This window comes from Bacteroidota bacterium (genome assembly GCA_016721765.1).
Lineage (GTDB): Bacteria > Bacteroidota > Bacteroidia > UBA4408 > UBA4408 > UBA4408.
This window is the reverse complement of sequence record JADKHO010000004.1, coordinates 115,344-173,014: the sequence shown is the minus strand read 5'-3', so window position 1 is coordinate 173,014 and position 57,671 is coordinate 115,344. Positions and strand designations below refer to the sequence as shown.

Here is a 57,671-nt window from a genome sequence, read left to right as displayed (position 1 = left end):
TGCATAGCCTTTTGCGTACTTGCTTATATTTATTTTTTTTGTTCTAAAATTGTATAAATAAGTTCGATTCACCTACCGTATTAGAAAGTACCAGTTTGGGATAACTAACCTCAATTGAATTAATGCCGATTTAGCGCACTGATTTTAGTCATACTGTTTAAGTTTCAATACTATATCAAGCGTAACTACCTTGTTTTAAATAAAGCGCTTACTACTTTAGCTGTAGCATTCCATAGGTTTGTTAGTAAAATCGAACCCTAGTATGGAAATCTTCAAGAATCTGCATCTTCTATTTTAATTTGAGGATAAAATTACTGCTGAAGTAAAAGTTAAAAACCTCGTGTATAAAAACTCAAAAACTAGCGCAAATACGTATTAAAATTTAGTATTTTGTGCAATTATTTAGAATTGTCACAGGTACAAATAACACCTCAATAAATACTTGATTTTCTCTCTATGAGATTAAAAACCATACGTAGTATTGCTTGGCTTTCATTTGTTTTAGTCATTTTAGGGCAAGTTGTATTTGCTCAAAACACTTCCGAAGAAGATGTTAAAAAGCAAGCACAGAAATATTTTGAAGCAGGCGATTTTACATCGGCCTTGCCACTTTATTCGCAATTACTGAGTTTTTATGCCAAGGATCCGGTTTACAATTACCGCTATGGGGTTTGTGCCTTGGAAGCAGGAAACGACCGTGAGAAGCCAATAGCTTATCTGGAATTTGCATCAAAAAATAGTACCATCGATAACAATGTTTATTTTTATTTGGGTAAAGCCTATCATTTGAATTACCGGTTTTCTAGCGCCTTAAATGCTTACAACACTTATAAAATTAAGGCAACTAAAATCGATCAGGATAAATTTCAAGTGGTTCGTCAATTGGAAATGTGTAGGAATGGAATGGAGTTGTTGAAAAATATTAGCGACCTCACCGTAATGGATAAAAAGGAATTAGCACTTACCGATTATTTTAGAGCCTATGATTTAAGCAACATTGGATTAAAATTATTGGTGAAACCTGACGACTTTAAAACCAGTTTGGATAAAAAGAAAAATGAGGAATCGGTTGTGGTATTGAATCCGAATAAATCTGAAATTTATTTTTCGAGCTATGGCGAGAATGATAGGAACGGAAAAGATATTTATAAAGTGCGAAGAATGGATAACGGGGATTGGAGCAATCCAATTCGACTTGAAAATAGCATCAACACTGCATTTGATGAAGATTTTCCTTTTATGAGTAACGATGGAACTACCCTGTATTTTTGTTCAAAAGGACACAATTCAATGGGAGGCTACGATGTTTTTAAATCGACATATAACCCGGCCAATGCAACTTGGGGAGCACCTGTTAATATGGATTTTGCCATTAATACTCCGGATGATGACATCTTGTATATTTCGGATGATGTAAATAAAGTCGCCTATTTTTCGTCGCGAAGATCGAGTGGACAAGGAAATATTAATGTGTATAAAATTGTGGTGGGGCCCAAACCGCCTTCTATTGCTTTAATCTCCGGTGTCTTTTCAACTATTGACGAGAATACACATCCTGAGGCAACTATTACGGTTCGTAATAGTGATACTAAAGCAATTATTGGGGTTTATAAATCTGATCCTAAAACCGGTAATTACAGTATTCCATTGCCGTCGAGCGGGAAGTATATTTTTAATGTTGAGAGTGAAGTTTCAGCTATGAAAACTGAAATTGTAGAAGTTCCCGAGAAGAAAGATTTAGGAACCTTGCAACAAAAAATTAGTATTAAAAACGATAAATTAATTGTTGAAAATGTATTTGAAGATGCGGCAATTAATGAAGCTAATTTGATGGCACTCTTAAAAGCTAAGGCAAAACTGGATGTTAATTTTGTTGCAGAAGCTACCCCAGCTGTTGTGGAGCAACCCAAAACAAGCAACCTCAGCAATCAGGATTTAGTGAATATTGCTTATCAAGATGCAAAGGATACAAGAGCTGAGGCGAATCAAATGCAGCTAAAGGCTGATCAGGCTTATGCTGTTTCTAAATCTAAAATGGATGTTTCAAAATCTAAACTGAATTCGGCTGAAGTTATTGAAAAAAGCGCACAAAGTTTGAGCAGCACTCAAGAGAAAGCCATGGAAATGGACAAGGTAAATCAAATGAGGAGAGAGGCTAAGATGAATACGCTTCAGGCGTATGCGATTTACTCGATTGCCAAAAACTTGGAAGAAGATGCTAAAGCAAAGAATGCAGAAGCGGATGTAGCACTTAATTATGCTAAAGAACTGGATAATGCAATTCAAATTAATTCAAAAGAATCGATTGAGCGTTTGACTGCGCAGAAAGCAGCAATACCTGAAACTAACAGTTCCAAAAGTGCATCGGATGCTGCCGCAGGAGATTTGATTGAACAAGCAGATAACAAACAGCAAGAAGCTGACGCTGCGCAATCACGCTCCAAGATTGTGTTAACTGAAATGCTTGACATTGACTTACGCGCTGAGACATTAACCAAAGACAGAGCAGCAGCAGCAGATGAAAAATCGGCTCAAGAAATTAATAATCAATTAGAGGATTTAAAATTGCAAAAGGCTGAAAAGCAAAAGCAGTTGGAGCAGAATTATGCTTTAGCAAATCAATTGCAGCAAGAGGCGAACGATTTAAAGAGCCAATCGGAGTTTGTTGCTTCTGCAATGAATGATTTAAAATCAGGCACAAATACTTTACCCGTGCCAAGTGCGCAGGAAAAAATCATGCTTGGAAATGAATTGGCTGTCGACTTAGGAAGAGCTAATACGATTGCAAAGGCTGAACCGGTATTAAAACCAAACAACAGCGATATTAATGATAATGCAGCAGATGCATTTATTACAACTGAAATTGGAAAATCTCCGGTAACGGCTGAGAATTTTAATTCTAAAATGGCTCAAGCCAATAAAATTTCAGATCCAATAAAGCGTGAGGAACAAAAAAATGTGGTGCGAAAGCAAATGAATTCAAATTGGGAAAAAGACATCGCAAGTTTGAAAACCCAACAAGCCAATTCGAAGGATAAAAATGAGAGAGCCAATATGCAATCGCGCATAACGGAATTGGAAAACTTAAAGGCCATGAATTCACCAACTCCTGAAATTGCACTTACTACAGCGGCAGAGAAAAAGGAAGAAATGTCAATGAATGCTGCAGCAAAAAAGGACACTTCTGCCTTAGCTGTTACAACACAATCTAATGATGTAAACGAAGTTGGAAATACTGCAACTAATGCATCCAATCAAAACACAAGTGCTAAAAACCCTAATAGTACTATAAGCTCCAATCAAACAGCCGAGCCTTCTGCGGAAGCAAAAACTACAAGTGCTGATTCTACAAATGCAAAGACTAATTTGACTACTAAAGAAGCAACAACTTTAGCTGAAAATTCAAGCGTTACCGGAGCTGCTAACGCAAATCCAACTGCTAATGCAGAAACTAAATCAGATACAATCACATCAAAACCTGTGAACCCAAATGCAACACTTGCTAATCAAACAGCAACTGTTAATCAAGCAACAAAAACTGAAAATGTAGCCGGCAGTGAAAATAGAATTGATTCTTCGGGACTTGCTTCAAATACAGTTAAATCAAATGAGCAAAACCAAAATAGTAGTTCACAAAAATTGGACAGTGCAAGCACATCTGCCTTAGCTTTAAATACCAATACTGCTGCAAATGACGCGGCACCGGTAGAAACTTCAAAGTCTGGTTCAGGAACAGCTGCCACAAATGATGCACAAGTTGTAAATGTTGATAAATTGGAGGAAGACTATGATCAGCAGTATGCAAAGGTGAATCAAATTACGGATGGCGCCCAAAAATCGAGTGAAATGCAAAAACTATCTGCATCATGGGTGAAATCAACGGATGAGAAAATTGCAAGTGTTACAGCACAACAAGCAACTGCAAAAAACAGCGAGGATATAGCTTCATTGAATGCCACCCTTAAGGATTTGCAAGATTTAAAATTAAAGATTTCGGCAGTGGCTCCATCAGAAACACTTGCAGCTGTAAACAAACCAACAACTATTGCAAGTGAATCAACTCCCATTGTAAAGCCTGTAAATACAACAAGTTCTGATAATACATTGGCAGGAGCTGCTTTGAAAAGCAATAATGAAACTAAGGGAGTGTATGAAAATGATTTTGTAACAGAGCAAGCTAAAGTGCAAGCGCGCAAAGCAGAGCGACTTACTGCAGAAGCAGCACAATTGAAGGTGGAGGAAGATTCGCTTACAAAAGTGTTGGTGACAACTTCTGACTCTGCATCAAAACAAAAAGTGCAAGAACAATTGGCCAGCACGCAAAGGGGCATGTATGTAAAGCGAATAGATGCATTAAAAGCATATTCAGTTGCCAACAATGTTGAATTCAATGACAATACCACACAGCTTAAAAGAGTGAGCGAAAGCACAAAAAGTGTTGATAACGATAATGTTTCTAGAGCTGAAATGTTAGTTGCTGAAGCGGCTTATTATTACAACGAAGCTTCCATAAAAAGTGAACTCAATAAGTCAGTTACCGATGCTGCAGTAAAGGAATTGGAAATGAAAAAAATTGTGGAGCTTGAAAAAACTGCAATTGAAAAACAACGCAGAGCACTTACTACTTATGGAGTTCAGCCGGAGGCATATGCATCCACACAAGCCAATCCGATTGCTGCAGCAACTCCATTAAACACCTCAACAAGCAATGGCAATGTGAACAATGATGAAACTGCAATAGAAAAAATAAACCCTGTTTCGAGTACTACACCTGTTAATACTTTACCACAGTTAACAGCTTCTAAATCTTCAAATTCAGATAGTAGCGTTTCAGCGAAAACGAATACTGTAGATCAAGCCGAAACAGCTCGTGTTGCGAAGGATACAACTAAAACTCAAACGAGCTCATCGACGCTGCTAGCTCAGAATTCATCCGAACCGAGTGAGGAAATGAAAGAGGAACGCACGCGGGCATTTGTTTATCCTACCGATACAATGGTAAGTACAATTAAATTGGATAAAGTAGAATTTGATAGTATTGTAAGTTCACCCTATTATAATTACTACAATGGCTTGTTGGTAGCAGCGACCGAGAATTTGCAACAGGCATCTTTTTACACCAGCAGGGCCGAAAAACTGAAAGTTCAGGCTACTAATGATTCATTGCGTGCTGAAGAGTTTATTATTAAAGCATCTCAAGCGACGGACACTATTCAAATGCAAAATTATATTGGAAAGGCAGCTGAGGCTACTTTTGTATCTAATCAAAATAAGCAATTATCTGACTCCAGCATGCGCGCTGCAAAGGGCTTGAATATGGCCTCCATACAAAATAAGGGTGCTGCCGCAAAATACATTGCACGCTTGAGTGAAGCTGACAAAGACAAACTCGTTGCTGTGATGAACAATAAAAAGCCTACCAAGGAGCCAAGAACTTCTGTAACGCTTGCATCAACTCAAACTGCAAAAGAAATCAAGCAGGATGTTCCTAAAGATGCACTAGTGGGCATTCCGGTAAATAGTAACACAGAGAAATCGAATGGCGTTGCAGAAACTCCTGCTTCAGACTTAGCTGTTACAACTGAAAAACAAACTGCGCAAAAAGAGGTTCCTGCGGAAAAACTTATTGTAAACAATCAGGATTTGGTAACACCCGAGCAAAGTTCATCAACTTCGCAATTAGCCAATGTTGTGAATGAGCGCAATGAATTAATTCGGGAAGCAGTTTTTACGAAAGTGAATAAAGCTATTTATAGTAAGAATAATCCTATTCCAATTAATACAACATTGCCATCCGGAATTATATTTAAGGTGCAAATTGGTGCTTTTAGGAATCCAATTCCACAAGATTTATTTAAAGGTTTTGATCCTATTAGCGGTGAAACTTCGGCTACCGGAATCACTCGATATACTGCAGGATATTTCAAAAATTTTGAAGCTGCGAATGGAGCAAAAAGAGAAATTAACACCATTGGATATAAGGATGCATTTGTGGTTGCTTTTTGCAATGGTAAGCGTATTTCGATTCCTGAAGCAACTGCTATGATTCGTGATGGTAAAACCTGTGCGAATGAATTTATAGCTGATGCAGGTCCTCTAGTAAAAGCACCTATTAATACTGTTCAGGATAACAATGCAGCAAAAAAGGAGGAACCTGTAGCTGAATCCACCACCCTTGCAGGAAATGCATTGCGCAATGAGCAGTTGAATAACGAAGAAAATAGCGCGGCAACTCAACAACAAACAACTACTCCGATTCAGGAGGTGAAATCAACTGAAACTGCATCCAGTCAGTCAAATCCGGTGCAAGTTGAAGAAATTCCAAGTGGTCCTGTTGCACCATCGGTAAGTTTTGAAGAAGTAAAAGGATTGGTTTATACTGTTCAGGTTGGGGTTTATTCTAAGCCCATTTTAGCCAATCAATTATTTAATATACAACCGCTTTATTTTGAAAGAACACCAAATGGCTTGTATCGTTATACTTCAGGAATATTTGATAATCTCGAAATCGCCACTCAAGCCAAAGCTAATATTGTAGGAATTGGTGTAAAGGATGCGTTTGTGACTACTTATTTTAACGGTGCAAGAATTCCGGTAGAGCAAGCTAAAAAAATGGAAGCAGAGCAAGGCAAAGCGGTATTTGCAACTTCGAGTAACTTGAACAAAATGCCGGAGACCAATTCAAATGCAAAGATTACCGGCTTAAATACTGCTGTGCCAACAATTAAAATTGAAAAGCAAAATGCGACAGCAAATCCTACGCAAGGAAAAATTGCTTTGCCTGTTGAAGGCCTGAAAAATCAAGCAAACAATGACATTGTATTTAAGGTTCAAATCGGGGTATTCCGCTCGGAGGTTCCATTGGAAATTGCCGCAATTTTCCTAAAATTATCAAGCAGAGGAATTGATCATTATCAAACTTCCGACAGTTTAACTATTTATACCATTGGAAACTTAAGAGACATTAATTCTGCAAATAGTTTGAAAGACGAAGTTATTCAGGAAGGCCTACCGGATGCATTTGTGGTTGCATTTAAAGCGGGTAACAAAATGAAAATTGAGGATGCAATTAAAGAAGTAAACAGAAAATAATAAGCCTATTGGGCACCTATGAAAGTATTATTAACCGGTGCCGATGGATTTTTAGGCAGTAACATCACACGCGAATTGCTTTTGCAGGGATATGAAGTGAGAGCTTTTCATACTCCCAATCGTCAAACAATTACCTTGGAAAACTTACCGATAGAGCGCTATGAAGGTGATTTGCTTAATACGGCAGACATCGAAAAGGCGGTTGAAGGATGTGATGTTATTATTCATGCCGCTGCCAGTACCAGTGTATGGCCTACTCGTAATCCAAATTCTTGGAAAATAAATGTTGAAGGCACTCAACGAATTATTGATGCCGCCATAAAGTTTAAAATTAGCAGATTAATATATGTGGGAACTGCTAATTCGTTTGGTTATGGAACAAAAGAAAGTCCGGGTAACGAAACAAAACCTTACTTGTGTTCGAAGTATAATTTGGATTATATGGATTCGAAATATAGTGCGCAACAACTTATTTTGAATGCGGTTCGGGAGAAGAAGCTACCTGCCATAGTTGTAAACCCATGTTTTATGTTTGGCCCGTATGACTCTCATCCGGGGCCCGGTGCCATGATTGTTTCGGTGTGCAAAAACGAAATTCCCGGTTTTACGACCGGTGGTAGGAATTACGCTTATGTAAAAGATGTGGCGCAAGCTGTTGTAAACGCTTTAAAAATGGGGAGAATAGGTGAGTGTTACATTCTTGGAAATTCGAATCTGTCCTATCACGAAATCTTTGATATTATTTCTACTCGAACACATTCCAAAAGAATTGGCTTAAAAATTCCATCTGTTTTTGCAAAGTTTTACGGACTTTTAAATTCTGCTTATGGATCAATTTCAGGACATCAACCCAAAGTGAGTTATCCGCTTGCACAAATTGCTTGTGATTGCCATTACTATGATTCTTCAAAAGCCATGCGAGAGCTGCATCTTAAGCAAAGCGAAATAGGTGATGCGGTGCAGGAATCTTATGATTGGATGAAGGATAATGGAAGGTTGTAAATGAGCAATGCAACTGAAAATTTTTTTGAATTAATAAAAATCAGTAGAATAAGCTGATATAATTAATAACCGCGGGGAACGCAGATTAGGCGCAGAGTGCGCAATTTTATTTTTTTTATGCTATATTAAATTTTATTGAGCACATTTTTCCTTTAGGGCAAAAAATACTCAGAATTAAACTTTAGGTAAATCTCACTAAATCACCAAAGAGCTTTTTCCACGTTTAATAAATTTTCCGTAGCCTTTTTTAACTTTGGTTTCGCCTTTCTCTATCACTACTTCACCGCGCAATAAAACGGTTTCGCATTTACCGGTGAGCTCCATTCCTTCATAAGCGCTATAATCCACATTCATGTGGTGTGTTTTCACGGATAAGGTATGTTTTTTAGCAGCGTCAACTAAAATTAAATCAGCATCACTTCCAATTCCAATGGTTCCCTTACGGGGATACATCCCAAAAATTTTAGCAGCATTGGTGCTAGTAACCTCCACAAATTTATTGAGTGAAATTTTTCCTTTGTTTACACCCTCGCTAAAAAGTAATTCCATACGGTGCTCAATGGCAGGATGGCCGTTCGGAATTTTACTAAAATCGTTTAATCCCATCTTTTTTTGCTCCCACATGAATGGACAATGGTCGGTTGCCACTACTTGAACAGTTCCTTGATTAATTCCGGCCCACAAACTGGCTTGGTCTTTCTTCTCCCGCAAAGGAGGACTCATGACATATTTGGCGCCATCAAAATTTTGTTCGTATAGCGAAGCATCTAGTAATAAATATTGAATACAGGTTTCTACAAATACTTTCTGATTTCGTCGCGCTGCATCGCGGATGTGATTTAGAGCGCCTTCGCAGGTCATGTGCACTACATAAGCAGGTACACCTGTATGAAAGGCCATATCGGCAAAACGTCCGGTGGCTTCAGCTTCGGTAATTTCGGGTTGGGATAAATAATGATAGAGCGGTTCCATTTTACCTTCGCTGCGGTGCTTCGCAATTAAGAAATCAATCATGTCGCCATTGGTTGCATGCACAGTTACCAGGCCACCGCATTTTTTTACTTCACCCATCAATCCAACCATTTGGCGGTCATCGATCATCAAGGCTCCTTTATACGCCATAAATGTTTTGAAAGAAGTGATTCCTTCCTCTTCCACCATTTGTTTGATTTCCTTTTTTGTTTCTTCGTTAAAATCGGTCACGGCCATGTGAAAGGAATAATCGCCAAAGGCATTTCCATTCGAACGACCTTGCCATTCGCCAAGTGCATGGTGCAAAGACTTTCCTTGCGTTTGCAAAATAAAATCAATCACCATGGTAGTGCCTCCATGCAAGGCAGCATTGGTGCCGGTGCTGTAGTCATCGCTCGAAAAGGTTCCCATAAAGGGCATGTCGAGATGCACGTGCGGGTCAATTCCACCCGGCATAACAAGTAATCCACTTGCATCAATAACGGTATCGGCTTTCATGTTGAGGTTTTTTCCAATACAGGAAATCGTTTCACCTTCAATAAAAATATCTGCAATGTAATCTTCAGATGCAGTAATAATGCGGCCGTTTTTTATAAGAGTGCTCATTGTTTTAGTATTGAGTATTGGGATATGAGTATTGAGATTTTGGTACTACAAATATAATTTTAGTTTAATTTAATTAGCTTTTTTCGGATTTCTTTTTGGTTTTGTTTAATAGCGATAAAATAAATTCCTTCGGCCCAGTTTGCTGTGCTAATTTCGCCAGAGCTTTCCAATATTTCTTTCTTTTGATAAATGATTCTTCCGCTTATGTCAAAAACAGTAATTGATTTTTTGAAGTTATTGCTGAACTCAATTTTAATTTTTGAACTAAACGGATTTGGAGAGATGGTTATGACTTCCTCAGGGATCTGCTCTTTTATCCCGACAAGGCTGATATTTATGGCTACATAACCTTTATTATTCAACTCATTCGACTCAGCTAGTAATCCGGAATAATCAGCTATAAACAAAATAAAGTAATTTCCGGTATCGGCTTGTGTTGGAATAGTAATTGCTTGATTTCGTATTTCTGAAACACCTGCAGCTAACGCACTTCCTGCTTTCACAGAAAGCAAAATATCAAGTGAATCAACCAATGTATCTTTCGAAAAAAAATAAGTTAGGTTACTGGAAGAACAATAAATGTTTCCTAGGTTTTCAATTGAAAGTGAGCTGTTAATAATACTTCCGGCAAGGAGCCAAATGTTTGAAAGCGATGGTGCCTTAATAGTTAAATCGACAATTGGAGCACCAATTATAATAGGAATAGCACGAATATTATTGCTCTCATTATCTTCGTTAACCTGACTGCTGTCGTCTACAAAAAACAAAATAAAGTAATTGCCGTTAGTGGTACTTGATGGAATAGTTAATTGTGTGTTTTTATAGGAATATGAGCCGGCCTCAATAGGTGTATCAAAAGAATGAGTCAGAAATAAATCACCGGTATCAAATAAAGTGTCGTTCGATAAATAAAAGCCCACTTTGCTGCTCTTTACTTTATTATTGCTGTGGTTATATACTTCAGCATTTGCTACTAGTGTGTATCCTGCAGCTACTGCAGAATTACTAAGCGTTGTGGTATTAAAAGTTAAATCTACCTGAGAAGGATAAACATAGAGTGGAAGATAGGTACTATTATTTGATTCATCAGTTTCAGGAATGCTATCGTTGTCATCTACTTTAAAAATCAAATAATAATTTCCTTGAACGGTTCCTCTGGGTATAATCGGCATTCCCGCAAAAAAATAATTACCGCGCGTACTTAGTAACTTTATGTCAGCGCTATCAATCAATGTATCAGATGATAAATAAACTCCAACTTGGAGATTTGAAAGTTGGTTTGCCGATTTGTTTTTATATATACCGGTAACACCGATTTCGTTTCCGGCAACACAGGTTTTCCTTTTATCAACTACCCAGTAAAAAGCCAAATCATTGCTGGTGTCGGGAACAATAAATGGCATTGCCAACAAATTGTTAGTTTCATCTGACTCGGGATCTTGATTTCTAAAATCGAGTTCGGTAATTAGATAATAGTTACCCGGGGAGACTAAGGAATCTAAATAAAAAGTTGAATTACTAATTGAAAAAACGGTGTCAAGAAATACATCTCCAGCGTCGAATAATGAATCAGAAGAAAGGTATACTGCAGTTTTGCCCGAATAAATAGGATAGTTTCCAACATCGGCAGATGCAAAATTATCAATCCTGCAAAATTTTGAATTATTATAATTGTAATAAAGTACATTTCCTGAAAGCGTAACCAAATCACTGTATCGCGGAGCTAGGTGAATTGGAAAGCTCACCGCATTATTTAACTCGTTTGATTCGTTTAGTCTTTGCGTGTAATCCGCTACAGAAAATACAAAATAATTTCCGGAAGCAATAGTTAATGGCACGTTAAATCCAATCGAAATTTGCTGGATTGAATTTGCAGGAATGTTCAATTCCACGTGACGTTTTCCAATAAAGGTGTCTGTGCTGTCAAGTTGATTATCGGGTGAAAGAAATAATCCGACCCAACTTGAATCTTCGGTAAGGTTACCATTGTTGTTAAGGTAAGTATCGAAATTAATATAGTAGGGACAGTTGGTGAGGTTGATGGATGAAAAAGTTAAGTTGGTTAGTTCTAAATCACTTAGTGCTGTATTTATAAGAATTGTAAATCGTGCTATATTGTTCTGCTCATCTGGCTCAGGTATTGCATTTGAAAAATCGGTTTTTGCGAAAATATAGTAGAGGCCACTGCTTAAGGTTAACGGCAATTGAACATACTTTTCAAACTGAAAGCTTTTGCCTCCTATCATTTTTCCAACGCTGGTAGAGTCTAAAAAAATATCGGAACTGTCGAGCGTATCATCCATCGAAAAATAATAACCAACATTTGCGGAGGCAGCGGGAAAGCCACCTTTATTGTGGAGTGCACTAAAAATTAGTCGCACTTGCCCACCCGGTCTTGCTTTATTATTATAATTGTAATAATTGGTTTTCAATTCGAGGTCGCATGCCGGAACAGAATCAACACATGAAATGAGTGCACTATAAGAAGCACTGTACTCCCAACTGGAATGCCCATTGCACAAAATGGTGAGTGTGCCGCTTGAATTAGTTGAATAATAAGTTCCACTGTAATCCAGATTTTCTTCTGATAATTTTTCAATAAGAGGAGCCGAAGTATCTGACCCGTCATACAAGTCAAACTTGTTTATAAGATACGATAGGTCAATGGACTGAATCGCAATATGATTTCCCGGTACGCCAGGATTAATTGTCAATATTCCATTCGAGATATTGATATCATAATCCGAAAGATAAGAATTACAAGTTGTTAATGTATCATGCCCCATATCTGGAATAGAATCGTGGGTGAGTGTTCCTGAATAAACGTATATCGGAAATGCCGCTTCATTATTGTTTTCATTCGTTTCAGCAATTACATTTCCGTAATCGCAATAAGCTAAAAAGTAATACACTCCAGGAAGTGTATTTGTTGGTATTTTTAACCAATGAAAAGCTTGTGTTGCAGATGAAAAAAGTAAGGTAGCACTGGTATCGATGTGGCTCTTTTTTGAAAGATAATAATTTGTTGTAAAACCGGTATTGGGTCCATGATTTTCCAAATTTCTTAGAACAATTGTTACATTAATCGAATCTCCCGCTTTGATAGTGTTATGAATATTGGTTTGATATGAATCTATCGTCCAATCATTTTCAGGAGCTACTACTAAAATAGAATCCACTAGAATATTGTTGAATTCATTTGTTTCTTGCACACTGTCCAATGCATCAATCACAGTTAAAATGTAATATTTGCCATAAGGTAACCAGCCGGGGATACTCCAATTCAGAAGCGAAACATCTGTTTTTTCAAAAGATTGAAGGGGAGCGGCTTTTCTGTAAGTGATTAAATTATCAGTGCTATCTAACTGTTTGTCGAGCGAAATAAAATAGCCTGCTCTTGTACTGTCAAACGGCACATTTCCGGCATTGTAAAAAGTGGTAGTTATAGCGTAACCCTGAAGATTTGTGCAGCGGTAGTTGCCGCTTTGATGAGCATAAAATTTTAAGTCAGTAAAAGGTGTATCAACGCTAAAGTGTATGCTGTAGGTGTTATTGTTTTCATCCGTTTCAGCAATGGCATTTGCGCCGTCTAGTTTAATGATGATATAATAATTACCTGTTAAAGCAGAACTTGGAATTTGCAGAATTGCATTCTTTGCCCAATATGGATTAGAAGCAGACTGGCTCGTTAAAGGAATATCTGAAGCATCTAAAATACTATCCACCGAAAGGTAATAGCTATCAGTAGAACCCGGATTTGCATTCGTTCCAAACTGAACCGGATAGTAGGATACTTTTACATTTCCTCCGGGTGCAGTGTTTAATTTGCTGATACTTGCCTTGTTTAAGTACAAATCTATATTGTTTTTAACAAGTGTTATTGGTCTGAGTATACTGTTGTTTTTCTCATTGCTCTCAGTGATTAATAAACTATCATCTATCACAGCAATCAATTGATAGATACCGGGAGACAATGAGTTCGGTATTAATAAATTATTGTTTGTTACATTATAGTTGCTGTAGTAAAAACTACTGCGCCGCGGCATTGGAAGGGAGCCCAGTTTTATATCATTAGCATCAAGGTCATAATTCAAGGATAAATAAATTCCAACATTTATACTTTGATGCAAATCATTATTCCCCATATTATAGGCACTTACTTCTACGCTAATCATATCACCGGCTAAAAACGGATCTTGTGTATAAACATTAATTCCTACCAAATCAATGAATGATGAATCTATCAAGATAGGAAGCGCCATAGTATTATTGGATTCATTATTCTCAGTTACTACATTCTGATTTTCAATATTTATAATTGAATAATAATTTCCGGGAACTATATTGGGAGGATAAGAGTTATAAATCGGAGAAATTGCGCTTTTATTTTCTCCAATGCTAAGATTGCTATCTATTTCTAACAATAGGTCTGCACCATCTAAAACGCCATCTGTTGATAAAAACGTGTGGCAACTTATTGCTGTGGTATCTTTGCCATTGTTGCAAATTTGGTAAGAACTTACTTGGTTGTAGAGGTTTGATTCTAAATTTTTATAAAGAAATAAATCAGGTAATGCAGAAGGTGCTATGCATTCAATTGCAGCCTCAAATCCTAAACCACCTAACTCCCAATCAGTAAAAAAATGCAGCGTAATTGCGCCACTCGAATCACCCGAGTAAACTGTTCCTGGTGAATTCGCGAAAAAATATTTTCCAATTAACTGTCCGCCATTTCCAATTCCACTCCATATTTCAAGATAATCGGAATTGTCATCTGTACTGAATTGAGAAAAAGTGAGCTTTATTTTATATCCGGGAGTTGTAGGATATATAATCAAAGTCCCATTTACATCATCCAGATATCCGAATTGTGTATTTATTCTGTCTTTCAGTGTTCCAGAGCAAGTGTAAACTGTGTCGGTACCTTGATAAGGAACAATAAATTGAGCTGAAGTAAATTTGCAAAAGAGAAAAGCAGGGAGAAAAATTAACAATTGTAATTTTTTTATCATCCGCTGAAATATTTTGGTGTCTTACAAAATTAGTATTTAATTGAGAGTAATTCCCTATGTACCAAATTATTATTCTTCTATTATTGCAAATCATTTAACAATGAAATTAGCAGCAGTGGAAGAACTTCAATCCACCCCAATATCCTCATTCCAAAGCTCCGGCTTTTCAGCGATAAAGTTTTTCATTAAAGTTTTGCAATCTTCCAAATTCATATCTATTACTTCCACGCCATGTTGCTCCATAAATTCCTTTGCTCCACTAAAGGTTTCGGATTCGCCTGCGTATACTTTTTTAATTCCAAATTGAACTATGGCACCTGCACATAAATAGCAAGGCATAAGTGTGGAGTATAAAGTTGTGCCTCGGTAAGAGCCGATTCTACCGGCATTGCGCAAACAATCTATTTCGGCATGCGTTACAGGATCACCGTCTTGTACTCTTTTGTTGTGTCCTTGTCCAACTAGTTTTCCATCCTTTACCAAAACAGAACCAATAGGAATACCGTTTTCTTTTAAACCTTGTCTTGCCTCATCAATGGCAAGTTGCATGAATTTGTCCATAATGTTACCTGAATAGAACGCTGATTATTTAAGATGATTAAGATTAATTATGATTTTACTGTGCTTGTCTTTTCATTAAAATTAAATACACCAATCCCGAAACAAAAAATCCAACAAACCAAGCATAATTATACAGTTGAGAAACCCATTCTCCGAACACATTTACATCAATAACTTTAATGGTTACCAAAAAACCGGGTATGTTTGGAACAATAGCCAGGAGCAAGGCGATTAGGGCATTCCTGTTAACTCCATTCGAATATTTGTATTGTCCTTTTTGCGAATACAAGTCATTTACATTCAATTCTTTTTTTCGAATAAAAAAATAATCCACAATCATAATCCCACCAATGGGACCAAGCAAACTTGAGTAGCCAATAAGCCATGTAAATATGTAGCCATTTGGATCTGCAACTAATTTCCATGGAAAAATTAAAATCCCAATAATTCCTGTGATGTAACCGCCGGTTTTAAAATTAATTTTAGCAGGAGAGAGATTGGCAAAATCGTTAGCCGGACTCACAATATTAGCAGCAATGTTTGTAGCGAGGGTGGAGATGGTTACAGCAATCATTGCAAAACTCACCAATAATTTGCTGTCGAATTTTCCGGCCACTTCCAAGGGATCCCAAATGGTTTTGCCATAAATGATAACGGTTGCAGAAGTAACTACTACTCCAATAAATGCGAACAAAGTCATACTAGGAGCTAGGCCAATACTTTGTCCAACTATTTGTGCCCGTTGACTTTTAGCATAACGTGTAAAGTCAGGAATATTCAACGAAAGTGTTGCCCAAAATCCTACCATTCCGGTTAAAGCAGGAAAAAAGAAATGCCAAAATTCGGTACTGCTTGCAAATTTACTGGGTTGGGCAAGGATAGGACCGAGGCCATGCCCAGCATTTATGGCCCAAAATAAAAGTGCTAATGCAGCTGCCGGAAGAAAAAATGCTTTAAATACCAATAGTTTTTTAATGCTATCCACACCCAGATAAACCACATACATATTCAATAACCAAAAAACAACAAAAGTGATAGCCGGTCCGGTTTGTAGACTAAAGGAATCCGGAAAAATTTGCGGCAATGTATCAACAGCAGGAAACCATACCCGAAGCATCAAAAATAAGGCATATCCACCAATCCAAGTCTGGATTCCAAACCATCCACAGGCAACAATGGCGCGGAGTATGGCAGGAATATTAGCACCTTTCACACCAAAACTGGCACGTGCTAAAACCGGAAAAGGGATACCGTATTTTGCTCCGGCATGACCGTTCAAAATCATTGGAACTAGCACAATTGCATTGCCTAAGAATATAGTCAAGATTGCTTCCCACCAATTCATTCCACCTTCAATTAAGGAACTGGCAAGCATATACGTGGGGATACACAAACTCATGCTGATCCATAATGCCGCGTAGTTCCAGGTTCCCCAAGAACGCTGGTGCTGTGAGATAGGAGCAAGGTCTTCGCTAAAAAGTCCCGAGTTTTTTTTATCCTCTGTAAGTTCGAATTCTTGTTGCATATTTTTTGTTAAAGACTAGAATTGCCTTGTGTTTACTGCAACGAAATTTAGAAATAAATTTTAGCGAAATGAAATATTCTTCAATATTGTTCGGGTAGCCATATTTTATCACCATGCTTCATGCGTTCAATTTTACGCAGATAAATTGCTTTTTCAGCATCCTTTTTTTCGGATAAGGAAACTGCTTTTGTTTCTATTAGAATGGCTTTATTGGTATCTCCGAGTTTGTAAACTATGCCGGCATAGGTGTCGTACCAAGCTGCAAATGTGCTGTCGAGCGAAATGCATTTTTCCATTAATTGCTCGGCAAAAGCAAGGTCGGATTTATTCTCAGCATACAACAAATAATTCCAGGCAAAAGTGTTGATGCGTTCCGCCAAAGCAGGGTTTGAATTTTTAGGTATTGCGGTAAGTCTGTCAAAAGTTTGGTGGCAATAGGTATTCATTTTAGCTAAGTATGCACTCCAGTCTTTTATTTCCAAATAATATTCCAATTCATAATCAATGTTTTCTACCTGCCTGAGATCTATTGGTAATTCAGTATTTAATTTTAGGATGAATCTTAAATTGCTTAAATTTTTCTCAGCGGCTGCGTGTTGAATTCCTGTTTGCAAGGAATTGTAATAAAAGCTTCGAAGAAAATTCGCATCAAGTTGTAACAGGCTTTGTACCACAGCACGCTTGTCTAAAAAATACATATAGCTTGCTTTCCCTGCAATAATAGTAGGAGTAGAGCGTACCCATATTTTTAAATCGGATGTATCTGAGATAAACTGTGCATCCGTGCAAGCTGCAAAATAAGCATCCATTGCCTCCGGAGAAATTTGGTTACCGGAAAGCAATGCTATGTGCAATAAATTTTGAATGCTTTTTATATTTTGTTTATCGGCAGCATAACGGGAAAGGGCCTTCTCGAAACCGTGTGGGTCTTCCAGCATTTTTAAGGCATTGTCGGCATAAAGCATAAAATTTGATTTGGGCAGTACACCTTCAAATTTTGCAAGCAATTCACCTTCCGAATTAATAAATATCCCTGTAGGATAGCCGCCTACCGAAAACTTCTTAGCAATAATTCTACCTTCAGGTTTTTCGGCATCTACTTTTAAATTTACAAATGAGGCATTAAATTTAGTTCCGACTTCTTTATCGGTGAAAACTGTTTTTTCGAATTGTTTGCATGGGATGCACCATACCGCGTAAACATCCATAAAAATGGCTTTGCCACTCTGTTTGGCTTGAAGTTTAGCTTCCTCAAAATTGATGTTTTTAAAATCAATTGCTAACGCTTTATCAAGCTCTTGTGCATAGCTTATGCTCTGAGACAGCTGCAGCATAAGCATCATGAAAAAAAAATGCTGTTTCATATTTTGGAAATAGGGCATAAGACTATATGAGCATACAATTACTATAATTTTCAACTGTAATTGATTTACCCCGCTTAATCTTTCTTCCTGCTAAATTTCAACGATTTGAGCATCCAATCCGGAAGCGGCTTGTTTTGATCGCGTTTAGAAACATTAAGGTACCAACCAATTTTCTTTAAAATGGGAATGCGGTATGTTTCTACAAATTCAATGAGTGTGCCGTCGGGATCTTCTATGTAGCTGAAATGTCCGGCTGCTTCCCCCATATCAAAAGAAGTATTGCTATCGATGGTAAATGGATAACCGTGTGCTGCAAAGTTTTTTTCCAATTCTTTCATGTCGCGCACATCAAAACTGAAATGTATAAATCCGGCATCTCCCCAGAATCGGTTTTCAAATATTTTGCGTGCAGGACGGTCAAGCACCTGCACCAATTCAATCTGGCTAGAGCCTAACAAACGACTAAAAGTTCCTGAATTTTCAACGGTGCGTGAAAGCAATACTCTTCTGAATTTATGCTTTCCTCCCGGCACATCTGCCCAATCCTCAAAAACTCCTGTACTATCATAAATCACTTTATCGTAACCCAAGAGTTCACCGTAAAACTTCATGGCGCGTTCCATGTTGCTTACCCCAATATGAGCTCCGCAAACTCCCCCGGTTAAATGCTTTTCTTTTCGAAACCATTCATATCCCGGCACCACTTGAAAAATATTTCCAAAATAATCTTTTACTAAAAAATAGGTGCTTCCTGATGGGTCTTTCTTAAGTCCTCCAATTAAATCCAAATTCTGACTTTTAAAAAGAGCATAGGTTTCCTCCACATTTTTACATTTGATTCGGGTAATAAAAATCCCATGATCGCCTAATTGTATTTCAAATTTTGCAGGATCGGTAGTTCTGCTGGTAAACTGCCATATTTCAAGGCCACTGCCACCTTGCAAGTTTATGGCCATAATAGCACTCCGCGCGTGCACTACACCGCCGGTATAACGTGTCATCAATTTTGCTTCAGCGCTATCTTGAAATACCGGAATATCCATTCCGAAATTTTTGCGGTAAAACTCCCATGCTTTCTGCACATCCGGAATTCCAACCCCCACTTGCTGTACACCAATTATGTTTTGTTTCATATTTTATAGTATTGAGATTTTAGTATTGAGTATTGAGTATTGAGTACAAAGTACAGAGTACAAAGTATTAAGAATAGTTCAAATGTTGTAGGTTAATTACTGCAATTATAGTAGTTAAGGATTCATTTTAATTTGTTATTTGGCAACTTGTTAATTGTGAGTAAGAGTTTCAATCAATAAATCAACATTTCTCCAAATTTTAAAAATCAGCAAATCAGCAAATCAGCTTATCAGCTAATCAGCTAATCGGCTAATCAATAATTCATTCAATTTTTTGCCTTTTCATAATCCAAGTAAACAAACCCGGAAAAAAGCGCTTAATGTAAACGGGAAGAATTTCTTTTCCTCCAATAAATATTTCCTCTTTTTCGCGGTGCATCCCTGCGATAATTTTTTTTGCACAATCTTCTGCACTTACACCATTTGCTGTGCTTTCATCCATCTTACCAAATTTTTCACCTTTGCCGGTTAAGGCATTAATTGAAATATTAGTTTTTATTTTACCGGGACAAATTAATGAAACTTTAATATTGTTTGCTATGACTTCAAAACGAAGCGACTCAAAAAAGCCATGAAGCGCATGTTTAGTAGCTGCGTAAGAGCTTCTTAGGAAAAAGCCATATTTTCCGGCTACACTGCTCGTGGCAACCAAGTATCCTGAGTTTTGAGCAATCATGTATGGAAGTACGCTTTTCGTTAGTGCAATGGTGGAGAAATAATTGGTTTCAAATAAGAGCCGGTCCACTTCAAGGGAAGTGTCTTTAGCCCAGGCACGTTGACTAACACCCCCATTATTGATAAGGATATCAATTTTACCGAAGTGTTGTATTACTTTTTCAGCGAGGCCATTGATGTTAGCGGCGTCGGATAAATCGAATGGCAATAACAAAATGTTATGCAGGTTTTCGGGGCAATTGTTTTTTACCCGTTCGAGTTCTTCAATTCTTCTGGCACTCAACACCAATTTACATTCGAGTTTTCCAAATTCATAACACAAAGCTTCACCAATTCCTGAAGAAGCACCGGTTATCCATACAACTTTGTGTGAAAGATTCTTCATTAAAGAAGTGCTTTTCGGATTTTTATGAGCTGAATTAATAGGTTTTCCAATTTATCTAAAGGAAGCATATTGGCGCCATCTGAAAGTGCTTCTGCCGGTCGGGGATGGGTTTCAATAAAAATTCCATCTGCACCCACTGCGATACCGGCTTTTGCAATAGTAGCAATTAGCTCAGGTTTTCCACCGGTAACTCCGCTTGTTTGATTGGGTTGTTGCAAACTGTGTGTTACATCTAATATCACAGGAACATTATTTTTTTGCATTTCAGGAATGCCTCTAAAATCAACAATCATATCCTGATAGCCAAACATAGCTCCGCGTTCGGTAAGCCAAACATGTTCATTTCCGGACTGACGTACCTTATCCACTCCAAATTTCATGGATTCGGGAGCAAGAAATTGACCTTTTTTGATGTTTACTGTTTTACCGGTTTTTGCTGCTGCAATTAACAATTCGGTTTGACGGCAAAGGAATGCAGGAATTTGCAGCACGTCTACATATTTTGCGGCTAATGCTGCTTCCTGTTCAGTATGGATATCAGTTAAAGTAGGTACTGCTAATTCTTTCCCAACTTTGGCAATAAGTTCAAGTGCTTTTTGATCTCCAATTCCGGTAAAAGAATCAATTCTAGACCGGTTGGCTTTGCGATAGGAGGCCTTAAAAATGTAGGGAATTTCGAGTTGATCACAAATGGATTTTACTTTCCTACCAATTTCAAAAACAACGCTTTCGTTTTCAACCACGCAAGGTCCGGCTATTAAAAAAAAGTTACCTGATTGGGTATGGCTAATATTGGGAAGATGATTTAACATAAAAGAGTATTTATGCCTTATTTTTAGGCAGATTTATGGTTTTGAATCAAAGCGAAAGTAACAAAAATTCCATTATCGAATATTCCTGTTATCCATCGAAAAAAAAGTTCAACTCGCTAAAAAATATTACTTTTGCACTCTAGATAAAGCTCAGTTTAATCTAAAGCTTTGAATATGAAGTCGATGCTTACTAAACGTTTTTTTATTTCATGGATATTGTCGGGTATAGTGATGTTCTCACTTTCGTATTTGTGGCATGGAATATTTCTAAATGATTTTTCACAATTAAATTACCCTAAACAGGTTTTCTTTGTAATTGCAATATTGGTTTACCTCATCATATCTATGGGTATTGCGGTTGTTTATTCACACCCCAAATTGGATAGTATGAAAAAGCAACCACTGCAAAAAGGCTTGGTTGTAGGAGCAGCTTTTGGTTTTGCACTATACATGATTACCCTTGTAATTGGTGTATCATTTACCCGAACCATGTCATTGGGCAACATTATGTTTGATTGCGGTTGGCAAATGATTGAACAAGCTATTGGTGGCGCAGTTGTTGGATTTTCAAGTATTTTTGTATCAAACGAACATTTGTTTGATTCCGATATTTAAGCGAAGCAGAATATTGTCGTATAGCTTTATTTGCCCTCCTCTTCCAAATCATCCATATTAAATACCGAACTGAACATATCTTTAAATCGCAATCCCGTTTCAAGCGGATTTTTGCTCAGCTTCGAAAATTCGCTTAAGCCATGCAATACAAACTCCATCATAAATAGCAATTCAGCACCTTTAATTCCGGGTTGGTATTTTTCTACCAATTTTTTCAAACCATCCACGCGCATCAATAAATCTGAATATTCTTTGTCGCTGATATCGCTCAATAAATCCAGTTCATTCCCAATGGCAAACCAATCCATTATGAGTTGATATGGATTTTCATCGGATTTTTTCTTTAATTTTTCCGGCGATGGGAAAAGGCTGGTAAATAAGGAGCGTACAGCTTTTCCAATTAAATGTTGCGCAACAATATAAGCTCCCTCTTGTTCTCCTTCATATACCAGTTCTACCTTTCCGGTGATGGCCGGAATAACTCCATTAAAATCAGTAAGCCTTACCGAAGTGAATTTTTCATCATTTATCAAAGCTCTTCTTTCGGCAGCACTCACCAGATTTTCGTAAGCGGAAATGCTTAAACGGGCTGAGACACCACTTTTAGAATCGACATATTCACTTTTGCGCGCTTCAAAGCCGATTTGCTCTAAAATATTCAGGGCTAAGTCACTCACTTTTACTCGATTTTTTTGACTCTCCGAAAGCTTTGCTTCCTGCATGGTGATTGTTTTTGCAGTGGCTACATCCTTTGGATAATGCGTTAAAATTTGGCTTCCAATACGGTCTTTCAGCGGGGTAACTATGCTTCCGCGATTGGTGTAATCTTCAGGATTTGCGGTAAATACAAATTGGATATCCAAGGGCAAGCGTAATTTAAAACCTCTAATTTGAATATCTCCTTCTTGCAAAATATTGAATAATGAAACTTGTATGCGTGCCTGTAAATCGGGTAATTCATTGATTACAAAAATGCAGCGATTACTACGCGGAATGATGCCAAAGTGCAAAACACGTTCATCCGAATAATTTAATTTCAAATTGGCCGCTTTAATCGGATCCACATCGCCTATTAAATCGGCTACAGAAACATCAGGGGTGGCTAACTTTTCAGCATATCTATCTGACCGGTGCAGCCAATCAATAGGAGTAGCATCGCCTTGTTCTGAAATTAAATCTAAGGCAAACCGAGATAATGGTTTTAAAGGATCATCGTTTAGTTCTGAACCTTTAATTATTGGGACATATTCATCTAATAAATTCACCATGAGTCGAGCAATACGTGTCTTCGCTTGTCCCCTTAATCCCAACAGGTTAATATTGTGTTGCGATAAAATTGCCCGTTCAATATCCGGAATAACCGAATCCTCGTAGCCTACAATTCCATCAAAAATGGGAATGTGTTTCTGCAATTTATCAATCAAATTGGCTCTTAATTCTTGCTTTATCGTTTTGTACGTATATCCCGATTTCTTTAACTCTCCAAGTGTTTTTGCTTTTGTCATATTTTAGTATTGTGTAATGCGTACAAAGTAGTGAGTACAAAGTACAAAGATTTGATTTGGTATAATTCTATAATTGTTCCTTTATTAATACTTTATTGTATCCATAAATTCAGTTAAATTCGTTTTTCCGTTACGATCAGACTTTTTCGTAAATTCGTATTGATTTGTTTATAAGTAACCATCATTAACGTACTGTCTTTCTTCGATTTCGAGTATAATCTTCAAAAATATATTCGCCCAATCCTTTCAAACTGGTATAAAAAGCTTTTCCTTGATTTGTTTCTGTAAACTCCTCTACAAACTGCTGTAGGTAAGGATCTTTGGCAATCATGAACGTGGTGATTTGGATCTTTAAGCGCTTACAAGCTGCTGCTGCATTCAAGGTTTTGTTCACAATTTTTCGATCTAATCCAAAACTGTTTTGATAGTATCCATCACCTTCTTTTAAGCAACTGGGTTTACCATCTGTAATCATAAAAATTTGCTTGTTCGGATTTTTCTTCCTGCGTAGAATATCCATCGCCAACTCCAAACCCGCTACAGTATTGGTATGATAAGGTCCTACCTGAAGGTAAGGTAAATCTTTTATCTGAACTAGCCAAGCATCATTTCCAAAAACAATAATATCTAATGTATCTTTGGGATAGCGTGTTGTGATAAGCTCAGATAAAGCCATGGCGACTTTTTTTGCCGGTGTAATTCTGTCTTCACCATATAAAATCATGGAGTGCGAAATGTCAATCATAAGTACAGTCGATGTTTGACTCTTATGCTCACTCTCCACAATTTCCAAATCATTTTCTGTTAAATGAAAATCTTCTGTACCATGATTTATCTGCGCATTGCGCAAGGAATCCGTCATGGATATTTGCTCTAAAGCATCGCCAAACTGAAACGCTCTTCGATCACTGCTCGGCTCATCACCCTTGCCGGTAAAAGTAGTTTTGTGATTCCCACTTTTTGATTTTTTTAATTTTCCGAAAATTTGGTCAAGGGAAGATTGACGAATGCTTTGCTCCATTTTAGAAGACATAGTAAAAGAGCCTCCAGTCTTATCTTCATTCAAATAACCCCGTTTTTTTAAATCATTAATAAAATCACCCATTCCATAATCCGTATCGGTGAGTTTGTATTTTTTATCCAACTCGGTAAGCCAACTCAATGCTTCGTTTGCATCGCCATTGGTGTGTACAAGTAACTCTTTAAAAATATCAAACAGCCGTTCAAAGGGCGTTTGATCGGGCTTAGGTTTGTGCTTTGAAAATCTATATCCTGACATTATGGAGTGCATTTGGGGACGATAAAGTTACCAAACATTGTTTAAACAACTAAAATTAAATTAAGTTCATTTCGTATTGTCCCCTGCCGGCGGGGGACAATAAGTTTGCAATGCAAATTTATTTGGGGTTTAAAATATCCCAACAAATACTTGTCATTCAACAAAACAAGCGCTAAGTTTGTAATTAGTGATTTTACTAAAAAATAAATGATGGAAACGATAAAATTAAAATACCCTGAAGTAAAAAATTATGTTGGCGGTAAGTCTGTAAATTCTTCTTCAACCCGCACTATGGAAGTGTTAAGTCCACTTGATGGAACAGTAATATCTACAGTAGTAATGAGCAACCAAAGCGATTTGGATAAGGCAGTTGAAAATGCAAAATTAGCATTCGCTACCTGGAGTAAAGTGCCCATTAAAGAACGCGTTCAAGTATTTTTTAAATATAAAACCTTATTAGAAAGGCACCGCGATGAATTAGCGGAATTGGTGCACATCGAAAACGGGAAAACCAAGGATGAGGCCTATGCCGAAGTGGATAAAAGTGTTGAATTAACTGAGTTTGCCTGCTCTTTACCACAATTAATTTCAGGTGAATTGCTTGAAGTAAGCAAAGGGGTTGAATGCCGTGTGGAGCATTTTCCACTAGGAGTTGTTGCATGTATTGCTCCTTTCAATTTTCCAAACATGGTTCCCAATTGGACTATTCCAAATGCAATTGCTTTAGGAAATGCCATGATATTAAAACCATCAGAAATAGTTCCATTAAGCTGTATTCGATTAGCTGAATTGCTCAAAGAAGCAGGTCTTCCGGATGGGGTGTTGAATATTGTAAATGGCGATAGAGAAATTGTGGAAGCCATTTGTGATCATCCCGGAATTGATGCCGTTTCATTTGTGGGTTCTACTAAAGTTGCTAAACTAGTTTATGCCCGCTCTACGTCCAATTTTAAACGCGCGCTTGCTTTGGGTGGTGCAAAAAACCATTTAATTGTTATGCCCGATGCACATACTGCAATGACCGCAAGTAACGTAACTGCAAGTATGAGCGGATGTGCCGGACAACGTTGTATGGCAGCTTCTGCGATGGTTGCTGTTGGACCGGTAGACCACATCATCAATCAAATTTGTGAGGATGCTAAAAAAGTTATTCCAGGCGTTAACCTAGGTTCGGTAATTTCTAAAGCAGCCAAAGAGCGCATCGAAAAATACATTGATGAAGCCGAAGCGCAAGGTGCAAAAATTTTGGTGGATGGAAGAAAGACAGTTGTGAAAGGCAAAGAAGGAGGATTTTATGTTGGACCAACGGTAATCGATTTTGTTAAGCCGGATATGAGTGTAGCCAAAGAAGAAATTTTTGGACCGGTAATTTCTATAATCCGTGCAAAAGATATTGATGAAGCTTTAGCCATTGAAAATGCTAATCCGTATGGAAATGCAGCTGCTGTATTCACTCAAAGTGGAGGAACAGCACGTTACGTAATGGAAAATGCAAGTGCCGGTATGATTGGCGTAAACATTGGCGTTCCTGTTCCCCGTGAACCTTTTTCTTTTGGTGGTTGGAATGAAAGTAAATTTGGAGTAGGCGACATCACCGGAAAAAGCTCCATTGAATTCTGGACCAAATTGAAAAAAATTACCACTAAATGGAATCCGGAATCTAAAACCAATTGGATGAGTTAAAAATAGCACGCTGATTTTTTATGATGGTTATGATCTACGCAGATTTAAATCATAAAAAATCCTAATCATCTTAATAATCTGCGTTCAATACTAAATCTAACTATGGAAGCGACATTATCAATCTCCGAAAAAGAAGAAATTCTAAAAAACAACCTCGATTACACCATATTTTCCTGGAGCAAACAAGCCGGGTTAAATCCTTTAAATATTAAGTCTGCAAAGGGTGTTTACATTTACGACCGAAGCGGAAAAAAGATAATTGATTTTTCGTCTCAACTCATGAACATGAACATTGGGCATGGGCATCAACGGGTAACGGAAGCCGTAACGCGCCAAATGCAAGAGCTGAGTTTTGTACATCCTGGAATGGTTTCGGAAGCACGTGGATTGTTGGGGAAAAAATTAGCCGAGATAACTCCGGGCTCTTTGAAAAAAACTTTTTTCACCAATGCCGGTGCCGAAGCCATTGAGAATGCAGTAAAATTTGCCCGACTTTATACCGGACGCCATAAAATTGTTTCGCTTTACCAAAGCTATCATGGTGCATCATATGGTGCAATGGCGGTGGGCGGCGACCCGCGCAAACTTCCGCATGACGCACAACAACCCGGAAATTTTATTCATGTTGAAAATCCATTTTTTTACCGCTGCCCATGGAACAGTGAAACACCTGAAGAGTGCGCCGAAAATGCCGCCAATCACATGGAGCGTGTAATTAAATATGAAGGGCCGCAAACAGTTGCTGCCATTTTAATGGAAGGCGAAAGCGGTTCTAGTGGATGTATTAAGTATCCTGTTGGCTATTGGAAAAGGGTGCGTGAAATTGCCGATAAATATGGCATCTTATTAATTTGTGATGAGGTTATGAGTGGTTTTGGCCGTACCGGTAAATGGTTTGGGGTGGATCATCATGGGGTGGTACCCGATATTATGTGCTTTGCCAAAGGCCTTACTTGTGGCTATATTCCCCTTGGCGGGATGATTATCAAGGAAGAAATAATTAGCGCCTTCAACGACAAACCACTTCCATTGGGATTAACTTATTCAGCGCATGTGGTGGCTTGCGCTGCTGCAGTAGAAGTCTTGAAAATTTACGAAGACGAAAACCTGATTGAAAATGCAGCCAACATGGGACGATACATGGATGCGGAAGTGGAGAAATTGAAACAAAAACATCCTAGCATTGGTGATTATAGAAATACCGGATTATTAGGATGTATAGAATTAGTTAAAAATCGTAAAACCAAAGAACCAATGGCTCCCTGGAATGCAGGTCCAGCCGAAATGGAAATTATGAATAAAGTAGCGGCTAAATTAACGGAGCTAGGTTTATTCACTTTCGTGCGATGGAATTACATTTTTACTGCACCACCTCTCTGTATTACAAAAGCCGAAATGGATGAAGGTTTGGATATAATTTCGAAAGGGATTGCAGTGGCGGATGAGTATTGTAAATAAATTGTTCCTGTTAGGCAATAAAAATTGAGCGTATTACTTTTTCATTATTGTTAATTTGAGCAAAAATTTATCACTCCCAGACGAAATTATTCTCACCAAAATATACTTAATGCGTGGGCAAAAAGTGATGCTTGACCGTGATCTTGGAGAGTTGTATGGTATTGAAACCAAAAGACTAAAAGAAGCTGTAAGAAGAAATATAGAGCGTTTCCCTGAAGATTTCATGTTTGAGATGAGCAAGGAGGAATTTGACAATTGGAGGTCACAATTTGCGTCCTCCAATTTTTCTGATAAAATGGGACTTCGTCATGCACCATTTTGTTTTACTGAACAAGGTGTTGCCATGTTATCAAGTGTTTTAAACAGCAAACAAGCTATTGAAGTAAACATTCGGATTATACGGCTTTTTACAAAGATGCGCGAAATTCTTTCTACGCATAAAGATGTGTTACTAAAGCTGGAACAATTAGAAAGCAAAACAAACAAAAACGAAGAAGACATTCACCTTATTTTTGAAGCCTTAAAGCAATTATTAAATCCACCACAACCTCCCCGTAAAAGAATCGGTTTTAAACCTTAAACAAAAGCGCAATTTTTTTTAGCTTCGTAACCTGAACTAAAAACACGCAATCCAACTGATGGATACCCCAACAATAGATCTCGTAGCCGAAAAAAAGGAAATTTTAAAACGTTACCGTACCTTATTAAAATCCAATGCATCCCGCATGGAGAAAGGGGATAAGGTAATTATTCGTAAAGCATTTGAACTTGCTGTGGATGCACACAAAGACATGCGCCGAAAATCCGGTGAACCATATATCTACCATCCAATTGCTGTCGCGCAAATTGCTGTGAGCGAAATTGGTTTAGGAACTACTGCCATTGTTTGTGCATTACTTCACGATACAGTTGAGGATACTGATATTTCTTTGGAAGACATTAAAGGAATGTTCGGTGAGAAAATCATGAAAATTATTGATGGACTCACTAAAATTTCAGGTGTGTTCGATCAAACTTCTTCCTTGCAAGCCGAGAATTTTAGAAAAATGTTGCTCACCTTAAGTGACGACATTCGTGTAATATTAATCAAACTTGCTGACCGCTTGCACAACATGCGCACCCTTGATAGCATGGCACGCGACAAGCAAATAAAAATTGCATCAGAAACACTTTATTTATATGCGCCACTTGCACACCGACTTGGTTTAAATGCCATTAAGACTGAAATGGAAGACCTGGGTTTGAAATTTACCGAACCCGATTCTTACAATTTAATCAGTCAAAAATTACAAGAAACTCAAAAGGAAAGAACGCGCTACATCAATAAATTCAGCCTTCCCATCATCAATACCTTAACCGAACAAGGTTTTAATTTTGACATAAAAGGGCGTTCCAAATCTATTTTTTCCATCTATCAAAAGATGAAGAAACAGAATATCCCATTTGAAGAGGTGTATGATATTTTTGCCATTCGGGTTATTATTCGCACACCCCTTGAGCAAGAAAAATCGGATTGTTGGCGGGTGTATTCTATTGTTACCGATTATTATCATCCCAGTCCGGATCGTTTGCGCGATTGGATTTCGACACCCAAGGCAAATGGCTACGAGTCACTCCACACCACGGTGATGGGACTTGAAGGTAAATGGGTTGAAGTGCAAATCCGTACAGAGCGTATGGATGATATTGCTGAAATGGGTTATGCTGCACATTGGAAATACAAAGAGTCGGCTTCCGAAAATGCATTGGATGCCTGGATTAACAAGGTACGCGAAATGCTCGAAAATCCGGAGACCAATGCGATGGATTTTATTGATGATTTTAAACTGAATTTATTTGCCGAAGAAATTTTTGTGTTTACTCCAAAGGGTGCATTAATAAAGCTTCCGGCAGGTTCAACTGCATTGGATTTTGCGTATGAAATTCATTCCCACATTGGTGAAAAATGTATTGGTGCAAAAGTATCAAATAGGTTAGTTCCATTAAGTCATCCGCTTAAGAGTGGTGATCAGGTGGAAGTGCTTACATCGCAGAAACAAAAGCCAAAAGAAGATTGGTTGCATTTTGTGGTTACCGCACGTGCCAAATCTAAAATTAAAGCATCCCTTAAGGAAGAAAAGAGAAAGCTGGCAACAGACGGAAAAGAAACACTTACACGCAAATTGCATGCGATGAAAGTGACTTTAAATAATGAAAGTCTTAACCTTTTAGTCGATTTTTTTAAAGCCCCTTCTATTCTTGATTTGTATTACCGCATTGCAATTGGTGCGGTGAATTTAAAATTACTTAAAGATTTTGTAAAGGAAGATGGTTCCTTAAAACACAAGGCAAAATCAAGCAAAAAATCGGACGCCAAAGAATTCGAAGAACTAATTACCAAAGCGCGTGGAAGCAACAACATGCTGGTAATAGGGGAGGACTTGCAAAAAATTGATTACAAACTTGCCGCTTGTTGCAATCCCATTAATGGGGATGATGTGTTTGGATTTGTGACCATTAACGAAGGTATAAAAATTCACCGTGCCAATTGCCCTAACGCCATTCAATTAATGAGCAATTACGCGTATCGTATTGTAAAAGCGAAGTGGACCGATTCAGATAAAATTTCTTTCCTTGCCGGGATTAAAATTATGGGAAGTGATGCTGTGGGAATTGTAAATAATATCACTAAAATAATTTCAAACGAACTAAACGTAAACATGCGTTCCATCAGTTTTGATACCAATGATGGCATATTTGAAGGCACGATCATGGTATTTGTTAACGATACCAATCACCTTACTGAGTTAATGAAAAAACTTAAAAAGGTAAACGGGGTTTTAACGGTTGCCCGGATAGATTCGAACTAAGATTCTTTGAATACAAAAGTATAATTGTAGTAGGTGTTTAACCGCAGGGGACGCAGAGGAGACGCGGAGAGCGCAGATATTTTACAATAAATTTAAAGTTCACTCAGCGCGCTTTGCGCCTTCTTTGCGATTCTTTGCGTTACAATTTGGCAAATACACATTTGAAAATTAATCCTGAAAAAGTATAAAAGTGGTAAAACCGCATGAGCGCTGGGACGCTGGACTTTTATAATACAAGAGTAGCAAGGCTCGTTATTTGCATTTAGCATTAAATCAATAAAAAATCGTACTTCTTATCAGCTTAAAAAATAGAACGCGGATAACGCTGATGGTTATGATTTAAGCGGATTTGTTTGCGAAGTATTTTAAAGGCAGTACTTAATGGAAAAGATCAAATCCTTTACAAATTTATCTCTGCGTTCTTAGCGCCTTCTTTGCGATTCTCCGCGGTTAAAAACAGATAAAATACTTCTTAGTAAATGTTTTTAAAGGCACCCGGTTTTGCTTCTTGAATTAAGGCATACACCATATCAAATAAGTCGTCGGCACTTGGTTTTGAAAAATAATTTCCATCCGAACCATAAGGAGGACGATGGTCTTTTGCTGAAAGTGTTTTGGGTTCAGCATCTAAAAACTTATACGCTCCTTGTTCTTCGAGGACTTTTTGCATCATAAATCCGGTAGCACCGCCACTTACATCTTCATCAAAGAAAATAACACGATTAGTTTTTTTAATGGATTCCACAATGGAATGGTGTACATCAAACGGCAATAAGGTTTGCACATCTATTACTTCAATGGAAATACCGACTTCCTGCAACATTTTTGCTGTATCGACGGCAATGTGACAATTATAACCGTAGGTAATAACAGTAACATCTTCACCGGCTTTAAGGATTTCCGGTATACCTAATTGTAATTTAAATTCGCCTACATTCGACGGCATTTTTTCTTTCATTCGATAGCACATCAAAGGCTCAATAACAATTGCAGGCTCATCTGCGGTAAGCAAGGCATTGTAAAATGCTGCCGCCTGTGTCATGTTGCGCGGTACACAAATATGCATTCCTCTGAGCGCATTAATGATCATACCCATAGGCGAACCACTGTGCCAAATCCCTTCGAAACGATGCCCTCGTGTGCGAATAATTACCGGTGCTTTTTGCCCACCTTTTGTTCGGTATTGAAGTGTGGCCAAATCATCACTCATAATCTGAACAGCATACAATAAGTAATCAAGGTATTGAATTTCGGCAATGGGGCGCAGTCCGCGCAAAGCCAAGCCAATTGCCTGTCCTAGTATGGTAGCTTCCCGTATTCCGGTATCGAATACACGCAGTTCTCCGTATTTTTTTTGTAAGCCTTCAAGCCCCTGATTTACGCCGCCAATTTTACCGGAATCTTCTCCAAAAATCACTACCGATTTATATTTTTCTAAAATCGCATCAAAATTATCTCTGAGAATTTCGCGTCCGTCCACAATTTTTTCATCATTGTATACAACCTGCGCAGGTGAAATATGCTGAATGGAAGTTTCGCTTTCGCTGAAAAGATAAGAGTTATAGCGTTCGCTGTTATCAATTTTTGATTGTCTCAAGTAATTGATAAGCGCATCCTTTGCCGGAATATTTTCATTTCTAACAATACGCAACACACGCTTGCTGTGCTCAATAATTTCTCTTCTAACCGGATCGATAACTGCTTGCAATTCTTCTTTCACTTTAGTGATGAAAGCCGCATTATTGCTAACTTTTGCAATAGCCTCTATCATAGCTAAAGCTGCAGTTAATTCAGCTTTGATAGGGTTATTAAAATCAGCCCAAGCTTTGTTTTTACTTTCTCGTGCAGTTTTTTTACTTTGCTCTTCAATAATTTGAATTTCTTCTTCTGTTGCAATAGCAGATGAAATCATCCATTCGCGCATTTTTTTTATACAATCAAAATCAACTTCCCATTGCAAACGTTCTTTTGATTTGTAGCGTTCGTGCGAGCCACTTGTGCTGTGTCCTTGCGGTTGAGTCATTTCTTCCACATGAATCAATACAGGGATATGCTTGTCGCGACAAAGTATTGCTGCTTTTTCGTAGGTTTCAACTAGGGCAGGATAATTCCAGCCTTTTACTTTAAGAATCTCAATACCTGCAGTATTTTCATCGCGTTGAAATCCTTTTAAAATTTCGGAAATGCTTTCTTTGGTAGTTTGATATTTCTTAGGAACAGAAATGCCGTGTCCGTCATCCCAAACTGAAATTATCATGGGAACCTGCAACACACCTGCTGCATTTATAGTTTCCCAAAATAGTCCTTCTGAGGTACTAGCATCACCAATGGTTCCAAAAGCTATTTCGTTTCCTTTCACCGAAAATTTTTCAAATTCGGAAGAGCTCAATTCAGGGTTATTTCGGAAAAAGTAGGAAGCTTGCGCCATGCCTAATAAACGTGGCATTTGACCGGCAGTTGGGGAAATATCAGACGATGAGTTTTTTGTTTTGGTTAAATCCTTCCAATTCCCTTTTTCATCCAAAAATCGGGTACTGTAATGTCCATTCATACTGCGGCCGGCAGATGAGGGTTCTGCTTTTGCATCAGGATGGGCATACAATTGAGCAAAGAATTCCTGGATGCTAAGTAAGCCACTGGCTAACATGAAGGTTTGATCGCGGTAATAACCCGCTCTAAAATCGCCTGGCTTAAATGCCCGTGCCATGGCCAATTGAGCAACTTCTTTCCCATCGCCAAAGATTCCAAATTTTGCTTTACCTGTAAGTACTTCACGACGTCCCATTAAACTGGCTTCGCGACTCTCATTGGCAATTTTAAAATCACTGAGAACGGATTCCTTAAACGATTCAAATGAAAATTCCTGTTTTTCCGATACTTGCTCTTGTTCCATAAATTCTTTCTTTAACCGGGTTGCTCTTATCTACAAACTTACAGGATTTTTTGGGAAAGACAAGCAGCTAACTAGAAAAAAGAAACGCCCTGCAGAAATCCTGCAAGGCGTTAAGCAAAATCAATTATGAAATTATTCCACCATTAATTTTTTGGTCTCTTTTCGATCGTTTACTTTTAAGGTATAAGTGTATACACCGCTGCTCCATTCGCTTGTATTTAAGGTTATAGAAGAGCTACCGGCAATCTGGTTTCCTTTATTTTCAGCATAAACCACTTCTCCTAAAATGTTTCTCACTTCAAAACTAACTTTTCCGTTTTCACTCAAAGAAAAATTGATTTTAGTAATTCCCTTGGCAGGATTAGGAATATTTTGAGATAAGCCAACGCTAGCAGGCTGAACGGCTGCTTTTACACCCACTGTGATTACCGGTATTTTGGCGTAAATAATATCACTTTCAACCGTATTCCAACTGGCTTGTACAAGATTTATGGGCGTGGTAGCCAATAAGGAATGTCCTGGAGCGCCATCGCGTTGATAGGTTAGGTGAATGTTGTTATCCACGCTTTTTGCCATGCAAGCAAAAGCACATTCCTGGTTTAATGCATCCACATCTTCGTCCACATCAAATGCACGTGTCCAGTTATTTCCACCATCCAAAGATGCTTTCACAAAAACATGTTTGTGACTGGTGCCATATGCTGTTGTATCACAATTTTCGCAAAGAGATTGATAGGCCAAATAAATATTTCCTGCAATATCAATTCCCGACGAAGGCATTTGAGTTACACTACCTCTGTAATTTCCCATACTGCCTCCACCTTGGCTTCCATTGGCAATAATGATATTTCCATCCCAATCCAAATCTTCGCGGGTGGCCACTGTATCAATTCTTCCAGGTGCAAATCCTTCATTCCAATACAATAAATAATCCAAGGCATTTTGAAAAAAGCCCAATAGATCGGCAGCACTGGTATCGCGAATTAAAACATTACTCCAAAATACATGTGCCATTCCATTATTGTCCAACATTACATGGGCATCTCCGGAAGGCGTCTCCAAATCATCCGAAACCCCATCGCCATTAAAATCTGGAAGTGAATCGGCTACATCGTTATAAAATGGAATTGGGAAAGCTTGTAAAACGGTTGGTATCCATGTGGTACCATTATCGACAGACTTTAACAAAGTTAAATCCGTAGTTAAATCACCCACTACTATTGCAATGGTATCACCGTGTGAATCGATAGAATAGGCATCTCCTCCATAACCAAGATTATTTGTAGAATCTATTGCTGGAATCAAAGAGCGCAAGATGGGCCATGTAGCACCACCATCTAAGGAACGCGAATAATAAAGTGGTCCGTCTTGTCCATCATGTGGTGTAGCGCTTACACCCGAACCTTGCCAAATAGCATGCACACTTTCACCATTTGTACCCCCCGCTATAGCTTTTGCCCATGTGTCGTCCGCAAATTGCCCAAATGCGGGTCCATTCTCTGTCCATGCTCCAGTACCTTTTGCCGGTCTAGAAGTTAGCAACATACCCGGCAAAGTGCTAGAATGGGAGATATCCATTTCTTTTCCTGATGCTGTAACAACAATGTTTGCAAATCCGGTGCGTTGTGTAGGCTGAATTCGTGCAGAGGGTATTGGTTCCCAATTTGAGCCGTCGAAATAATTATAACCGGTTCCACGTGCTGCACTTGCTCCACCAACCGGAATTATGGTCCAAGAAGCAGATATAGTTCCATCCGAATGTTTAAGTAAACGATTCAAAATTGCTGAATTGGTTTGTAAATCATAAGTGGTTTTACCGATAATATCTTCGGTAATTGCTTGTGTTCTGTTTTGCACTTTTGTTTGCGCTTGATTAGCAACAATAGATTTGTTGATATATGGAATCTGATAAGGATCACCATTTTGTGCACGTACCGGAACCGGCTTTGTACCCGGGGCTAAAGTTAACCTTGTTTTAACTCTCGGAGACTGCGCCAGCAGTGTTAGAAAGGAAAAAACACTAATCGTTGTAAGTAAGGTTTTTTTCATGTGAAGGGGTTTAAATTTTTGCAGAATATACTGCAAGAATAAAGGTACTTTATTTTAGTTCATAAAAAAACCCTCAGATCGAAAGACCTGAGGGTTTTTTAAATTAGGATTAAAAATTATTTAACCATCATTTTTTTAGTATTCATTTCGTCATTTACTCTTAAAGTATAATAGTAAACTCCGCTGCTTAATTTTTCAGTGTTTAATGCTATGTTGTAAGCACCTGCATTTAAAGTACCTCTGTCTTCTGCGTATACCACTTTACCTAAAATGTTAGTTACTTCAAAAGTTACTTTTGCTTTATCAGCTATTGTAAAGTTGATTGAAGTAATACCTGTAGAAGGGTTTGGAGCATTTTGAGCTAAACCAAAAGAAGATGGAGTTGAGTTTACAGATTTTACACCTAATACTTCTGAAACAGGTATGTGTGCGTAAACGATATCGCTTTCAACTGTATTCCAGCTAGCTTGAGTAGTTGAAGTAGTGTTACCGGTTAACAAAGAGTGTCCAGGAGCGCCATCACGTTGGTAAACGATATGCACATTTCCATCCACATGTTTTGCCATGCAAGCAAAAGCACATTCTTGAGCTGCTGAATCGATATCTTGATCAATATCAACTGGGTTAGACCAAGTAGCACCATTATCCATAGATGATTTTACATAAACGTGTTTGTGGCTTGTTCCGTAAGCAGTAGTATCACAGGTTTCGCACAATGACATGTAAGACATATATAAATTACCAGTAGCATCAATACCGGAAGTTGGCATTTGAGTGATACTTCCACGATATAATGCCATACGGCCACCACCTTGGCTTCCGGTTGCAATTGTGAATGTTCCATCATTGTTGATATCTTGAGCGTTTGCAATGGTATCAGGAGCATTTGCACCAAAACTTTCATTCCAATATAAAATACCACCATCAATTCCATTTGGATAATATCCTAATAGATCAGCACCTGAAGTATCAGTAATTAAAATATTACTCCAAAATACATGCGCCATTCCATTGTTATCTAACATTACGTGAGCATCACCTGAAGCGGCTTCGATATCATCAGAAGTACCATCTCCGTCAAAGTCAGGAAGTGAATCTGCTGCATCGTTGTAAAAAGGAATTGGGAACGTTTGAAGTGTAGTAGCTGTCCAAGTTGTTCCGTTATCTGTAGATTTTAGCAAAGTTAAATCTGTAGTAAACTCACCTGCAACGATAGCAACTGTATCACCATGAGTATCCATAGAATAACAATCTGCACCATAACCTAAGTTAAGTGTAGAATCGATTGGACCCAATAATGTTCTTAAAACTGGAAAAGTTACACCGTCATCAGTTGAACGAGAATACAATATAGGACCATCTTGTCCGTTTAATTGAGTTGCACTTGTTCCAGAACCATTCCAGATAGTATGCACAGTTTGGCCATTTGCTCCGCCTACTGCCATTTTAGCCCAAGTATCGTTAGCTTGTTGCCCTAAAGCAGCAACTTCAGATGTCCAAGCTCCTGTTCCTTTAGCAGCACGTGTAGTAAGTAACATTCCACCGGCAGTACTAGAGTGACCAATAGCCATTTCTTTACCAGTTGAAGTAACTCCAATACTCACGAAACCTGTTCTGTCATTCGGTTCAACTCGTGCAGATGGAATTGGAGACCAATTTGAACCATCGAAGTAATTGTAACCAGTACCACGCGCAGCAGATGCACCACCTACAGGAATCATTGTCCAAGCAGCAGAAACTGTTCCGTCGCTATGGTTTATCAAATGTGTAAGGATAGCAGAATTGGTTTGTAAATCGTATGTAGTTTTACCAATTACAGCTTCTGTAACCGCTTGCGCAGATTTATTTTGCACAGGCGTTGAAGCTACATAACCACGGGATGAATTCGTATTAAATGGAATTTGATAAGGATCTCCGTTCAATTGATGAACAGAAACCGGCTTTTCCTTTAAAGGAAGTTGAACACGCGTTCTTGCGCTTCGATTCTGTGCAAATGTGCCAAGGGAAGCAGATATTGCAAGAACCATGAGTAATTGTTTTTTCATGTTTTTGTTTTTAGATTATTAAAAGGTTAAATTATTTAATTGTTAGTTAACATTCGTAAAACTAGGAAGAATTTTTAGCAGCAACAAATATTTAACAAAAAATATTAGAGCTAAATCGCAGATAATCGATGAATGGATTGATTTACAATTTGAAAATTTTGTGCCATACCGCAAAGCTGATAAACTTAAATGTTTGTCCATTGTCATTGCCATCTTCCGAACCAAACATGTTGGCGTATTCATTTTGAATTTTGGGAATGTCCAAAATTTCTCCTAAAGAAGCATCAAAATCATTTTTTACACTGTCTTTGATTCCGGCGATCCACTTGTTGTTGGGAGTGCTATATCCCATTTTGTCTTGTCGATTTAATATTGCTTCCGGTACAATTCCTTCCATTGCTTTTCGCAGGATGTATTTGCTTTGATTATTTCGAATTTTGTAGCTGGAAGGTGTTCTAAATGCCAACTCTACCAGATTGGTATCGTCGGCAAAAGGAGTGCGTGATTCAACCGAATGCCACATGGAGCAACGATCCTCACATTTTAAATATCCTTTTAGCAAAGTTGAAGTGGTTTCTTTATGCAAGATTTCATTTACAGTTTTTGGGGCTGAGTCAAAATGCTTTTCGAAGCGGTGTTTATGCAATTCATAAAAATCAGGATTCAAATAATTCAAATGGGAAAAATATTTTTTATAAAGCGTAGGAATTATTTTTTTGGGAAAGACGCCAATCCGCTGTGTTTAAAATATTGCTTTCCATACCAAATTGCATTGGAAGGAAAATTTCCGGCTGTTTTTAAAAGTGATTTTGCAGCTTTCAATTCACCTGCTGCGAGTAGTTCTCTTAAATAAATAGCTTGATGATGTGGATATCCTGCCCACAATTCGTCACCACCTTGTCCATCCAAAATTACTTTTACTCCATTTTCCTTTGCCAATTGCATTACACGATACTGCGCATAGGTACTAGTACTCCAAATGGGCACATCTTGACTATACATTAAATTTTCTAAATCCAGTTTTAATTCATCGGCGTTAGGATACGTGCGACTCCACTTCGAATTGGTTTGTGCTACTATTTGGGCAGCCCATTTTCCTTCGTCAATTTTTGCATCTTCAAAACTGGCCGTAAACACATTTATTTTCGGATGCTCCCCATTTAAAAGTGAATTCATAATACTTACGATACTGGAGCTATCGATTCCTCCACTCAAACAGGAGCCTACGGCAACATCTGAGCGCAAGCGCAAACGAATGGATTGGATAATTGCTTCCCTTGTTTCATTCACCAATTGTTGAAATTTAGATGCATCGAATTTTTCGAAAGTTGCAATTAATGGAAGTGTATAATACTTCCATTTGGTGAGTTTTTTTTCTTGCAATGAGAATTCAAAATTGCAAGCTTGTTGCAATTCAAAAATGCCTTTAAACATTCCTTCTTCTTCGTTCTCAATTTTGCTAAACACAAAGTAATCGAATACCGCTTCAGAATTAAGCTTGGGCTGAATCAATTTAGCTTTTAATAAAGCTTTTTGTTCTGATGCAAAAGCAAAAAACATATCAGTGTGTACAAAGTAAAATGGCTTCACTCCAAATCGGTCGCGGCTTCCGAAAAGTTTTTTTTGTTCTTCATCATAAATCACAAAAGCCCACATTCCGTTGAATTTATTCACACATGCTGTTCCCCATTCTTGATAAGCAGCCAAAATAACTTCGGTATCTGTTGCTGTTTGGAAGTTATACCCTTTTGATTTTAGTTCTTCACGGAGTTCAATGTAATTGTAGATTTCTCCGTTATAAGTAATCCATAATTTTTTTTGTGCATCGCACATCGGCTGATGCCCGGCGTCGGATAAATCAATAATGGAGAGCCTTCGGTGACCCAATGCAAGATCGTATTCGCCTTCAAGGCTAGCTAAATTTTGAGAAGGGGAGTAGGTATATCGCGAATTTATTATGCTAGAAGGGGTATCTATTCCATAAGCAGTTAAACAAGCATTTTTTTGCACCAGTAAAAATCCTTCCCCATCAGGACCTCTATGCCTTATGCTGCCGGTCATAGTTTGAATTAATTTGGGCAGTTGAACCGAATTGGAAGTTAAATTAACTATTCCCGCTATTCCGCACATTAAAAATGGATTTTTGTAAAAATTTCAAATCAGATAAAGTTGGGATTAAGTCCCTTATTTTCACACCTGATTTGTGTTTAAATGAAAGCATTAAAACCACTGTACTGGCCGCATAAGAAACACTCGAAATCCAAGCTGCAGCCATAAATCCATAAGTTGGAATAAAAAATAGTCCCAACAGTAAAGTAATTAATAATCCAACAAAAGAAGCAAGTGCATTAATTTGGTATTTACCAGTACCTGCAAAATAATGACTTAGCGTGATGCTTGAACCCAAAAGCAATATGCCGGGAGCAAGCGCAATCAGCACTTTGCGGACATTTACAAAATCTTTTCCCAATAAAAAACTGTAAAATTCATCCGGAAAAATAAGGAGTGGGAGATAGGCTAACAAGGTTAGTAGGGTGCTGAATCGAGTAAGTTTAATAGTTAGCAAGCGCGACTCTTGTTCACTTTCGGTATTCGAAATTTTTGAAAATTGTACTAGCGCAAAACTCCCACCAAATAGCAACACTGCTTCGGCAATTGAAACGGAAGTACTATAAATTCCTAAATTGGAAATGCTGTCGTATTTGTTTAATAAATAAAGATCGAGGCGATAATTTAAAAATTGAAAAATATTTGCCAATTGAGCAAGCGCACCAATTGCAAAAGCTGCTTTTAAGGTTTCAAAAACATGAAGGCTAAAAGTGTTTTTGAAAAAGGATTTCAAATAGTATGCACTTCCAAGTACCGCCAACGAATAGGTAATGTATAAGGAGTAAATAAATGTGCGAACTGATTTTTCATCCGAAAAAATAAAAACAAAACTCAAGATAAAAAAGTGAAGAATGACCTGAAATAAGCTTATTTTATTGGCAATTTCGATTTTTTCCTTTCCAAAAAGCAAAGAAATATGAATGGCACTTATCGAAAAAAGAAAAGATAAAAGCGCAATGTGAATGGTAGTTTCAGTGGAGAAAGTATGCAATAAATAAAGCACTAAAAAAGAGAGGCCGGAGCTAAATAAGCTCCATAAATAAGAAACGAGTAACAGTTCACCCATGGGTTTGCGTGGACTTAGGTACACCAAAGTATTGCCTCCAACAAAATTCGAGAAGAGTAAAATAATAGTAATAGAAGCGATTAATAAACTGATTTCGCCCCGCCCTTCGGTACCTAAAAAATTAGACGTAATTAGGATAACCAAAAAGCTGAAGAGTGCCGAAATAAACTTTGTACCTACTGTATTGACAATACTTTTAATCATGTTGTGATTTTCGTATCACCCTGTATTTAAAATTATTTTCCCAATGAAATCGGGTATAAGTTCGCGGCAGGTGTTTCCAACTTTTTCGAATTAGGTTAACGAAAGTACCTACAAAAATATTGTTGGAATAATATGCTTCGTGATTCGTTCTTTTTTCATTTAAATAATAAAAACGGTAAAAGCGCTCCGAGAAAACCTGGTGCTTAGTTTTTTCAGTAAAAGTTAAGACCCCATTTTTATTGCTTACTACCCATTTGTGAAAGGGCTCATTAAAAATAAATTCTGAAAAAGCATCCGGTGTTTCCAAATAACCACGTTTGGCAACTCTTTGCAATTCGCTACAAAATTTTTCCGGCTCATCAATGTGTTCGGCAATGTGTGATGCTATCACGTAATCGAACTCCTTATTGGCAAATGGCATATCTGTGGCATCACCTAAGACTAATTTTTTTCCTTCAGGGATTACAGCAACAGCTCCTGAACGGTGCTCGGTTGCTTCAATTTCGCGCTCCAGCAACACATTGGCACGGTCGTTTGGATGGTCACCACTTCCCACATCAAGTACATTCCAAGTGTATGGAATACGAATTTCTTCACGCGTATTGCCTGCTTCCCAAGTATTGATGAGTGGATTGTAAATTTGAATAAATTGGGCAGCAATACTTTCTTCACTAAATCGTGTTTCTGCAAATGCTTTTAATTTTAGATGATCGAATGAGGAAAAGTGAGCACACATCCATTTTATTCCATCCAATAACGCTGAGGTATTATTTAATGAAATTAATTTACCTCGGGTAGCATCAATAAATTCTTCGGGACCGCCACATTTAGTGCTCAACACCGGTGTTCCGCAAATCAATGCCTCTGCAGCCACTACAGAGAAGGTTTCGAAATGGCTGTTTAAAATCAAAAAGGAAGCAGCCGAAATGTGTTCAAGTACATTTTCATGTGGCAGTGAACCTGTAAAAGTAATGCGATCATCTAACTTTAAGCTTGAGCTCAGTGCTATCAATTGTGCTTTATCCACACCTTCCCCTACAAGTGTGAGTGTTAATTCCGGTAAACTATTCTTTAACTCAGCTATGGCTCGAATTACTGCACTTATATTTTTTTCACGGTCTTCCAGGTTTCCAACCATAATAGCATTTATACCGGAATTAATTCTCTTTGCAGGAAGCATATCACTTGTAACACAATTTGGAATTGTAACATACTTGGCGTTTAAGTGTTGAGCCTGCATGGCTTGGGCTAATGCATCGGAAACGGTAGTTACAGTTTGGGCATTTTTTACTACCAATTGAGTAGCCCATTTTTTGAGGAATCCTTTGTAAGTGCCGTCGGCAGGCATGTATCCGCTCCAGTGCTCTGTGACAATATAAGGTATTTGATTTAATTTGTTCAATGCAAGCGCAACAATACCGGGGCGGGTGAGCACGTTTACATGAATTAAATTAGGTTTTCCAAATTCCTTTTTAATAATTTTTAATCCAATGTAAGCGGCTCTGAAATAGCGAATGAGTTTAATTGCTTTTCCAAAAAAAGAATTGCCTGCATCCGAATTTCGGTAATACACACGCACTACTTTTAACTTATCTTCCTGAACAATTTCGGTGTCGAATTTTGTTTTTAAGTTGGGGTCGGAGCCGATATAAAGTACAGCGGTTTTGCAGTGTTTTGCAATTGCTTTAGCATGGCGTTCAATAAAAATACCGTTATGTTTATCCTTTCTATTGGGATACCATTTTGGTAAAAAAAGTATTTTGTAGTAATTGTGTACAGGCACCGGATTAATTCAGTTTTTTAGTTTTTAACCAGATTGAATTTCCGATAACAATTACATCTGAAAATGCCATAGAAAGTGCTGCTAACATAGGATTTAGGAAGCCCAATGCTGCAATTGGAATGGCTATTGTATTGTAAAAAAATGCCCAAAATAAATTTTGTTTTATTGTTTTAAGCGTTGTTTTGCTGAGTTGAAATGCGAGTGCAATATCGTTTAAATTATTTCCATTTAATAAAATAATTTGTGAAGATTCGATAGCCACGCCGGTAGCATTGCTGAGCGAAATGCCCACATCGGCTTTACTTAAAGCAGGAGCGTCATTCACTCCATCACCCACCATCGCAACTGCACCGCTAGCTTTTAATTTTTCGATACAAACTAATTTTTGTGCCGGACTTTGTTCGCTATATACCTCATCAATTCCTACCTGTAGCGCCAAGTCTTTACATTTTGCATCCGCATCACCACTTAACAAAATGGTTTTAATTCCTAATTTTTTGAGTGTAGAAATGCATTCGCGTGCTGAAATTTTAACTTCATCTTTTATGTTTAGGCTAGCAATTAATTGATTATTTTTTGTGAGAATTAAGGAGGAGTTATGATTCGAGCTAATGTGATTATTTCGGTTGTGACCGATAAAATAGGAATTACCGGATGTGTCGCTTGCACTGATGCCTAGACCTTTTTCTTCTTGGATGGAATGCAGCTCAATTTTTTGAGCTTTGCCTTTTAATTGATTTACTAAAGATTTAGCAATGGGATGCGATGAATTTAGCTCTAATGAAAAAATGAGGTTTCGAAGGGTGCTTTCATCTACATCGGCCAGTTTAATCAAATCATTTAGAATAAAATTGCCGGTTGTAAGGGTGCCTGTTTTGTCGAATACAATTGTTTTAATTTGAGCAAATTGTTCGAGTGTATTTCCACCGCGAATGAGAATGCGATTTTTAGCGGCTCTGCCAATTCCGGCCATAACAGCTGTAGGCGTAGCTAATCCCATAGCACAAGGGCAGGAAATTACAAGTACTGCAATGCTGTGCATAAGTGCTGTTTGCATCGTTATTTCAAATCCGAAATAGGAAAGTAAAAAAGTGAGGAGTGAAATTCCCAATACCACCGGAACAAAAATTGCGCTTACTTTATCACCTAGTTTTTGAATGGCAGGTTTTTCGTTTTGCGCTTTTTTTACCAATTCGATAATGCCTGCTAAAACAGTTTCGCTGCCTACTTTGGTAGCTCGAATTCTGAGTTGACCGTTCACGACAATTGTGCCACCGATAACTTGCGCTCCCGGACCTTTCTCTATAGGCATACTTTCGCCGGTTAAGAGCGACTCATCTAACGCAGCATTGCCCGAAATTATCATACCGTCTACTGGAACTTTATCGCCGGTATTTACATGTATGAGGTCAAATTTCAGCAGTGTGGAGCTATCCACTTCACTGAGGTGTTCGTGCCCTTCATGCATGCTCACCAATAGTGCTTTGCTTGCTTTCATAGCTGCCAGTTCGCGCACCGCCGAACCGGTTTGACTAACTGATTTATCTTCAATTAAATTTCCTAAAAGCACCAGCGTAATAATGGTGGCGGTGGTTTCGAAAAACAAATAGGTATGGATTTCGGGGGTACCGGAGTAAACAATCATCCCCATTAAAGAATAAATAAACGCAGCGGAAGAACCAATTAATATGAGCACATCCATATTTGGAACACCCATTTTTACAGAACCCCATGCACTTTTTCCAAAATGCCATAAGCCAACAAAAAACACTGGTATACAGAGTAATAATTGTGTAATGGGAGCGTGCAACCAATGAAATGGAAGCCACATCGAAAAAAATAAGGGCAAGGTTAGCAGGAGTGAAAAATAAAATTTCTTTTCTAATAAGCTTAATCCTTTCACATTAAGCAGCTGTTGCTTGGGGGTAACAACCTTATATCCTAATTTATGAATGCTGGAGGAAATATCGCTTATGGTGTTTGCTTCATCCAAAAGAAAACTAACTTCCTTATCAATAAAACTAACCGTAACATCGCGCAAGCCCTTTTTTTGCAAGGCTTTTGTAACTGTTGCTGCGCAATTACTACAGGTCATACCCTCTACAGTAAGGGTTGTTTTTTCGGTTTCTATCACCGTGCAAAGGTAGGGAATAATAACACTTTTTTTCGCTTAAAGAATTGAAATAAATTTAGCGACAAATTGGCTAAGGACCTAAGGAAATTAGCCTTATGCATAAAGTGAAAAGCTATTCGCTTTAATATTTCTTTTTCAGAAATTCATAGGCTGTAATATTCATCAATAAAAGCAACAGGCAATAGAAGCTGTCTTCCAAAGGAATTGTACCAATTCGGATTCCCGAATTAAAAGCATCGTTATAAATAACAATTGGGAGTGAAGTGAGGTAGCCATTCATAATAAGAAATGGAATCAAGCAAATAAAAAAGGTAGCATAAAATCTACCTAAGTAGGGAGCTTTCAAATAGCGTTTATGCAAGATTAACATCATCACCAATAAAAGACATTGAAAAAGGGTGTAAATTTTTTGATTAAAATAGAGTCCGAAAGCGATAAAGAAAATTAAAAAGATAAGATTAAGGGCTAAGGAGTAGGGTTTTAGGAAATCTGTTTTGAAGTAGGCAATCAACACTTCATACACAAAAATACAACTGAAAGGTACCACTAAAAAAAACAGCACTTCTTCGATAGGCAGATTTACAAGTGTAATGCCTATTAAGTATTGAGGGTTGAAACTCCATACTTTTAAATGGGTAAATGCCATATCCCACAGCACAAAAAAAGTTCCGACTAAAAGAATAGCAGGGAATAAGTATTTCCACTTTTTGTAGAACGCTACTTTTTTATCAAAACTCAGAACAAAAGGAAAAAGAATGACCAGAATATCGAGGTAAAGGTAGATGGGGGTCAATCTCGGAATTGTTTAATTATAACAATGAGCTGGTTTTTTTCTCCCAGTATTTTTTTGGGACAATCACAAAACCAAAAGATTCAGCACCCTCTTTTGCTAATTTTTTATGGTGAATCTTATGCGCTCTTCTTATGGCACGAACGTAAGGATTATTCCAGTTACGTAATATTTTAACGCGTTGGTGAACAATTACATCGTGCACTAAAAAATAAGCAACACCATAAATGGCGATGCCGATACCGATGTAAAACATTAAATCGTTATCGTGCGCTACACCTAGGTACCATAGCAGTGCGGAAGGAATTGCAAACATGAAAGCAAACCAATCGTTTTTTTCTAAAAAGCTATCGTGAGGTTCGTGGTGGTCGCGGTGTAAAAACCACATGAATCCGTGCATCACATATTTGTGTGTAAACCACGCCACAAATTCCATGAAGAAAAAAGTTATTGTAACAATTAAAATATTGAGCAAAATATTCATGAAGAAAAAGCTATTGAATTAGAATCCGATGCAAATTTAAAACAATAAAAAATAATAATTGAATTAGATACAGAAAATATGCAAGCGGATTATGTTTATCAAACTTAAAGTTACAAAAAAGCAGGTTAAAAAAGAAAGAGAACACAAACCAGGCAAAAAAGTTCTGCAAAGGGATAGAATCATTTTGCCAATACCAGAAATCAGCTTTTGCAGCATAGAGTTCAATAAAAAAATCGAACAGCACCATAAGGCTGGCACCAATTAAGGCTTTTGTAAAGATTGGTTTTGCCCAACGTTGCGCAATCATACCGCTGCAATAGCTCAGTACTACCCAGTTTAAGCCAATAATGGGTGGTGTTCCTTTTATTTTAAAGCCTAAGGCTTCACCATAATGATAGGAACCAAATAGTTTTCCGGTTTCAACACCTAAAAGTTCAATCGCAAATCCTGCTGAAAAAACAAAAAGGAAAAAACGGTAAAAATCTTTGTTTTTATCTTCATGAAAATAAAACAAAAATGCGGCTGCCATTATTAAGTTAATTGGTGTGAGTGTGGCAAATAGGGTAGGAGCCACCACCATTCCTACCACGCCAACTAAATAAATGATGGTGAGAAAAAGTTTTGAATAGTAAGGTAAATTTGCTTTTGAAAATGGAATCATAAATGACTTAAAATTAAGGCTTCCACTTCGCTGCTATCCCACTTGCTTTCGATTTGCGGCAATGCCATTACCTTGTCCATAATTTCTTGTTGCCGCTTACCGTTGCGTAATGCTTCAGAATAGCGAATTTCGGGGCTAAACGTAACCATTGAATACGCCGGTATCCACTTTTCAGGATATTTTTGACTGAATTTCACTTCGATTTTCTTTTGTAATAAAAACTTGGCTTGTCCAACCAAATCGCGCATTTCCACAAAATTTCCAATGGCCAAATCCGCAATGGCATCCGAATCGGGTTTACGGCTTTTTTCAAATTCTTTTAGAACGGTAGCCCAATCTTCGTTGTGGGTATCTAATAATTGATTTAGCACCGTACAGTCTTCGAATCCGCAATTCATGCCTTGTCCAAAGAAGGGAACTATGGCATGCGCTGCATCGCCAATTAAGGCAAATTTATCATCCACTGTCCATGGAAAACATTTTACAGTAACCAAAGAAGCTGTAGGATTGTTCATGTAATCTTCCACCAAAGTGGGCATTAAAGGAACTGCATCGCTAAAGTATTTTTGGAAGAATGGCAATACATCCTCTTTTGTTTTAATAGCCCCAAAGGATTGTTCACCTTCAAAAGGAAAAAACAAGGTACACGTAAAACTGCCATCAAAATTTGGTAATGCAATCATCATGAATTTGCCTCTTGGCCAAATGTGCAAAGCATTTTTTTCGAGTTGAAAACTGCCGTCCTTTGCTGCGGGAATAGTTAATTCTTTGTAACCACAATCGATGTAATATTGATTGTAATTAAAACGGTCGGTGCTCAATTGCATGGATAAACGACCGGCTGAGAAAGCACCATCGCTACTAATGGTAATATCAGATTGAATCGCCGTTTGAAGTTTAGTTTCGTTGTGTTCAAAAACCGCCTGACTTGTTTTTAGATCCACTTTTTCGCAGCGTTGGTTAAAATGCAGGCTAACATTTTTTTCGGCTTCTGCTAAATCCATTAGTTTGCAGTTAATACCACCTCGAGAAACGGAATAAATTGCCTGTTGTTCTTTACCATAAGCTTGATATCCGGATGTGCCATCCAAATTGTGAATAAATCTACCATACATGGGGATAGCAATTTTTCGAATTTCATCACCAATGCCAACTAAATCGAGCGCTTTCCAACCCCGGTCGCTTAAGGCGAGATTAATTGATTTGCCTGCACTTATTGCTTCTTTGCGCATGTCTGATCGACGCTCGTAAACTGCGACTTTATGTCCTCTGCGAGATAAAAAAATGGATAGGAGCGAACCCACCAAACCCGAACCGATGAGTGTTATATTTTTTTTCATGTTAATAATTTTTTTAACGCTTTTAGAAGGCGCAAATGTAAAGGATTTTAGCTATTTTAAAATTGTTAGTAAATCAGGCAACCTTTTTTATTCTTCTTGCGTTTAAACCATGAACAGAAAATTTTATTTAATGAACTTAATGTCGCAAAAATTAAATTTTATCGATTAAAATTAGATTTATAACGGCAAAATTTAACATCTGCGTAAGCTGAAATTTCGTACCTTTGTAACCTTGTATATCAATCAATTATGTTAAAATTAACCCTAAGATTAATTACTTCATTTAAAAAAATGACAAAAACCCAAGATTACCACCAAAAACAAACACCTATTCGAATCATTAAAATTGCCTTTTTCTTTCTTTTTGCGTTCGCAATAGAGTCACAAGCCGGATTTAAATATTCGCAAGCAAGATTCTTTCAGAATACCGGAACAGTAAACCTAGGCTCCACAAATCAACAAATTCTTTGGGGGCAAATTGATGGAACAACCACCACCTTTGTGGGTGGATGGGGAATTAGTTCCCTATCTTTTACCATGGCCAATTCGGATAATGCGAATGTGCTAAAAGCAAAAATATGGTACAATACGGTTAATGATTTTGCAACAGCCACCCTTAAAGACAGTATTTCAAATCCAAGTGGAACTATTGCATTTAATATAGCGGATGTTGATAGTTTGGAATTGGTATCCGTTTATTTTTTCCTTACTTACGATATTGCAGCCACAGGTTGTAATGGAAATGTATTAGATGCCACCATCCCAAGTGGCGGAATTACGGTGATTGGAAACGTTGCCGGATTGAAATCACCGATTAGTGGAAGTAATCCAAGTGGAAACCGAACTATTTCAACAACAGCTATAGTACCTTCGGTTAGCATTCTTCCGAGCAGCAATTTGGTGATACCCGGAACCAATGTTACTTTAACACCAACACCGGTGAATGGTGGAGCAAATCCTATTTATACTTGGTATGTAAATGGTATTAATACTGCAACCACTTCAGGTGATTTTGTGCTAAATTCCATTACCACTGCGACTACTGTGTATTGTGTGATGACATCCAATTTAGCTTGTGTGTCGCCTTTAACAGCAACATCTTCAACAAAGACCATAAATGTGCAAGGTTATAAATACAGTGCAAGTACTTTTTATCAGGTAACCGGAACAGTTGCTTTAGGCGCAAAAAATCAACAAATTATATATGCAAAATTTGATGGAGCAAGCACTACCACTGCCGGTGGGTGGGGAGTAAGTTCGCTTGCATTTGGTATGAATAATACCAATGATGCTACTGTTACAAAGGCAAAATTGTGGTACAATACTGTAAACGATTTTGCGACAGCTACACTTAAGGATAGTATTTCAAATCCGAGTGGTACCATTGTTTTTTCGATTCCGGGAGTGAGTAATTTAGAACTTACTTCGGTATATTTCTTTTTAACGTATGATATTGCAGAATCTGGATGTAATAACAATGTGTTAGATGCTACAGTGCCGGCCTCATCCATAACCATAACCGGAAATATTGCCGGAATAAAAACGGCAACTTCACTTAGCTTAAGCGGTAATAGAACCATTGCGACAGCGTCATTTGCACCGGCTATTAATGTTGCCACTAGCAGTAGTTCAGTGCCTTCGGGCGGTTCAGTAACTTTAACGCCTACACCCACCAATGGCGGTAGTAATCCTACTTATGCTTGGTATGTAAACGGTGTGTTAACAGCAACAAATTCGGGGGCATATACTATTACAAATATAACCGCCACAACAACTGCGTATTGCATTATGACATCCAACTTGCCTTGTGTTTCGCCTGTAACAGTAACATCGGCAACCAAGACCATTTCGGTAGGCGGATATAAGTATGGAGCAAGCACCTTTTATCAAGTAAGTGGGAATGTATTGTGGGGCGCAAAAAATCAACAAATCCTTTATGGTAAGTTTGATGGAGCTGTTTCAACTGCTTCGGGCGGATGGGGAGTTAGTTCATTGAGTTTTGTTACCGTGAATACCGATAATGCTAATGTTACTAAAGCTAAACTTTGGTATAATACTGTAAATGATTTTTCGACCGCAATTTTAAAAGATAGTATTTCAAATCCGAGTGGAACTATTACGTTTAATGTGCCGGGAGTAAGTAACTTGGATATGACTTCCGTTTATTTTTTCCTTACCTATGATGTTGCAACATTAGCTACTTGCGGTAATACGCTTGATGCTTCTTTACCACCAAGCGCCATTAATGTAATTGGAAATATTGCAGGATTAAAATCCGTAACAAGCGGCGCAAATCCAAGTGGAAATCGTGTTATTTCTACAGCCGTATTAACACCATCTGTAACTGTTGTAACGAGCAGCAGCAGTGTAATATCTGGTGGCTCTGCTACTATAACCCCAACACCGGTGAATGGCGGTTCGGCGCCATCTTATGTCTGGTATGTGAACGGCTCACTTTTTACTACTAATTCAGGCGCTTTGACGCTTACAAATATTACCTCGACAACAACGGTTTATTGTATAATGACATCCAATTTATTGTGTGTTTCGCCAACAACTGCAACATCGGTTACAAAAACAATTAGTGTTCAAGGCTATAAATATTCAGCAAGTACATTTTATCAAGTGCTTGGTACTGTTGCACCGGGATCTAAGCACAACCAAATTTTATATGGCAAATTTGATGCTGCCACCAGCAATAATTCAGGAGGCTGGGGAGTAAGTGCCTTAAAATTTAACATGACTAGTTTTAACAATGCCAATATTGCTAAGGCGAAGCTTTGGTTCAATACTGTTAACGATTTTTCTACGGCCACTTTAAAAGATAGTGTTTCTAACCCTACCGGTGTTATCACATTTAATATTGGAGGAGTAAGCAATTTGGGGGCCGGATCGGTTTATTTCTTTTTAACTTATGATATGGCTTTTTCGGGTGTTTGTAGTGGTAACATTATAGATGCCTCAGTTGCAAGCAATGGAATTACTATTGTTGGTAATATTGCCGGTCAGAAATCAGTTACCTCCGGATCTAATCCTACAGGATATTTAACTGTTTCAACCGTAAGTACCCCAGCTTCAGTAAGTATTGCTGCGAGTGCTAATTCGGTGGTTTCGGGAGGTTCGGTAACGTTCACACCATCACCGGTTAACGGCGGTAGCAATCCAACTTATAACTGGTATGTAAACAATGTACTTACAACTACCAACAATGGCGCATTTACCTTAACTAACATTACAGTTCAAAGCAATGTGTATTGCAAGATGATTTCAAACTTGGCATGTTCAAATGCACAATTGACATCTAACACAAAAAATGTTACTGTTACAATTGCCGGATATCAATATGGTTCTAGTACTTTTTATCAGGTAAGTGGAACAGTTGTTCCCGGCGCAAAAAATCAGCAAATTATGTATGGGAAATTAGATGGTGCGCCATCAGCATTTACCGGTGGTTGGGGAGTAAGCGGATTATCATTTGCAATGGCAAACAGTTCCAATACAGATGTGCTTGCAGCTAAATTGTATTATAATACGGTAAATGATTTTTCAACGGCTATTTTAAAAGATAGTATTGCCAATCCTTTTGGAACGATTAATTTTTCGATTGCCGGTATTAGTAATTTAGGATTGGGATCGGTTTATTTCTTTTTAGCTTATGATGTTGCAGCATCAGGTCCGTGTAATGGAAATATTTTGGATGCTTCAGTTCCCTTGAATGGAATTAACATTAGCGGAAATATTGCCGGACCAAAATCGGTAACTACCGATGCAAACCCTGTTGGAAGCCGCACTGTGGTGGCAAGTCCTATTGTTCCATCGGTTAGCATTACCGAAAATGTAAATAATGTAACACCTGGTAGTTCAGTTATTTTAACTCCACATCCGGTAAATGGAGGAGCAAACCCTTCTTATGCTTGGTATGTGAACGGAGTGTATACCACCAGCACCACTGGCAGTTATGAGCTAAGCAATCTTTTGCACCAAACAACCGTATATTGTATCATGACCTCTGATTTAGTTTGTGCAGTTCCACAATCAATAAGTTCGGGAATCAAAACGATAATTGTTCAGGGTTACAAATATGGCTCCAGTACTTTTTATCAGGCAAGTGGCAGCGTGGTGCCAGGCGCGGTGAATCAACAAATTATTTATGGAAAATTGGATGGTGCTGCTACTACCGCTCCCAATGGATGGGGTGTAAACCAATTGTCGTTCATAATGAGTAACAGTAATAACGCAAATGTTACTGCAGCCAAATTGTGGTACAACACCAGTAATGATTTTGCGAGTGCTACCCTTAAGGACAGTATTGCCAATCCAAGCGGAACAATTACTTTCTCAGTTGCCGGAGTTAGCAATTTAGAATTAGGGTCTGTTTATTTCTTTTTAACTTATGATATTGCGGCGGATGGTGTGTGCGACGGAAATGAATTGGATGCGGTGGTTGCAACAAACGGCATCGCCATCAATGGAAACATTGCAGGAAATTATTCTGTAACTACTGATGCCAATCCGGCCGGTAATCGTATTATTTCATCAACGGTGTTGGTGCCTTCGGTAAGTATTTCGAGTAATAAAACCACTGTAACAGCCGGTAATGCTGCTGTATTTACTGCAAGTGCTGTGAATGGCGGAAATTCACCAAGCTTTGATTGGTATGTGAATGGGATAATGATGGCAACAACATCAGGTACATTTACACTTACTAATATTACTTCAACGGTGAATGTTTATTGTGTAATGACATCAGATTTGATGTGTGTTTCGGAAGCAACTGCAACTTCAGCCATCCAAACTGTAAGCATCACCAACGCCAAGTATTTGCAAAGCAGATTTTATCAAGTTACCGGAACCTTAAATCCGGGTGCAAAAAATCAGCAAATTATGTGGGGTCAGTTTGATGGGGGGACTACCAATAATATCGGTGGATGGGGAGTTAGCCAGATTAAGTTTAACATGAACAATTCGAATAATGCAGCTGTAACTGCAGCTAAATTATATTTTAATACAGTAAATGATTTTGCAACTGCAACACTTAAGGATAGCATTGCAAATCCTGCCGGCACTATCACTTTTAATATTGGCGGTGTTAGCAATTTGGATTTAGATTCGTATTATTTTTTCTTAGCTTATGATATTTCTCCGGCTATTTGTGCAGGAAATACTTTTGATGCAAGCATTCCAACAAGTGCGATTACGGTGGTAGGAAATGTTGCTGGTTTGAAAACACCTGTAAGTGGCACAAATCCTAGTGGAAACAGGTCTTTTTCGGGAACAGCTTTAGTTCCAAGTGTTACTTTAACTACTAGCGGTACTTCTACTTGTGTGGGATATCCTGTTACGTTTACACCCAATCCGGTGAATGGAGGATCTAATCCTAGTTACCAGTGGTTTGTAAACAATGTGAGTGTAGGAACAACTACAGGAGATTTTGTTGTAAGTAACTTAACAAACCAAGCAAAGGTTTATTGTGTGATGACCTCAAATTTGCCTTGTGTATCCACACCTACAGCAACATCAGCAACTAAAACAATTACCGTATCAAGCTTTTCTGCTTCAATAACAATTACAGGACCCAATAGTGTTGTTGAAGGAACCACAGCGAATTTTTCTGCTACAGTTTTGAACGGAGGTTCGCTACCAACTTATCAATGGTTTAGAAATGGAATTGCATTACCAGGCGCAACAAAATCAACAATGTTTACAGATTTTGCGGTAAGCGGCGATAAAATTACATGTAGGGTTACCAGCAATAAATCATGCACCTCTCCAATTACTGCCACTTCCAATGAAATTGTAGTAAGTACACAATCCAAATCGCGAAGTGCGGCAATTTTGGATTTTAGCGCTCGAAATGGAGAAACTTTTCAAAACAACTTATTTAGTGCAAAACATATTATGGATGTTGCCGGTATACCGTACATTGTTTCCAGCAGCTTGGATGTGGTTCAAAATTATCCTATGATTTTATGTACTTCATGGTTAGATAGTGTTGCTTTTACAGCCTATGAAGATAGTGTTATCTCAAATTATGTGAAGCATGGTGGTGTAATTATATTACCACGTATGAAAAACAATGACATTAAATTTGTATTTGGGGTGAATGGATATTTTAGTTCCACAACACGTTACCAAATGAGTTGGAATATGGGTAGCAATGATGCTTCTTTGCGCTGGTTTGACGATACGCTGGAACAAAAAATCAGTTTAGGAAGAAATAATAATCCTTCGATTTTCGATACACGAAGTTATTCGCTTACAACAGCTACACCACTTGCTTTTTATGAAGATGGAAATGTAGCAATTACTAAAAATCATTATCACAATGGATATGCTTATGCATTGGGAATGTCGTTAAAGGATTTGGTTTTGCGTCCACAACTAAATTTAGATTACAATGCACAACGTACTTTTTCGAATGGTTTTGAACCTTCAACGGATGTATTTATATTTTGGATAAAGGCTTTATATGCGCAATATGTGCCTAATGCTGTGTGGAAGCATACCAGCCCGGGTGATACCAAAGCTACTATTATGATGACCCACGATATCGATGCTGCAACTTCTTGTTTGTTAATGCCTGCTAATGCTGATTATGAGGATTCTTTAAATATCCGAGCTACTTATTTTATTACTACGCATTACATTCACGATTTCGTGGCGGGTGATTTTTGGACCGGATATACGCCTCAACGCCAGTATTTATTGTCGAAAAATATGGAAGTTGCTAGTCACTCTGTAGGCCATTTCCCGGATATGGATATTGAATCGATTGTAGCTATTGGTGCTCCGGGAAATACGGTTACTAATTACTTGCCTCATTATAATGGAAACTTTACCGTAGGCGCTTCTGTATATGGTGAAGTAGAGGTTTCTAAAAGTTTATTGGATACAGATTTAGGTATTAGCATCGAATCGTACCGTCCAGGATATTTGTATCAGCACAACCAACAAATTAATGCCATGAAAGATTTGGGCTACAAATACAGTTCAAGTATGAGTGGTAATGATGTTTTAACTGCATTCCCTTACCTTGCGCACAAGGATATGGTATTTGAAGGCGATGTGACAGATCTTTTGGAAATACCTATGACCATTTCGGATGCACAAGTTTCGGATAAGGTTGACTCAGCCAATTATCCTAGACATGTGAGTCGTTGGTTATATTGTGTGGAAAAGAATTTAGCTAATGGAGCACCTACCAATTTATTGATTCACCCAACACGTGATTTTAAATTGTGGGCGGAACGTTTGTTTGTGAGTCAATTGCCGAATGGGCTTACTTTCCGGACCGTGAAAGAGTATGGAGAATACTGGAAAATGCGTAACAACGTAAGTTATACAACTACAATTAACGCATCAAACGTAATGACCATTGTTATTCCAAGCATGTATTTACCTTTGAGTAATGATTTTAGTATTGTGATTGATAACGGTCAAAACTTGGCTGCTATTCAGGTGAAGGATGAGAATGGTAATACTATTGAAATGGAACATGTAAATTGGTTGGATAATGGTGTATTGTTATTTGGCGAAACACCTGATGGGGATGGAGATCGTCAGTCGTTTGTATCGGGCAAGGCCGTTGTTAAGAAAAAAGCAAAAGCGGAAGTAGCGGATATTTATACACGTTGTTACCCTAATCCGTTTATTGCTGAGACGAATATTGTTTACCTACTTAAAACAAAAGCAGATGTAACACTAGAAATCTTTAATGTGTTTGGTGAAAAGGTGCAAACCTTAGTGAATACAACAGAAGCAGAAGGAATTCATCAGGTGTTATTTAATGCTAAAGGAATGGCTGCCGGGGTTTATTATTATGAATTAACGGTGGATGGAAAGCGTAAAATGGAGAAAATTGTGTTGACGGAATAGTATTCCAGTTATAGAATTAAAAAGCCGCATGGATTAAATTTCATGCGGCTTTTTTATGGGTTGGATTTTTATTCATGTAATTTGAGGGAATCCCCCATTTTATCTTTTTGGGTTTGGAGATAGGATTAATTTAATTTCAATTTAGATGGCTTTTATCATGTTGTTTTCTCACTTTTTGCTTGATCAAAAGGTAAGCAAAAAATCAAGGCTGATGAGCAATTGGCTAAAATTTAAATTAATTTTTACTCATATTGTGTTAATTTTTTAAGGTATTCGTGATTCGGCTTCGCCTTAATTGCAACGCAAACCAAGCGCTCGAGGTGGTTCAGTTTTAAGTAAAAACATATTTTCTCGCTCGAGGGCTGCTTACACGGGGCCTGCGCGTAAAAATGAATTCAAATTTCTTTACGCCAATTTCTCATAGGCCGGGCCTTTTCGGTTTTTAATGATGTTTTTTTGGGTTTCGTTTTTTTGTATCTCATTATTATTTGGGAGTTTTCATGCATGTTTTCATACTTTTTTCTTGATAAAAAAGTATGCAAAAAATCAAGGCTGATGATAAATTGGCTAAAATTTGAATTCATTTTTTTCTTCGCAACCCAAGCGCTCGAATATGATTGGGGTTAAGCAATAAATTATTTACTCGCTCGAGGGTTGCTTACACAGGCCCGCGCTTTAAAATGAATTCAAATTTCTTAACGCCAATTTCTCATAGGCCGGTCCTTTTCTTTTTTTAAGGATGTTTTTTTGGGTTTCGTTTTTTTGTATCTCATTATTATTTGCGAGTTTTCATGAATGTTTTCATACTTTTTTCTTGATAAAAAAGTATGCAAAAAATCAAGGCTGATGATAAATTGGCTAAAATTTGAATTCATTTTTTTCTTCGCAACCCAAGCGCTCGAATATGATTGGGGTTAAGCAATAAATTATTTTCTCGCTCGAGGGTTGCATGCACAGGGCCCACGCTTAAAAATGAATTCAAATTTCTTTACGCCAATTTCTCATAGGCCGGTCTTTTTTTTGATTGAAAATTCAATAATGTTGAAAAAAAAGCCGCAGGAATTAATTTTCATGCGGCTTTTTTAATGGTTTGGATTTTTATTCTCCTAGTTTGAGGGAATGTCCTAATTTGTCTTTTTTGGTTTGGAGATAGGATTTGTTGTGTTGGTTAGAGCTTATTTCCAAGGAAATATTTTCTACTATTTCTAGACCGTAACCAATAAGTCCGGCTCTCTTTTTTGGATTATTTGTCATGAGGCGAATTTTACTTACGCCTAAAAAGCGCAGGATTTGTGCGCCAACACCATAATCGCGTTCATCGCCTTTAAAGCCTAATTCGATATTTGCTTCCACCGTATCAAAACCTTCTTCTTGCAATTTATAGGCTTTAAGTTTATTTAGTAGTCCAATACCTCGGCCTTCTTGATTCATGTATACAATTACACCTTTACCTTCCTTTTCGATAAGTTGCATGGCTTTATGCAATTGTGGACCGCAATCGCATCGGCAGGAGCCAAAAATATCGCCGGTAAGGCAAGAAGAGTGAACTCGCACTAAAATGGGCTCATCCTTTTTCCAATCGCCTTTTACTAAGGCTAAATGCTCTTGTCCGGTGGTAGTTTGCTTAAACGCAATGAGGTCGAAATCACCAAATTGGGTTGGAAGTTTTACTTTAACCTCTTCTTCAATAATGCTTTCTTGTTTTAAGCG

The 57,671-nt window shown here is 37.9% G+C and carries 32 protein-coding genes (2 of these 32 cut by a window edge); 9 read left to right on the top strand and 23 right to left on the bottom strand.

The genetic code is table 11. The features are described 5' to 3' along the window. The 3 genes from IPP32_14795 to IPP32_14785 all read left to right on the top strand — a co-directional run. Nucleotides 1–7, top strand: partial view of an ABC transporter permease gene (locus IPP32_14795; protein ID MBL0049351.1) — the final stretch only. The gene continues 1,079 nt to the left of window position 1, outside the view; the window shows 7 of its 1,086 coding nt (coding positions 1,080–1,086); its start codon lies beyond the left edge, outside the window; the stop codon is at nt 5–7. Nucleotides 8–456: 449 nt separating this feature from the next. Further along, nucleotides 457–7,092 carry a PD40 domain-containing protein gene (locus tag IPP32_14790; protein ID MBL0049350.1) on the top strand — a complete coding sequence of 2,212 codons (6,636 nt, stop codon included), beginning with the start codon at nt 457–459 and terminating at the stop codon, nt 7,090–7,092. An 18-nt stretch (nt 7,093–7,110) separates the two neighbouring features. Continuing rightward, nucleotides 7,111–8,094 (top strand): NAD-dependent epimerase/dehydratase family protein, encoded by a 984-nt coding sequence (locus tag IPP32_14785; GenBank protein ID MBL0049349.1) that lies wholly within the window; start codon nt 7,111–7,113, stop codon nt 8,092–8,094. 195 nt (nt 8,095–8,289) lie between these two features. Here IPP32_14785 and hydA read toward each other — a convergent pair whose 3' ends face one another. From hydA to kdsA, 8 genes are all read right to left on the bottom strand, one after another. After that, nucleotides 8,290–9,672, bottom strand: a complete 1,383-nt coding sequence (gene hydA / locus IPP32_14780; protein MBL0049348.1) for a dihydropyrimidinase — start codon at nt 9,670–9,672, stop codon at nt 8,290–8,292. 59 nt (nt 9,673–9,731) lie between these two features. Then, the gene (locus IPP32_14775) at nt 9,732–14,684 is read right to left on the bottom strand and encodes a T9SS type A sorting domain-containing protein (protein ID MBL0049347.1); all 4,953 of its coding nucleotides are present in this window, start codon (nt 14,682–14,684) and stop codon (nt 9,732–9,734) included. A 126-nt stretch (nt 14,685–14,810) separates the two neighbouring features. Next, complete coding sequence (locus IPP32_14770; GenBank protein MBL0049346.1) at nt 14,811–15,245, bottom strand: nucleoside deaminase; 435 nt, start codon at nt 15,243–15,245, stop codon at nt 14,811–14,813. A gap of 55 nt (nt 15,246–15,300) precedes the next feature. Then, the gene (locus IPP32_14765) at nt 15,301–16,770 is read right to left on the bottom strand and encodes an NCS1 family nucleobase:cation symporter-1 (protein ID MBL0049345.1); all 1,470 of its coding nucleotides are present in this window, start codon (nt 16,768–16,770) and stop codon (nt 15,301–15,303) included. Nucleotides 16,771–16,850: 80 nt separating this feature from the next. Further along, a complete protein-coding gene (locus IPP32_14760) occupies nt 16,851–18,134 on the bottom strand; it encodes a thioredoxin family protein (GenBank protein MBL0049344.1) in 1,284 nt (427 codons plus the stop codon). 74 nt (nt 18,135–18,208) lie between these two features. Beyond that, nucleotides 18,209–19,267: a VOC family protein gene (locus IPP32_14755; GenBank protein ID MBL0049343.1), complete on the bottom strand. Its 1,059-nt coding sequence runs from the start codon at nt 19,265–19,267 to the stop codon at nt 18,209–18,211. A gap of 262 nt (nt 19,268–19,529) precedes the next feature. Beyond that, the gene (locus IPP32_14750) at nt 19,530–20,327 is read right to left on the bottom strand and encodes an SDR family oxidoreductase (GenBank protein MBL0049342.1); all 798 of its coding nucleotides are present in this window, start codon (nt 20,325–20,327) and stop codon (nt 19,530–19,532) included. Continuing rightward, nucleotides 20,327–21,139, bottom strand: a complete 813-nt coding sequence (kdsA, locus tag IPP32_14745; protein ID MBL0049341.1) for a 3-deoxy-8-phosphooctulonate synthase — start codon at nt 21,137–21,139, stop codon at nt 20,327–20,329. The genes IPP32_14750 and kdsA overlap by 1 nt, the downstream gene beginning before the upstream one ends. A 174-nt stretch (nt 21,140–21,313) precedes the next feature. Between kdsA and IPP32_14740 the strand changes: the two genes are divergently transcribed. Then, nucleotides 21,314–21,754: a DUF2177 family protein gene (locus IPP32_14740; protein ID MBL0049340.1), complete on the top strand. Its 441-nt coding sequence runs from the start codon at nt 21,314–21,316 to the stop codon at nt 21,752–21,754. A gap of 26 nt (nt 21,755–21,780) precedes the next feature. Here the strand turns inward: IPP32_14740 and IPP32_14735 are convergent, their stop codons facing one another. Then, nucleotides 21,781–23,259, bottom strand: coding sequence for a magnesium chelatase (locus tag IPP32_14735; protein MBL0049339.1), 1,479 nt, complete (start codon nt 23,257–23,259; stop codon nt 21,781–21,783). Nucleotides 23,260–23,443: 184 nt separating this feature from the next. Continuing rightward, a complete protein-coding gene (locus IPP32_14730) occupies nt 23,444–24,538 on the bottom strand; it encodes a hypothetical protein (protein ID MBL0049338.1) in 1,095 nt (364 codons plus the stop codon). Between the two features lie 210 nt (nt 24,539–24,748). On the opposite strand from IPP32_14730, the gene IPP32_14725 reads away from it, so the two are divergent. The 4 genes from IPP32_14725 (at nt 24,749) to IPP32_14710 (ending at nt 30,528) form a co-directional block, all read left to right on the top strand. Then, nucleotides 24,749–26,221, top strand: coding sequence for a CoA-acylating methylmalonate-semialdehyde dehydrogenase (locus IPP32_14725; protein ID MBL0049337.1), 1,473 nt, complete (start codon nt 24,749–24,751; stop codon nt 26,219–26,221). A gap of 102 nt (nt 26,222–26,323) precedes the next feature. Then, nucleotides 26,324–27,679 (top strand): aminotransferase class III-fold pyridoxal phosphate-dependent enzyme, encoded by a 1,356-nt coding sequence (locus IPP32_14720; protein MBL0049336.1) that lies wholly within the window; start codon nt 26,324–26,326, stop codon nt 27,677–27,679. Nucleotides 27,680–27,788: 109 nt separating this feature from the next. Beyond that, entirely contained in the window at nt 27,789–28,259 is a 471-nt protein-coding gene (locus tag IPP32_14715) for an ORF6N domain-containing protein (protein ID MBL0049335.1), read from the top strand. A gap of 58 nt (nt 28,260–28,317) precedes the next feature. Further along, a complete protein-coding gene (locus IPP32_14710) occupies nt 28,318–30,528 on the top strand; it encodes a bifunctional (p)ppGpp synthetase/guanosine-3',5'-bis(diphosphate) 3'-pyrophosphohydrolase (GenBank protein ID MBL0049334.1) in 2,211 nt (736 codons plus the stop codon). 472 nt (nt 30,529–31,000) lie between these two features. Here IPP32_14710 and IPP32_14705 read toward each other — a convergent pair whose 3' ends face one another. The 12 genes from IPP32_14705 to IPP32_14650 form a co-directional block, all read right to left on the bottom strand. Beyond that, the gene (locus tag IPP32_14705) at nt 31,001–33,421 is read right to left on the bottom strand and encodes a transketolase (protein ID MBL0049333.1); all 2,421 of its coding nucleotides are present in this window, start codon (nt 33,419–33,421) and stop codon (nt 31,001–31,003) included. 132 nt (nt 33,422–33,553) lie between these two features. After that, entirely contained in the window at nt 33,554–35,470 is a 1,917-nt protein-coding gene (locus IPP32_14700; GenBank protein MBL0049332.1) for a T9SS type A sorting domain-containing protein, read from the bottom strand. A 116-nt stretch (nt 35,471–35,586) separates the two neighbouring features. Then, nucleotides 35,587–37,515, bottom strand: a complete 1,929-nt coding sequence (locus IPP32_14695) for a T9SS type A sorting domain-containing protein (protein MBL0049331.1) — start codon at nt 37,513–37,515, stop codon at nt 35,587–35,589. A gap of 142 nt (nt 37,516–37,657) precedes the next feature. Continuing rightward, on the bottom strand, nt 37,658–38,191 hold the full coding sequence (locus IPP32_14690; GenBank protein MBL0049330.1) for a hypothetical protein: 534 nt from the start codon (nt 38,189–38,191) through the stop codon (nt 37,658–37,660). Between the two features lie 32 nt (nt 38,192–38,223). Then, nucleotides 38,224–39,645: an asparagine synthase (glutamine-hydrolyzing) gene (gene asnB, locus IPP32_14685; protein ID MBL0049329.1), complete on the bottom strand. Its 1,422-nt coding sequence runs from the start codon at nt 39,643–39,645 to the stop codon at nt 38,224–38,226. After that, on the bottom strand, nt 39,620–40,894 hold the full coding sequence (locus tag IPP32_14680) for a polysaccharide biosynthesis C-terminal domain-containing protein (GenBank protein MBL0049328.1): 1,275 nt from the start codon (nt 40,892–40,894) through the stop codon (nt 39,620–39,622). The genes asnB and IPP32_14680 overlap by 26 nt, the downstream gene beginning before the upstream one ends. Next, on the bottom strand, nt 40,887–42,677 hold the full coding sequence (locus IPP32_14675; protein MBL0049327.1) for a glycosyltransferase: 1,791 nt from the start codon (nt 42,675–42,677) through the stop codon (nt 40,887–40,889). Before IPP32_14675 ends, IPP32_14680 begins: the two co-directional genes overlap by 8 nt. A gap of 4 nt (nt 42,678–42,681) precedes the next feature. Then, nucleotides 42,682–44,772: a cadmium-translocating P-type ATPase gene (gene cadA / locus IPP32_14670; protein MBL0049326.1), complete on the bottom strand. Its 2,091-nt coding sequence runs from the start codon at nt 44,770–44,772 to the stop codon at nt 42,682–42,684. A 160-nt stretch (nt 44,773–44,932) separates the two neighbouring features. Continuing rightward, nucleotides 44,933–45,604, bottom strand: coding sequence for a lycopene cyclase domain-containing protein (locus IPP32_14665; protein ID MBL0049325.1), 672 nt, complete (start codon nt 45,602–45,604; stop codon nt 44,933–44,935). Between the two features lie 16 nt (nt 45,605–45,620). Next, complete coding sequence (locus IPP32_14660) at nt 45,621–46,085, bottom strand: sterol desaturase family protein (protein ID MBL0049324.1); 465 nt, start codon at nt 46,083–46,085, stop codon at nt 45,621–45,623. Between the two features lie 10 nt (nt 46,086–46,095). Then, the gene (locus IPP32_14655) at nt 46,096–46,746 is read right to left on the bottom strand and encodes a carotenoid biosynthesis protein (protein MBL0049323.1); all 651 of its coding nucleotides are present in this window, start codon (nt 46,744–46,746) and stop codon (nt 46,096–46,098) included. Beyond that, nucleotides 46,743–48,086, bottom strand: a complete 1,344-nt coding sequence (locus tag IPP32_14650; GenBank protein ID MBL0049322.1) for an FAD-dependent monooxygenase — start codon at nt 48,084–48,086, stop codon at nt 46,743–46,745. The genes IPP32_14655 and IPP32_14650 overlap by 4 nt, the downstream gene beginning before the upstream one ends. A 291-nt stretch (nt 48,087–48,377) precedes the next feature. Here IPP32_14650 and IPP32_14645 point away from each other — a divergent pair, with 291 nt between their 5' ends. Then, complete coding sequence (locus IPP32_14645; GenBank protein MBL0049321.1) at nt 48,378–55,961, top strand: T9SS type A sorting domain-containing protein; 7,584 nt, start codon at nt 48,378–48,380, stop codon at nt 55,959–55,961. 1,098 nt (nt 55,962–57,059) lie between these two features. Here the strand turns inward: IPP32_14645 and IPP32_14640 are convergent. Continuing rightward, nucleotides 57,060–57,671, bottom strand: partial view of a bifunctional 3,4-dihydroxy-2-butanone-4-phosphate synthase/GTP cyclohydrolase II gene (locus tag IPP32_14640; GenBank protein MBL0049320.1) — the 3' portion only. 603 nt of this gene lie beyond the right edge of the window; the window shows 612 of its 1,215 coding nt (coding positions 604–1,215); the start codon falls outside the window, past its right edge; the stop codon is at nt 57,060–57,062.

What these genes read in the sequence shown, in the direction of transcription:
- IPP32_14790 (MBL0049350.1), top strand. Translation starts at nt 457, where the DNA reads ATGAGATTAAAAACCATACGTAGTATTGCTTGGCTTTCATTTGTTTTA.
- IPP32_14730 (MBL0049338.1), bottom strand. Translation starts at nt 24,538, where the DNA reads ATGTCAGGATATAGATTTTCAAAGCACAAACCTAAGCCCGATCAAACG.
- IPP32_14760 (MBL0049344.1), bottom strand. Translation starts at nt 18,134, where the DNA reads ATGAAACAGCATTTTTTTTTCATGATGCTTATGCTGCAGCTGTCTCAG.
- IPP32_14775 (MBL0049347.1), bottom strand. Translation starts at nt 14,684, where the DNA reads ATGATAAAAAAATTACAATTGTTAATTTTTCTCCCTGCTTTTCTCTTT.
- IPP32_14715 (MBL0049335.1), top strand. Translation starts at nt 27,789, where the DNA reads ATGCGTGGGCAAAAAGTGATGCTTGACCGTGATCTTGGAGAGTTGTAT.
- hydA (MBL0049348.1), bottom strand. Translation starts at nt 9,672, where the DNA reads ATGAGCACTCTTATAAAAAACGGCCGCATTATTACTGCATCTGAAGAT.
- IPP32_14645 (MBL0049321.1), top strand. Translation starts at nt 48,378, where the DNA reads ATGACAAAAACCCAAGATTACCACCAAAAACAAACACCTATTCGAATC.
- IPP32_14710 (MBL0049334.1), top strand. Translation starts at nt 28,318, where the DNA reads ATGGATACCCCAACAATAGATCTCGTAGCCGAAAAAAAGGAAATTTTA.
- IPP32_14695 (MBL0049331.1), bottom strand. Translation starts at nt 37,515, where the DNA reads ATGAAAAAACAATTACTCATGGTTCTTGCAATATCTGCTTCCCTTGGC.
- IPP32_14765 (MBL0049345.1), bottom strand. Translation starts at nt 16,770, where the DNA reads ATGCAACAAGAATTCGAACTTACAGAGGATAAAAAAAACTCGGGACTT.
- IPP32_14650 (MBL0049322.1), bottom strand. Translation starts at nt 48,086, where the DNA reads ATGAAAAAAAATATAACACTCATCGGTTCGGGTTTGGTGGGTTCGCTC.
- IPP32_14655 (MBL0049323.1), bottom strand. Translation starts at nt 46,746, where the DNA reads ATGATTCCATTTTCAAAAGCAAATTTACCTTACTATTCAAAACTTTTT.
- IPP32_14785 (MBL0049349.1), top strand. Translation starts at nt 7,111, where the DNA reads ATGAAAGTATTATTAACCGGTGCCGATGGATTTTTAGGCAGTAACATC.
- IPP32_14740 (MBL0049340.1), top strand. Translation starts at nt 21,314, where the DNA reads ATGAAGTCGATGCTTACTAAACGTTTTTTTATTTCATGGATATTGTCG.
- IPP32_14700 (MBL0049332.1), bottom strand. Translation starts at nt 35,470, where the DNA reads ATGAAAAAAACCTTACTTACAACGATTAGTGTTTTTTCCTTTCTAACA.
- IPP32_14660 (MBL0049324.1), bottom strand. Translation starts at nt 46,085, where the DNA reads ATGAATATTTTGCTCAATATTTTAATTGTTACAATAACTTTTTTCTTC.
- IPP32_14750 (MBL0049342.1), bottom strand. Translation starts at nt 20,327, where the DNA reads ATGAAGAATCTTTCACACAAAGTTGTATGGATAACCGGTGCTTCTTCA.
- kdsA (MBL0049341.1), bottom strand. Translation starts at nt 21,139, where the DNA reads ATGTTAAATCATCTTCCCAATATTAGCCATACCCAATCAGGTAACTTT.
- IPP32_14705 (MBL0049333.1), bottom strand. Translation starts at nt 33,421, where the DNA reads ATGGAACAAGAGCAAGTATCGGAAAAACAGGAATTTTCATTTGAATCG.
- IPP32_14680 (MBL0049328.1), bottom strand. Translation starts at nt 40,894, where the DNA reads ATGATTAAAAGTATTGTCAATACAGTAGGTACAAAGTTTATTTCGGCA.
- IPP32_14755 (MBL0049343.1), bottom strand. Translation starts at nt 19,267, where the DNA reads ATGAAACAAAACATAATTGGTGTACAGCAAGTGGGGGTTGGAATTCCG.
- cadA (MBL0049326.1), bottom strand. Translation starts at nt 44,772, where the DNA reads ATGACCTGTAGTAATTGCGCAGCAACAGTTACAAAAGCCTTGCAAAAA.
- IPP32_14735 (MBL0049339.1), bottom strand. Translation starts at nt 23,259, where the DNA reads ATGACAAAAGCAAAAACACTTGGAGAGTTAAAGAAATCGGGATATACG.
- IPP32_14720 (MBL0049336.1), top strand. Translation starts at nt 26,324, where the DNA reads ATGGAAGCGACATTATCAATCTCCGAAAAAGAAGAAATTCTAAAAAAC.
- IPP32_14725 (MBL0049337.1), top strand. Translation starts at nt 24,749, where the DNA reads ATGGAAACGATAAAATTAAAATACCCTGAAGTAAAAAATTATGTTGGC.
- IPP32_14770 (MBL0049346.1), bottom strand. Translation starts at nt 15,245, where the DNA reads ATGGACAAATTCATGCAACTTGCCATTGATGAGGCAAGACAAGGTTTA.
- asnB (MBL0049329.1), bottom strand. Translation starts at nt 39,645, where the DNA reads ATGTGCGGAATAGCGGGAATAGTTAATTTAACTTCCAATTCGGTTCAA.